57 protein-coding genes (1 of these 57 running past the window's edge) are annotated in these 55013 nt (G+C 74.5%); 34 read left to right on the top strand and 23 right to left on the bottom strand.

Going from position 1 to position 55013, the window contains the following annotated elements:
• Nucleotides 1–437: the start of an MFS transporter gene (locus ACH443_RS08450; protein WP_429762905.1), read on the bottom strand. 1054 nt of this gene lie to the left of the window's left edge; the window shows 437 of its 1491 coding nt (coding positions 1–437); its start codon is at nt 435–437; its stop codon lies beyond the left edge, outside the window.
• 85 nt (nt 438–522) lie between these two features.
• Between ACH443_RS08450 and ACH443_RS08445 the strand changes: the two genes are divergently transcribed.
• The 4 genes from ACH443_RS08445 to glmS all read left to right on the top strand — a co-directional run bounded on the left by ACH443_RS08445 (nt 523) and on the right by glmS (nt 3633).
• On the top strand, nt 523–999 hold the full coding sequence (locus ACH443_RS08445; RefSeq protein WP_430555557.1) for a MarR family winged helix-turn-helix transcriptional regulator: 477 nt from the start codon (nt 523–525) through the stop codon (nt 997–999).
• 171 nt (nt 1000–1170) lie between these two features.
• On the top strand, nt 1171–1416 hold the full coding sequence (locus ACH443_RS08440) for a DUF2180 family protein (protein WP_429762907.1): 246 nt from the start codon (nt 1171–1173) through the stop codon (nt 1414–1416).
• A gap of 89 nt (nt 1417–1505) precedes the next feature.
• Nucleotides 1506–1766 carry a hypothetical protein gene (locus tag ACH443_RS08435; protein WP_429762908.1) on the top strand — a complete coding sequence of 87 codons (261 nt, stop codon included), beginning with the start codon at nt 1506–1508 and terminating at the stop codon, nt 1764–1766.
• A gap of 28 nt (nt 1767–1794) precedes the next feature.
• Nucleotides 1795–3633: a glutamine--fructose-6-phosphate transaminase (isomerizing) gene (glmS, locus tag ACH443_RS08430; protein ID WP_429762909.1), complete on the top strand. Its 1839-nt coding sequence runs from the start codon at nt 1795–1797 to the stop codon at nt 3631–3633.
• A gap of 39 nt (nt 3634–3672) precedes the next feature.
• Here glmS and ACH443_RS08425 read toward each other — a convergent pair whose 3' ends face one another.
• From ACH443_RS08425 to ACH443_RS08410, 4 genes are all read right to left on the bottom strand, one after another.
• The gene (locus ACH443_RS08425) at nt 3673–4089 is read right to left on the bottom strand and encodes a VOC family protein (protein WP_429762910.1); all 417 of its coding nucleotides are present in this window, start codon (nt 4087–4089) and stop codon (nt 3673–3675) included.
• Between the two features lie 155 nt (nt 4090–4244).
• Nucleotides 4245–4829, bottom strand: coding sequence for a hypothetical protein (locus tag ACH443_RS08420; RefSeq protein WP_430590035.1), 585 nt, complete (start codon nt 4827–4829; stop codon nt 4245–4247).
• Between the two features lie 124 nt (nt 4830–4953).
• The gene (locus ACH443_RS08415) at nt 4954–5727 is read right to left on the bottom strand and encodes an alpha/beta fold hydrolase (RefSeq protein ID WP_430590034.1); all 774 of its coding nucleotides are present in this window, start codon (nt 5725–5727) and stop codon (nt 4954–4956) included.
• Between the two features lie 2 nt (nt 5728–5729).
• Nucleotides 5730–6977 (bottom strand): MFS transporter, encoded by a 1248-nt coding sequence (locus tag ACH443_RS08410; RefSeq protein WP_430590033.1) that lies wholly within the window; start codon nt 6975–6977, stop codon nt 5730–5732.
• Between the two features lie 96 nt (nt 6978–7073).
• On the opposite strand from ACH443_RS08410, the gene ACH443_RS08405 reads away from it, so the two are divergent.
• Nucleotides 7074–7949: a LysR substrate-binding domain-containing protein gene (locus ACH443_RS08405; protein WP_430555553.1), complete on the top strand. Its 876-nt coding sequence runs from the start codon at nt 7074–7076 to the stop codon at nt 7947–7949.
• Between the two features lie 86 nt (nt 7950–8035).
• Nucleotides 8036–9298 (top strand): MFS transporter, encoded by a 1263-nt coding sequence (locus ACH443_RS08400; RefSeq protein ID WP_429762915.1) that lies wholly within the window; start codon nt 8036–8038, stop codon nt 9296–9298.
• On the opposite strand, the gene ACH443_RS08395 is transcribed toward ACH443_RS08400, so the two are convergent.
• Nucleotides 9267–9647, bottom strand: a complete 381-nt coding sequence (locus tag ACH443_RS08395) for an ArsR/SmtB family transcription factor (protein WP_430590032.1) — start codon at nt 9645–9647, stop codon at nt 9267–9269. The two genes, ACH443_RS08400 and ACH443_RS08395, sit on opposite strands and share 32 nt — an antisense overlap.
• 85 nt (nt 9648–9732) lie before the next feature.
• On the opposite strand from ACH443_RS08395, the gene ACH443_RS08390 reads away from it, so the two are divergent.
• Nucleotides 9733–11151 carry an FAD-dependent oxidoreductase gene (locus ACH443_RS08390; protein WP_430590031.1) on the top strand — a complete coding sequence of 473 codons (1419 nt, stop codon included), beginning with the start codon at nt 9733–9735 and terminating at the stop codon, nt 11149–11151.
• Between the two features lie 99 nt (nt 11152–11250).
• On the opposite strand, the gene ACH443_RS08385 is transcribed toward ACH443_RS08390, so the two are convergent.
• From ACH443_RS08385 to ACH443_RS08365, 5 genes are all read right to left on the bottom strand, one after another.
• Nucleotides 11251–11685 carry an arsenate reductase ArsC gene (locus ACH443_RS08385; RefSeq protein WP_429762918.1) on the bottom strand — a complete coding sequence of 145 codons (435 nt, stop codon included), beginning with the start codon at nt 11683–11685 and terminating at the stop codon, nt 11251–11253.
• A 52-nt stretch (nt 11686–11737) separates the two neighbouring features.
• Nucleotides 11738–12583, bottom strand: a complete 846-nt coding sequence (locus tag ACH443_RS08380) for a hypothetical protein (RefSeq protein ID WP_430590030.1) — start codon at nt 12581–12583, stop codon at nt 11738–11740.
• Nucleotides 12584–12602: 19 nt separating this feature from the next.
• Nucleotides 12603–13109, bottom strand: a complete 507-nt coding sequence (locus tag ACH443_RS08375; RefSeq protein WP_430590029.1) for a nucleoside deaminase — start codon at nt 13107–13109, stop codon at nt 12603–12605.
• Between the two features lie 56 nt (nt 13110–13165).
• A complete protein-coding gene (nhaA, locus tag ACH443_RS08370) occupies nt 13166–14989 on the bottom strand; it encodes a Na+/H+ antiporter NhaA (RefSeq protein WP_429762921.1) in 1824 nt (607 codons plus the stop codon).
• A 107-nt stretch (nt 14990–15096) separates the two neighbouring features.
• A complete protein-coding gene (locus tag ACH443_RS08365) occupies nt 15097–16248 on the bottom strand; it encodes a CobW family GTP-binding protein (RefSeq protein ID WP_430590028.1) in 1152 nt (383 codons plus the stop codon).
• Between the two features lie 100 nt (nt 16249–16348).
• On the opposite strand from ACH443_RS08365, the gene rpmB reads away from it, so the two are divergent.
• The 11 genes from rpmB (at nt 16349) to ACH443_RS08310 (ending at nt 23468) form a co-directional block, all read left to right on the top strand.
• The gene (gene rpmB, locus ACH443_RS08360; RefSeq protein WP_429730821.1) at nt 16349–16585 is read left to right on the top strand and encodes a 50S ribosomal protein L28; all 237 of its coding nucleotides are present in this window, start codon (nt 16349–16351) and stop codon (nt 16583–16585) included.
• Nucleotides 16585–16752 (top strand): 50S ribosomal protein L33, encoded by a 168-nt coding sequence (gene rpmG, locus ACH443_RS08355; protein ID WP_079573907.1) that lies wholly within the window; start codon nt 16585–16587, stop codon nt 16750–16752. The genes rpmB and rpmG overlap by 1 nt, the downstream gene beginning before the upstream one ends.
• Nucleotides 16752–17057 carry a 30S ribosomal protein S14 gene (gene rpsN, locus ACH443_RS08350; RefSeq protein WP_430590027.1) on the top strand — a complete coding sequence of 102 codons (306 nt, stop codon included), beginning with the start codon at nt 16752–16754 and terminating at the stop codon, nt 17055–17057. Before rpmG ends, rpsN begins: the two co-directional genes overlap by 1 nt.
• 14 nt (nt 17058–17071) lie before the next feature.
• Nucleotides 17072–17350, top strand: coding sequence for a type B 50S ribosomal protein L31 (locus tag ACH443_RS08345; RefSeq protein WP_430590026.1), 279 nt, complete (start codon nt 17072–17074; stop codon nt 17348–17350).
• Nucleotides 17347–17469, top strand: coding sequence for a type B 50S ribosomal protein L36 (ykgO, locus tag ACH443_RS08340; RefSeq protein WP_079573901.1), 123 nt, complete (start codon nt 17347–17349; stop codon nt 17467–17469). The genes ACH443_RS08345 and ykgO overlap by 4 nt, the downstream gene beginning before the upstream one ends.
• Nucleotides 17470–17510: 41 nt before the next feature.
• Nucleotides 17511–17678, top strand: a complete 168-nt coding sequence (gene rpmF, locus ACH443_RS08335; RefSeq protein ID WP_430590025.1) for a 50S ribosomal protein L32 — start codon at nt 17511–17513, stop codon at nt 17676–17678.
• 129 nt (nt 17679–17807) lie between these two features.
• Nucleotides 17808–19127 carry a glycoside hydrolase family 125 protein gene (locus ACH443_RS08330; RefSeq protein ID WP_430590024.1) on the top strand — a complete coding sequence of 440 codons (1320 nt, stop codon included), beginning with the start codon at nt 17808–17810 and terminating at the stop codon, nt 19125–19127.
• A 160-nt stretch (nt 19128–19287) separates the two neighbouring features.
• Nucleotides 19288–20115 (top strand): carbohydrate ABC transporter permease, encoded by an 828-nt coding sequence (locus ACH443_RS08325; RefSeq protein WP_429762927.1) that lies wholly within the window; start codon nt 19288–19290, stop codon nt 20113–20115.
• Nucleotides 20112–21071, top strand: a complete 960-nt coding sequence (locus tag ACH443_RS08320) for a carbohydrate ABC transporter permease (protein WP_430590023.1) — start codon at nt 20112–20114, stop codon at nt 21069–21071. Before ACH443_RS08325 ends, ACH443_RS08320 begins: the two co-directional genes overlap by 4 nt.
• On the top strand, nt 21055–22320 hold the full coding sequence (locus tag ACH443_RS08315) for an ABC transporter substrate-binding protein (RefSeq protein ID WP_430590022.1): 1266 nt from the start codon (nt 21055–21057) through the stop codon (nt 22318–22320). The genes ACH443_RS08320 and ACH443_RS08315 overlap by 17 nt, the downstream gene beginning before the upstream one ends.
• Nucleotides 22317–23468, top strand: coding sequence for a glycoside hydrolase family 76 protein (locus tag ACH443_RS08310; RefSeq protein WP_430590021.1), 1152 nt, complete (start codon nt 22317–22319; stop codon nt 23466–23468). Before ACH443_RS08315 ends, ACH443_RS08310 begins: the two co-directional genes overlap by 4 nt.
• Nucleotides 23469–23500: 32 nt before the next feature.
• Here the strand turns inward: ACH443_RS08310 and ACH443_RS08305 are convergent, their stop codons facing one another.
• Nucleotides 23501–24610 (bottom strand): GntR family transcriptional regulator, encoded by a 1110-nt coding sequence (locus tag ACH443_RS08305; protein ID WP_430590020.1) that lies wholly within the window; start codon nt 24608–24610, stop codon nt 23501–23503.
• A 133-nt stretch (nt 24611–24743) separates the two neighbouring features.
• Between ACH443_RS08305 and ACH443_RS08300 the strand changes: the two genes are divergently transcribed.
• Genes ACH443_RS08300 through ACH443_RS08290 form a run of 3 tightly spaced genes read left to right on the top strand, consistent with a single transcriptional unit; the run spans nt 24744 to nt 29021 of the window.
• On the top strand, nt 24744–27377 hold the full coding sequence (locus tag ACH443_RS08300) for a family 78 glycoside hydrolase catalytic domain (protein ID WP_430590019.1): 2634 nt from the start codon (nt 24744–24746) through the stop codon (nt 27375–27377).
• Nucleotides 27378–27411: 34 nt separating this feature from the next.
• Complete coding sequence (locus ACH443_RS08295; protein WP_430544727.1) at nt 27412–27723, top strand: DUF1330 domain-containing protein; 312 nt, start codon at nt 27412–27414, stop codon at nt 27721–27723.
• The gene (locus tag ACH443_RS08290; RefSeq protein ID WP_430555540.1) at nt 27720–29021 is read left to right on the top strand and encodes an alpha-hydroxy-acid oxidizing protein; all 1302 of its coding nucleotides are present in this window, start codon (nt 27720–27722) and stop codon (nt 29019–29021) included. Before ACH443_RS08295 ends, ACH443_RS08290 begins: the two co-directional genes overlap by 4 nt.
• 27 nt (nt 29022–29048) lie before the next feature.
• Here ACH443_RS08290 and ACH443_RS08285 read toward each other — a convergent pair whose 3' ends face one another.
• A complete protein-coding gene (locus ACH443_RS08285; RefSeq protein ID WP_430555539.1) occupies nt 29049–30221 on the bottom strand; it encodes a serine hydrolase domain-containing protein in 1173 nt (390 codons plus the stop codon).
• Between the two features lie 34 nt (nt 30222–30255).
• Nucleotides 30256–31728: a serine hydrolase domain-containing protein gene (locus ACH443_RS08280; RefSeq protein WP_430555538.1), complete on the bottom strand. Its 1473-nt coding sequence runs from the start codon at nt 31726–31728 to the stop codon at nt 30256–30258.
• A 126-nt stretch (nt 31729–31854) separates the two neighbouring features.
• Between ACH443_RS08280 and ACH443_RS08275 the strand changes: the two genes are divergently transcribed.
• On the top strand, nt 31855–32463 hold the full coding sequence (locus ACH443_RS08275) for a TetR/AcrR family transcriptional regulator (protein ID WP_429762937.1): 609 nt from the start codon (nt 31855–31857) through the stop codon (nt 32461–32463).
• A 133-nt stretch (nt 32464–32596) separates the two neighbouring features.
• On the opposite strand, the gene ACH443_RS08270 is transcribed toward ACH443_RS08275, so the two are convergent.
• Nucleotides 32597–32884: a UBP-type zinc finger domain-containing protein gene (locus ACH443_RS08270; RefSeq protein ID WP_429762938.1), complete on the bottom strand. Its 288-nt coding sequence runs from the start codon at nt 32882–32884 to the stop codon at nt 32597–32599.
• A gap of 99 nt (nt 32885–32983) precedes the next feature.
• Between ACH443_RS08270 and ACH443_RS08265 the strand changes: the two genes are divergently transcribed.
• Entirely contained in the window at nt 32984–33757 is a 774-nt protein-coding gene (locus tag ACH443_RS08265; RefSeq protein ID WP_429762940.1) for a response regulator transcription factor, read from the top strand.
• Here ACH443_RS08265 and ACH443_RS08260 read toward each other — a convergent pair.
• The gene (locus tag ACH443_RS08260; protein ID WP_430590018.1) at nt 33733–34110 is read right to left on the bottom strand and encodes a hypothetical protein; all 378 of its coding nucleotides are present in this window, start codon (nt 34108–34110) and stop codon (nt 33733–33735) included. The genes ACH443_RS08265 and ACH443_RS08260 overlap by 25 nt on opposite strands.
• A 251-nt stretch (nt 34111–34361) precedes the next feature.
• Here ACH443_RS08260 and ACH443_RS08255 point away from each other — a divergent pair, with 251 nt between their 5' ends.
• Genes ACH443_RS08255 through ACH443_RS08245 form a run of 3 tightly spaced genes read left to right on the top strand, consistent with a single transcriptional unit; the run spans nt 34362 to nt 39316 of the window.
• A complete protein-coding gene (locus ACH443_RS08255; RefSeq protein WP_430555536.1) occupies nt 34362–36074 on the top strand; it encodes an FAD-dependent oxidoreductase in 1713 nt (570 codons plus the stop codon).
• Nucleotides 36071–36532, top strand: a complete 462-nt coding sequence (locus ACH443_RS08250; protein WP_430590017.1) for a nitroreductase family deazaflavin-dependent oxidoreductase — start codon at nt 36071–36073, stop codon at nt 36530–36532. The genes ACH443_RS08255 and ACH443_RS08250 overlap by 4 nt, the downstream gene beginning before the upstream one ends.
• Before the next feature lie 42 nt (nt 36533–36574).
• Nucleotides 36575–39316, top strand: coding sequence for a cation-translocating P-type ATPase (locus ACH443_RS08245; RefSeq protein ID WP_430590016.1), 2742 nt, complete (start codon nt 36575–36577; stop codon nt 39314–39316).
• Here ACH443_RS08245 and ACH443_RS08240 read toward each other — a convergent pair whose 3' ends face one another.
• Nucleotides 39317–41953, bottom strand: a complete 2637-nt coding sequence (locus ACH443_RS08240) for a glycoside hydrolase family 78 protein (protein WP_430590015.1) — start codon at nt 41951–41953, stop codon at nt 39317–39319.
• Nucleotides 41950–43251, bottom strand: a complete 1302-nt coding sequence (locus tag ACH443_RS08235; protein WP_430590014.1) for an MFS transporter — start codon at nt 43249–43251, stop codon at nt 41950–41952. Before ACH443_RS08235 ends, ACH443_RS08240 begins: the two co-directional genes overlap by 4 nt.
• Nucleotides 43252–43356: 105 nt before the next feature.
• Here ACH443_RS08235 and ACH443_RS08230 point away from each other — a divergent pair, with 105 nt between their 5' ends.
• The 4 genes from ACH443_RS08230 to ACH443_RS08215 all read left to right on the top strand — a co-directional run bounded on the left by ACH443_RS08230 (nt 43357) and on the right by ACH443_RS08215 (nt 47285).
• Nucleotides 43357–43896 carry a hypothetical protein gene (locus ACH443_RS08230; protein ID WP_430590013.1) on the top strand — a complete coding sequence of 180 codons (540 nt, stop codon included), beginning with the start codon at nt 43357–43359 and terminating at the stop codon, nt 43894–43896.
• A gap of 103 nt (nt 43897–43999) precedes the next feature.
• Nucleotides 44000–45451 carry a basic amino acid/polyamine antiporter gene (locus ACH443_RS08225; RefSeq protein ID WP_430590012.1) on the top strand — a complete coding sequence of 484 codons (1452 nt, stop codon included), beginning with the start codon at nt 44000–44002 and terminating at the stop codon, nt 45449–45451.
• Nucleotides 45452–45494: 43 nt separating this feature from the next.
• Nucleotides 45495–46763, top strand: a complete 1269-nt coding sequence (locus ACH443_RS08220) for an arginine deiminase (RefSeq protein ID WP_430590011.1) — start codon at nt 45495–45497, stop codon at nt 46761–46763.
• Nucleotides 46764–46820: 57 nt separating this feature from the next.
• The gene (locus ACH443_RS08215) at nt 46821–47285 is read left to right on the top strand and encodes a DUF2255 family protein (protein WP_430555529.1); all 465 of its coding nucleotides are present in this window, start codon (nt 46821–46823) and stop codon (nt 47283–47285) included.
• On the opposite strand, the gene ACH443_RS08210 is transcribed toward ACH443_RS08215, so the two are convergent.
• Nucleotides 47282–47971: an ABC transporter ATP-binding protein gene (locus tag ACH443_RS08210; protein ID WP_430590010.1), complete on the bottom strand. Its 690-nt coding sequence runs from the start codon at nt 47969–47971 to the stop codon at nt 47282–47284. The genes ACH443_RS08215 and ACH443_RS08210 overlap by 4 nt on opposite strands.
• Before the next feature lie 35 nt (nt 47972–48006).
• Nucleotides 48007–49104: an ABC transporter permease gene (locus ACH443_RS08205; protein WP_430590009.1), complete on the bottom strand. Its 1098-nt coding sequence runs from the start codon at nt 49102–49104 to the stop codon at nt 48007–48009.
• A 162-nt stretch (nt 49105–49266) separates the two neighbouring features.
• Between ACH443_RS08205 and ACH443_RS08200 the strand changes: the two genes are divergently transcribed.
• From ACH443_RS08200 to ACH443_RS08185, 4 genes are all read left to right on the top strand, one after another.
• On the top strand, nt 49267–50469 hold the full coding sequence (locus ACH443_RS08200; RefSeq protein ID WP_430590008.1) for a sensor histidine kinase: 1203 nt from the start codon (nt 49267–49269) through the stop codon (nt 50467–50469).
• Nucleotides 50466–51101: a LuxR C-terminal-related transcriptional regulator gene (locus tag ACH443_RS08195; protein ID WP_429762955.1), complete on the top strand. Its 636-nt coding sequence runs from the start codon at nt 50466–50468 to the stop codon at nt 51099–51101. The genes ACH443_RS08200 and ACH443_RS08195 overlap by 4 nt, the downstream gene beginning before the upstream one ends.
• Nucleotides 51102–51176: 75 nt before the next feature.
• A complete protein-coding gene (locus ACH443_RS08190) occupies nt 51177–52217 on the top strand; it encodes a S66 peptidase family protein (RefSeq protein ID WP_430590007.1) in 1041 nt (346 codons plus the stop codon).
• Between the two features lie 415 nt (nt 52218–52632).
• The gene (locus ACH443_RS08185) at nt 52633–52830 is read left to right on the top strand and encodes a hypothetical protein (protein ID WP_430590006.1); all 198 of its coding nucleotides are present in this window, start codon (nt 52633–52635) and stop codon (nt 52828–52830) included.
• 21 nt (nt 52831–52851) lie between these two features.
• Here ACH443_RS08185 and ACH443_RS08180 read toward each other — a convergent pair whose 3' ends face one another.
• The 3 genes from ACH443_RS08180 to ACH443_RS08170 all read right to left on the bottom strand — a co-directional run bounded on the left by ACH443_RS08180 (nt 52852) and on the right by ACH443_RS08170 (nt 54807).
• Complete coding sequence (locus ACH443_RS08180) at nt 52852–53583, bottom strand: anti-sigma factor domain-containing protein (protein WP_430590005.1); 732 nt, start codon at nt 53581–53583, stop codon at nt 52852–52854.
• Complete coding sequence (locus ACH443_RS08175; RefSeq protein WP_430590004.1) at nt 53567–54223, bottom strand: RNA polymerase sigma factor; 657 nt, start codon at nt 54221–54223, stop codon at nt 53567–53569. The genes ACH443_RS08180 and ACH443_RS08175 overlap by 17 nt, the downstream gene beginning before the upstream one ends.
• Nucleotides 54224–54285: 62 nt before the next feature.
• Nucleotides 54286–54807 (bottom strand): class F sortase, encoded by a 522-nt coding sequence (locus ACH443_RS08170; RefSeq protein ID WP_430555523.1) that lies wholly within the window; start codon nt 54805–54807, stop codon nt 54286–54288.
• Nucleotides 54808–55013 lie beyond the last annotated feature (206 nt).

Raw genomic sequence — 55013 nt, 5'->3', positions numbered from 1 at the left:
ACGGCGGTGTTGCGCAGGTGCGGCGGCGCGATCTCGCGGACCATGCTGATCGCGACGGGGATGTACCCCATCGCGACGCCCTGCAGCACCCGGCCGACCAGCACGGGGCCCACGGAGTCGGAGACGGCGCAGACCAGCGAGCCGACCACCAGCACGGCGGCCGAGACGACGAGCACCGGCTTCTTGCCGTAGAGGTCGGCGAGCCGGCCGGTCACCGGCATCGCGACGCCGCCGCCGAGGAGCGTGGCCGTGACCACCCACGACGCCGTGCTGGCCGACGTCGACAGCAGCTCGGGCAGCTCGCTCTGGATCGGGATGACGAGCGACTGCATGAGCGCGGCGCAGAGGCTGCTGAAGCAGACGACCACGACGACGGCGACGGCCCGCCGATCGGTGCGCGGCGGCGCGTCGGGGGCGGGGGACGGGGAAGAGCTCACGGCACACCTCAAATGTGTAACTTACATAAGACTGTGTGTATGCTACCTGCATATCGACCAGCGTCAACCCTCCGAAGGGATCCCGATGCCGACCGTGACACCGTCGTCCGCGCCGTCGCCCTCGTCGTCCGACCCTGCCGGGCTGACCGACGACCGCCGGGTCGCGGGCCTGCTCTTCCGGCTCGACCTCCACCGCCGCCTCGCGGAGCACCGCAGCCCGCTCGGCACCGCCGACGGTCGCCTCCTGTGGCTGCTCTCCGACGGCCGGCCCCGCACGCTGCGGGAGATCGCCGAGGCGCTGCGGCTCGAGCAGTCCACGGTCAACCGTCAGGTCAACGGGGCGCTCGCGGCCGGGCTGCTGCGGCGGTTCACCGCGCCCGGCCGGTCGGCCCGCCTCCTCGAGCCGACCGAGGAGGGTCTCGCCCGGTTCGAGGAGGCGACCGGCCGGGCGCTCGGCGCGTACGCCGACGGGCTCGCCGTGCTCGGCGCCGACGTGGGCGCCTTCCTCGACCAGCTGGAGCGGTTCGCGGACGCTTACGGGGACGCCGTCCGGGAGGCGTGACGCGCGACCCGGGTGTGACCCAGGTCACCGCGAGCGGGCGGGCGCCGTCCTACCGTGGAGGCATCGATTGGATCACCGCGGGGCCGCCGACGGCCCGGCGCTGACGCCCGCCGACCCTCCTCGACCGGCGCCCGCAGGGCAGGCCGTGACCCGTGGGGAAGGAGGAGTGCGATGAACTGCTACGAGTGCGCCATGCGCGACCGTCGGGAGACGGTGGCGGTGGCGAGCTGCTCCACGTGCGGTGCCGCGGCCTGCGTGGAGCACGTCCGGGTCGGGGCCGCCGTCGTGCACGAGCACTCGCCCGGCAACCCGGCCGACTATCGGCTGCCGGGGCGGAGGCTGTACGACGTGACCTGCGCGCCGCCGGGGTCGGTCACGCCGCAGGAGGCCATGGAGGGCACGGTGCCGGCGAGTTGACGCTGTGACGCCCGTGGCCCTCGGATCAGATCCTGCCCGATTTCGGGCAGGATCTGGCATGTCGGGGCGGCGGGGCGCATGATGTCCCGGTGACCGACGTCGATCTCGTCGCCCGCATCGCGACCTCCACGGGGCTCTCCCCGGCCGAGGCGGAACGCGTCGTCGAGGACGTCCTCGCCTGGTACCGCGAACCGGTGGAGGAGTACGTCCGGCGTCGGCACGCGTCGCTGCGCACCTATGGGCGCCGCAACGAGGAGATCTACGCGCAGATCGCCGCCGAGCTCCGCGACCGCCTGGTCGCGGCGCCGGAGCTCAGCGAGCGCCAGGTCCGTCGCACCATCTACGGCTGAACACCTACGGCTAGGAGCACCCAGACCCATGTGTGGAATCGTCGGCTACGTCGGCCCCCAGCAGGCAGCACCCGTCCTCGTCGAGGGCCTCACGCGGCTGGAGTACCGCGGCTACGACTCGGCCGGCATCGCCGTGCTCAACCCGCGCTCCAGCGCGCACCCGTCGCGCGTCGTGCGCGCCAAGGGTCGCGTGCGCGACCTCGAGGCCGCCCTGCCCGCGCGCCTCGCCGGCACCGTCGGCATCGGCCACACCCGCTGGGCGACGCACGGCGAGCCGAGCGAGCGCAACGCCCACCCGCACACCTCGTTCGACGGCCGCGTGCACGTGGTGCACAACGGCATCATCGACAACTTCCACGCGCTGCGCTCGCGCCTCACCGCCGACGGCGTCGAGCTCACCTCCGACACGGACACCGAGGTCATCGCGCACCTCGTGGCGCGCGAGCTCGCGGCCGGGCTGGGCTTCGAGGACGCCGTGCGCGCCGCCGTCGCGCAGATCGACGGCACCTACGCCCTCGCGGTGGCCGACGTGCAGAACCCGGACCGCGTCGTCGTCGCGCGCAACGGCTCGCCGCTGCTGCTCGGCGTCGGCGACGGCGAGATGTTCGTGGCCTCGGACGCCGCGGCGATCGTGCGCCACACCAGCCAGGTCGTGCTGCTCGACGACGGCGACTTCGCCTCCGTGACGGCCGACGGGTTCCGCACCTTCACCAACGACGAGGAGCACACGGCGCGCGACGCCGTCACGATCGACCTCACCGTCGAGGAGCTGGAGCTGGGCGGCCACGCCCACTTCATGCACAAGGAGATCCACGAGCAGCCTGAGACGGTGGAGCGGATGCTGTCCGGCCGCCTCGACGACCGGTTCGGCACCGCCAAGCTCGACGGCCTCAACCTGGACCCGCGCGAGATGCGCCGGTTCGCCCGCGTGAAGATCCTCGGCTGCGGCTCCGCGTACTACGTGGGCCAGCTCGGGGCGTCCATGATCGAGGACCTGGCGCGCATCCCGGCCGACGCCGAGCCCGCGAGCGAGTTCCGCTACCGCAACCCGATCATCGAGCCCAGCACCCTGTACGTCGTGGTCAGCCAGTCCGGCGAGACCGCCGACACCCTCTTCGCCGTCCGCGAGGTGCAGCGCAAGGGCGGCACCGTCGTCGGGCTCGTCAACGCCGTCGGGTCCTCCATCGCCCGCGAGGTGGACGGCGGCATCTACCTGCACGCCGGGCCCGAGGTGGCGGTCGCGTCGACCAAGGCGCTCACGCACATGGGCGTCGGGTTCGCGCTGCTCGCGCTGGCGCTGGGCCGCGTGCGCGACCTGTCGTTCGCGGACGGCAAGCGCATCATCGCCGGCCTGCGGGCGATCCCCGGGCAGATCGCGCAGATCCTGGGCGACGAGGAGGACCTGTCCGCCGCGGCGAAGGAGCTCTCCGAGGCGCCGAGCCTGTTCTTCATCGGCCGCGTGCGGGGCTACCCGGTGGCGCGCGAGGGCGCGCAGAAGTTCAAGGAGATCACCTACCGGCACGCCGAGGCGTACCCGACGAGCGAGCTCAAGCACGGGCCGCTCGCGCTCATCAGCCCGGAGCTGCCGACGGTCGCGATCATGCCCGCCGACGACCTGCTGGAGCGCAACATCACCGCCGCGCAGGAGATCCGCGCCCGCGGCGGCGCCGTCGTCGCGATCACGCACCCGGGCGTCGAGCTCGGCGACGCCGCGACGGCGCGCATCGAGGTGCCGCGCAACGAGGTGGAGCTCGACCCGATCCTGCTGACGATCCCCACCCAGCTGCTCGGCTACCACGCGGCCGTCGCCCTCGGCGAGGACGTGGACCGGCCGCGCAACCTCGCGAAGTCCGTCACCGTCGAGTGACGACGACGGCGGGGGTGGTGCGGTGGCTCGCCGTGGAGGTCAGCCGCCGACCTCGTCGAGGAGCTGCCGCACCCCCTCGCCGTCCATCAGACCGATGACGTTGCCCGCCGGGTCGGTGAACCAGGCGCCGTCGCCGCCCTCCATGAAGCCTCGGGCGACGCCCTTCTCGTCCTGGTCGAAGCCCTCGTAGCGCTCCAGGCTCACGCCCTTCGCGACGAGGTCGTCCACCACCGGGTCGACGTCGTCCACGGCCAGGTGGAAGACGGTGAACGCCGCCGGGGTGTGGTCCTCCTTGGGGTACACGAACACCGGGGAGCTCGTGTCGAGGTGGAGCACCAGGCCCATGCCTTCGTCCAGGGTCGTGACGCGGAGCCCGAGGGTGTCCGCGTAGAAGCTGCGTGCCGCGTCGAGGTCGTCCACCGAGAAGCTGGAGAACCCGCGTCGAGTCGTGACCATCGCCGTTCCACTCCCTTGTGACCGCCGGTCCCCGGGCGTGGGGAGCCGCCACGAGGGTGCCGGACCTCTCCAGGATCCGTCCGTCGTCCCGTCCACGCCGCTGCCCGGACGACCGGGGGCGGGTGAAGTTCGGCCGGCCCGTGGCGTCGTCCCGGTCACGCCGGGTCGGGCTGGTCCTCGATCTGCACGGCCTTGAGCTCCGGGGTGAACGCGAACAGGGCCCCGTCCTTCGCGCCCACCCACCAGCGGCCGCACTGGAGCGAGGCGTCCTGCTCCTGGCCGGCGGTCCACCAGCCCGCCTCGAGCGTCGAGCCGGTCCGGTAGTCGTCGGCGGTGAGGGTGCCGCGCGCGGGCTTCGCGACGAGCGGGTGGTCGGCGTCGACGGACGTGCAGTCGGTCGGCAGGGCCGTCACCTCGGCGTCCATCGTGAGGATCATCTCGTCGCCGGTGGTGCGGAAGGCGCCGCGGACGTCGGAGGCGTCGTCGGGCACCCAGGAGGGCAGCCCCTCGTCGGCCTTGCCGTCCGCGCCGCTGTCGTACGTGAACGCCTTGGTGTGGCCGGAGCTCCGGTCCTGCAGCGCCTCCGAGATGGCGCCGCACGCCGTCGTCGTGACGGCGACGACGGAGGCGAGCGCCAGCACGCCGACGCCGCGGTAGCGGCGCACGGGCGACGTGGTGACGGTCGAGACGTCGGCGCGGTGGGTGCTGCGCTGGTCGTGGTGGTTCTCGTGCTGCGTCATGCCCTCGACGCTACGAACGCGCAGGCGGCGGCGTCGTCGGCCTCGGAGCGGAACCTCACGGTCGGCGCGTACGACCCGGGGAGGACGCCAGGCTCAGGGCCGGCTCAGGGGTTCGCCGGAGGGATCACCCGAGGAACTCGCGCACCAGCGGCGTCGCGACGGCCTCCCCCTCGTGGAAGTACGCGTGCCGCAGGCCGGGCAGCACCTCGACGTGCGCGCCGGGGATCCGCCGCCGGAGCAGGTCAGCGTTCACCGCGGGGGCGAGCACGTCGTCCGCCCCGTGCAGCACGAGGGTGGGCGCCAGCACCCGCGGCAGGGCGTCCCACGCGTCGTGGCCGTCGCTGGCGCGCAGGTGGTCGCGCCGCGCCGGCGGCGTCATCGACGGGTCGCCCTCGACCGTCGTCGGGCCGGGGTGCGCGGCCAGCCACGCCGGCGTGTACATGAGGTCAAGCAGGGCGCGCCGGGCGGCGCGGCGGTCGGGCTGCACCATGGCGCGGCGCACCTCGAGCGAGCGCTCGACGGCGTGCGCGCCGCCCGGCGTCGTGCAGCCCAGCACGAGCCGCCCGAGCCGGTGCGGATGGTCGACGGCGAACCACTGGGCGACGCGGCCGCCCATCGACGTGCCGTAGACGTCGGCGCGCTCGACGCGCAGGTCGTCGAGGACGGCGGCGACGTCGCCCGCGAGTCGACGCGTGGTGAGCTCGCGGTCCGTGGGGCCGGACGCTCCGGTGCCGCGCCAGTCCAGGGTGATCGTGCGGCGCCCGGCGCCGAGCCCGGCGCGCACCGGGTCCCACCAGCGGTGGGAGTTCGCCTGCCCGGCCAGCAGCACGAGCGGCGGCCCGTCGCCCCGCACCTGGTAGGCGATCTCGGCGGAGTCGTCGGCGATCGCGTGCGGCACGGTCACAGCGTAGGGCGGCGGTCGAGGCGCGCGGCGACCGCGGCGGCGGTGACGGCGACGGCGGTGGTGGTGGTCGCCGTCACGACCACGCCCGCCCAGCCGGCGTCCTCCCAGACGTGCGTCGCGACCGCGCCCATCACGGCGCTGCCCACGTAGTACGCGAAGAGGTAGGCGCTCGACGCCTGCGCGGTGCCGCGCCCCTGCCGGTGCGCGCGGTCCACGGCCCAGCCGCTGACCAGGGAGTGGGCGCAGAAGAAGCCGACGGTGAGGAGGCCGAGCCCGGCGACGACGGCCACGACGGAGGGCGGCACGGTCACCGCGACCCCGGCGGCGAGCAGCACCAGGCCCGCGACGACGGCCGGGCCGCGCCCGCGCCGTCGGGCCAGGAGCTGCGCGACGGACGGCGTGACGATGCCGACCGGGTACGCCAGGTACACGAGCGTCACCGCGTGCCCGAGGGAGAACGGTGGCGCCTCGAGCCGGAACGCGACCGCGTTGTACACGCCGACGAACGTGCCCATGCTCGCGAAGCCGACGGCGCACAGCAGCGCCACGACCGGGTCGCGGAAGGCCGACGCCGTCCCGGTCAGCACGCTGCCGAGCCGCAGCGGCCGCGGCGTGAACCGTGCCGAGCGGGGTACCAGCGCCCACAGGGCGACGGCGGCGAGGAGCGTCGTGACGCTCAGCACCTCGGTGGCCAGCGGCCACCCGCCGAGGGCGGCGAGCGGGCCGGGCACGAGCCGCCCGACCGCGCCGCCCACCGCGGTGCCCGCGATGTAGGCCGCATTGGCGCGGGCGTGCGCGCCCGGGTGCATCTCCTCGCGCAGGTACGCGAGCGCGACGGCGGGCAGGCCGGCCAGCGCCACCCCGGCCAGCCCGCGCAGCACCAGCAGGCTGCCCCACGTGGGGGCGAAGGCGCTCGCGAGCCCCAGCACGCCCGAGGCGAGCAGCGACCAGCGCATCACCTCGACCCGCCCGAACCGGTCGGCGACCGGGCCGACGGCCAGCAGCGCGACCGCCATCGCCGCCGTCGTCACCGACAGCACCTGCGCGGACGCGCCCGCCGAGACGTCGTAGTGCGCCGCGACCTGGGGCAGCAGCGGCTGCACGTAGTAGAGCAGCGAGAAGTTCGCGAGCCCGCCCGCGGCGAGCCCCAGCAGCGTGCGGCGGTACGCCCGCGACCCGGGGCGGTGGCCCGCGGGCGCGGTGGTGTCGCGCGTCGAGGCGGGCGCGGGCGGAGCGGTGGTCACCGGACCACGATGCGCCCGGCGCTTCGATGCGCCAAATGATCCGGACGCCGGTCGTGATGCCAGAATTGCATCTGTCGGGCCGGAGGAAGGGGCGAGATGGACGAGCAGACCCTGCGGGTGTTCCTGTCGCTGTGCGAGACGGAGAGCACCCGCGACACGGCGGCGCTGCTGCGCGTGGACCAGTCGACGGTCTCCCGCACGCTCGCCCGCCTCGAGGCGGGGCTCGGCGTCGAGCTGTTCCGCCGGCACGGTCGCCGCATCGCGCTCAACCGTGCCGGCGTGAGCTTTCGCGGCGACGCCGCCCGTGTGCTCGACGAGATCGAGGTGGCGCGCCGGCACGTGCGCCAGGAGGTGCTCGGCGCGCGTACCGTGCGGCTCGGCTTCCTGCAGTCCGTGGCGCGGTGGCTGGTGCCGCGCGTCGTGACCGAGCTGCGTCGTGACGACCCGGACCGTCGCTTCGAGCTGCGCCAGGGCTTCGCGCAGGACCTGTTCGGCTGGCTCGACGACGACGTGCTCGACCTCGCGCTCGTCACGCCCCCGCCGCCCACCCGCACCACGGGCTGGCGGCTGCTGCACGAGCAGGTGCTGTGCGTCGCCGTCCCGCCGGGGCACCGGCTGGCCGGGCGCACGGGCGTGGGCGTGGACGACCTGGCGGGGGAGCGGTTCGTCGCCTTCTCGCGCACCACCGAGCTGCGCGGCGTCGTCGAGGGCATGCTCGGTACGGCCGGCGTCGAGGTGGAGGTCGCGTTCGAGTCCAGCGAGGTCGACACCATCCGCGGCCTCGTCGCCGCGGGGATGGGCGTGGCCGTGCTGCCCCGGCCCGAGCGGCCCGACGCCGCCGATCCCGTCTACGTGCCGCTGGAGCCGCGCACCACCCGGCGGCTCGGCATCGCGTGGGCCGACGTCGCGCGCCCACCGGACGCCGTCACCGTCGTCCGACCGTCGCCGACCGTGGAGCCGCGTCCGTCCTGAGCCCCCAGAAGGTGCGCCACCGCATGGTCGGCGTGGGTGGGCGGCTACCCTGCCGATGGCCCGTCCGCCGACCCTGGAGGTACCCGGTGCTGCCCTCGCCCGACGACTTGCGCACGCTGCAGCGCCGCACGCTGACCGTCGTCGTCGCGAGCCAGGTGCTCGGCGGCGCGGGGCTGGCCGCGGGCGTCACGGTCGGGGCGCTCCTCGCGCAGGAGATGCTCGGCACGGACCGCCTCGCCGGCGTGCCGACCATGCTGTTCACGCTGGGCTCGGCGCTCGCGGCGTTCCTCGTCGGGCGGGTCACGCAGCGGGCGGGCCGCCGGGTGGGCCTGGGGCTGGGCTTCGCCGCCGGCGGCCTGGGCGCGATCGGTGTGGTGGTGGCCGCGGCCCTCGGCGTCGTCCCGCTGCTGCTCGTGTCGCTGTTCGTCTACGGCGCGGGCACGTCCACGAACCTGCAGGCCCGGTACGCGGGTACCGACCTCGCCGCCCCGGACCGCCGCGCGACGGCGGCCAGCGTCGCGATGGTGTCCACCACGCTCGGGGCCGTGGCGGGGCCGAACCTCGTGGAGCCGCTCGGCGTCCTCGCGACGTCGTTCGGGCTGCCCGCGCTCGCGGGCCCGTTCCTGCTCGCGGCCGTCGCCTTCCTCGCCGCCGGCGGCACGCTGTTCGCCTTCCTGCGGCCCGACCCCTTCCTCGTCGCGAAGGAGCTGGCCGGCGCCGCGGACGGCGCGGACGACGGCGCGCCGGCGGGGACGGGCGGCGCTCCGGACGGCGCACGGCGCACCGTGCCTGCGGGCGTCGTCGTCGGCGCGACGGTGATGGTGCTGACGCAGATCGCGATGGTCGCGATCATGACGATGACGCCCGTGCACATGCGCGGCCACGGCCACGACCTGGGCGACGTCGGCCTCGTCATCGGCATCCACGTGGCGGCGATGTTCCTGCCGTCCCTGGTGACGGGCGTCCTGGTCGACAAGGTCGGACGGGTGCCGATGGCGGTCGCGTCGGGGGTGACGCTGCTGCTCGCGGGGATCACCGGCGCCGTCGCGCCGGGCGACTCGATGGTCCTGCTCGTGCTGTCGCTCGCGCTGCTCGGGCTCGGGTGGAACTTCGGCCTCATCGCGGGCACGGCGCTCATCGTCGACGCGACGACGCCCGCCACCCGCGCACGCACCCAGGGCACGGTCGACGTGCTCATCGCGCTCGCCGGCGCAGGCGGGGGCGCGATGTCCGGCGTCGTGATGGCCGGGTCGGGCTACGCCACCCTGGCCCTCGGCGGCGGGGTCCTGTCGCTGCTGTTGATCCCGGTGCTGTTCCTCACGCGGAGGCCGTCGCGGGCGACGGCGTGAGCGAGGAGAGGGAGCCGGCGAGGTCGGCGACGGCGCCCGGCACGGCGCGGTAGTACGCCCAGCGCCCGCGCTGCTCGCGCTCGAGCAGACCCGCCTCGACGAGGATCTTGAGGTGGTGGCTGACGGTCGGCTGCGCCAGGCCGACCGGCTCGGTGAGGTCGCAGACGCACGCCTCGTGGCCCTCGTGCGCGGTGACGATCGACAGGAGCTGCACGCGCGTCGGGTCGGCGAGCGCCTTGAACGTGCGGGCGAGGGCGCGCGCCTCGGTGACGTCCACCGGGGGAGCGGCCGTGCCGCAGCAGCCGCCGTCGGTGGCCACGGGCGTGAGCGGCAGGTCGATCGTCGTCATGCGTCCATCTTGCCACGCATCGAAGAATGTGGATACGTTGTTCCCCGTTCAGTCATCGAAGTTCATCGATACGAGGGAGTGCGAGATGGTCGAGACGGTGCGGGCCGAGCTGCCGGTGGTCGTGATCGGCGCGGGCCCGGTGGGCCTGGCGGCCGCGGCGCACCTGCTGGAGCGCGGCCTGGAGCCCCTGGTGCTGGAGGCCGGCGAGAGCGTCGGCGCGGCCGTCGCGTCGTGGGGGCACGTGCGACTCTTCTCGCCATGGCGGTACGACGTCGACGCCGCGGCCCGCCGCCTGCTCGAGCCGGCCGGGTGGACGTCGCCCGACGGCGACGCCCTGCCGACCGGCGGCGAGCTCGTCGAGGGCTACCTGGCGCCGCTCGCCGCGACGCCCGAGATCGCGTCCCGGCTGCGCACCGGCACCCGCGTGCTCGCGGTCGCCCGGGACGGGGCGGACAAGACGCGCTCGCTCGGTCGTGAGCGCGCCGGCTACCGGGTGCGGACCGTGGACGCCACGGGCCGCGTCGCCGACGTCCTCGCACGCGCCGTCGTCGACGCCTCCGGCACGTTCTCGACGTCGAACCCGCTCGGCGTCAGCGGCCTGCCCGCGGCCGGAGAGGTCGAGGCCGCGTCGTTCGTCACCGGGCCGCTGCCCGACGTCCTCGGAGCGGACCGGGGCCGGTTCGCCGGCCGGCACACCCTGGTGGTCGGCATGGGCCACTCCGCCGCGAACACCCTGCTGAGCCTGGTGGAGCTGTCGGAGTCGACACCGGGTACCACGGTCACGTGGGCGATCCGCGGCGGCTCCGCGCGCCGCCTGTTCGGCGGCGGCACCGACGACGAGCTCCCCGCGCGGGGGCTGCTCGGCACCCGGCTGCGCGAGGCCGTCGACGCCGGCCGCCTGCGCCTGCTGACCCGCGTCTCGATCGAGCAGCTCGTCCCGCGCGCCGGGTCGGTGCGGGTGCTCGGCACCGCCGAGCACGAGCCGCTGACCCTGGACGTGCAGGCGATCGTCAACGCGACCGGGTTCCGCCCCGACCTCGACATGCTGCGCGAGGTGCGCCTCGACCTCGACCCCGTCGTCGAGGCGCCGAGCGCGCTCGCGCCGCTCATCGACCCGAACCAGCACTCCTGCGGCACGGTGCCGCCGCACGGCGAGCAGGTGCTGCGCCACCCGGACGACGGCTTCTACCTCGTCGGCATGAAGTCGTACGGCCGAGCGCCGACGTTCCTGCTGGCCACCGGGTACGAGCAGGTGCGCTCGGTCGCCGCCGCGCTGGCGGGGGACCGTGCGGCCGCCGATGCCGTCGAGCTGGACCTGCCCGCCACCGGCGTGTGCTCCAGCGACCTGGCCCTGGCCGCCGACGGCGAGTCGTCGGCCGGGTCCTGCTGCGGAACCGCGCCGGCCGAGCCGCAGCTCGTCACGCTCGGCGTCGGCGCGCCGGACGGGGTCGGCTTCGCCACCGGCGTCGCCCACGGCCGCTCCGGCGACGACGACCACGCCTGACCGGACACCTGTCGCCACCGCCCCCTTCGAGCAAGGGATCCGTATCGCCAAACGTGCTCTTGGCGGTACGGATCCCTTGCTCGAAGGGGGCGTCGGGGGTCAGTGCGCGACGGGGTCGACGCCGAGGGACGCGAGCAGCGCGAGCACCCGGCGCCGGATCTCGTCGCGGATGGGGCGGACGGCGTCGATGCCCTGGCCGGCGGGGTCGTCGAGCTGCCAGTCCTCGTAGCGCTTGCCGGGGAAGATCGGGCAGGCGTCGCCGCAGCCCATCGTGATCACGACGTCCGACGCCTGCACGGCCTCGGTCGTGAGCACCTTGGGCTGCTCGGCGGTGATGTCGATGCCGGCCTCGGCCATGGCCTCGACGGCGACGGGGTTGATGCGGTCGGCGGGCATCGACCCCGCGGAGCGGACCTCGACCGCGCCGCCGGACAGCGCGCGCAGGAAGCCGGCGGCCATCTGGGAGCGGCCGGCGTTGTGCACGCAGACGAACAGGGCGGACGGCCGGGCGCCGTCGTCGGGGAGGGCGGACATGCCCTCATATTGATCGACGTCGATGCGCGATGCAAGACTCTGGCGCTGGTCCTCAGGACTCCGGCTCCACCGGCCCGTCCTCGCCCACGACCGCCTCGCCGCAGCTGGTCTCCTGCGCGGTGACCACCACGGGGTCGTCGGGGCCGGCGTCGTCCGCGACGGTCGCCTCGTCGCCGTTCGACGCGTTCAGCGCCGCGTCGTCCAGGTCCACGAACGTGCGCGTGACCGTGAAGGAGCTGCCGTCGGGCGACGTCGCGTCCAGGCCCGCGAGGCGCAGGGCGCCGCCGACCTCGGTGCACCCGACGCCCGTGCCCTGGCCGGTGAAGCCCTTGTCGAACGTGTAGGGCGCGCCGGCGAGGTTCTGCGTCGCGGCGAGATCGCAGTCGGCGGCGGAGAAGAGCAGCACCTCGCGGCCCGTGTCGACGAGGGCGATCGGGGCAGTGCTGTCCCCGGCCGCCACGACGTTCACGACGGCGGACGCGCGCTGCGGGCTCGCCGAGTCGATCGCGGTCGAGAACGTGGCGCCCGACGCCGTCGTGATCCCGAACCGGCGCTCGGCGCCGCCGGTGAGCCACGCGGTGTCGGCCTCGCCGTCGCCGTCCACGTCGGCGACCTCGTGCGTGTCCGCGCCCTCCGGGGTGCCGTCGTCGGTGGCCGCGCAGCCGGCGCCGCCCGTCGTCGTGGGCGAGGCGGACGGGTCGGGGGACGCGGAGGGGGCCTCCGTCGCGGTCGCTGTCGCGGTGGGCGACGGCGACGCGGCGGTCGCGCCGTCGCCGCCGTCGTCCCGCACGACCAGCCACACGACGGCGGCGGCCACCAGGACGACGGCGAGCACGATCGCGCGCCAGGTCCACGGGCTGCGGGCGGAGGTCGGACCGGGGGTGGGGGAGTCGCTCATGTTCCCCAGGCAAACACCGTCAGGCGGGGTCGCGCACGCCGTGCAGGCGGGCGTGCAGGCCGCGCACCTCGTCGGCGAGCTCCGGGGCCGGCCCGCGGGTGGGGATGCCGGGCGCGACGTCGCCCACGGGCAGCGGGGTCACCGGCCCGGGCGCCACGCCCCATTCCTGCAGCCACGCGGTGAGCTGGGCGGTGCTCGAGGCGTAGACGATCGGGCCGAGCCCCACCCAGGCGTGCGCCGCGCTGCACATCGCGCAGTGCTCGCCCGACGTGTACGCGGTGGCGCGCGCCCGCTCCTCGGGCGTGAGGTGCGCGGCCGCCCAGCGGGCGATCTCCAGCTCGGGGTGGCGGGTCTGGTCGCCGTCCTGCACGCGGTTGCGGTCCTCGAACACGACGGCGCCGGTCGCGTCGACGAGCAGCGAGCCGAAGGGCTCGTCGCCGTCGTCCAGCGCCTCGCGCGCAAGGTCCACGCACCGGCGCAGGTACGGCAGGTCGGCGTCCGTCACGGGCTCCAGTTGGTATCCCATATCCCCATCCTCTCGCACCCGACGACCGGGCGCGGCGGGCCCCGTCGGCCTCGATCTCAGGAACGGCGGCGCAGCGCCGGGTCGTCCTCGTTCGCCTCGAGCGCCGCGATGAGCGTGCGCGCGTCGTGGGGGCCGCGGTGCCGGACGCCGTCGAGGAAGAACGTCGGCGTGCCGCGGGCGCCGGACGCCGCGGCGCTCGCCTCGTCCGCGCGGACCCGGGCGTGCAGGGCCTCGTCCGCCAGGTCGGCGTCGAACCGCTCGAGGTCCAGGCCGAGCGTGGCGGCGTACCCGCGCAGGTCGTCCGGCTCCAGCCGGGACTGGTGGGCGAACAGCTCGTCGTGCATCTCCCAGAACCGGCCCTGCCGGTGCGCGGCCTCGGCGGCGACGGCCGCGAGGTAGGCGTGCGGGTGCACGTCCCGCAGCGGGAGGTGCCGCACGACGTACCGCACGCGGTCGCCGAAGTGCTCGCGCAGCTCGGCTCCCATCCCGGTCGCGCGGGCGCAGAACGGGCACTCGAAGTCGAGGTACTCGACGACGGTGTGCGCGGCGTCGACGTCGCCCTTCGCGTGGTCGCGGTCGGGGTCGACGGCGGGGGACAGCGTGACCGGCAGGTCCGCGCTCGCCTCGCCGTACCGCACGCGGGCGACGGTGAAGATCGTCCACCCCAGCAGGGTGGACAGCACCATCGCGATGAGGATGCCGACCGTCGCGGCCTGCCCCGCGGGCGTGCCGTCGAACGCAAGGTCCACCACCAGCAGCGACACGGTGAAGCCGATGCCGGACAGGGCCGCGCCGCCGAGCACGCTGCCCGGGCCCACGCCGTCGGGCAGCCGCCCGAGCCCGGCGCGGACCGCGCCCCACGTGCCGAGGCCGATGCCCACGAGCTTGCCCACGACCAGGCCCGCCACGACCCCCCACGTGATCACCGACCCGAGCGCCGCGCCCAGCGCGCCGCCGCGGAGGTCGATCCCCGCGTTGGCCAGCGCGAACAGCGGCACGACGACGAGCGAGACGGGCCCGCGGAGGACGTCGTGGAGACGGTGGTTGACCGAGATGGACCGGGCCAGCCCGACGCGGGCGTTGCGCGCCACGCTGGCGCTGGGCGACTGCCAGTAGTCGCGGAACAGGCTCTTGGCCTGCAGCACGTCGTCGCGCCGGGTGGCGACGGCGGGCACGAGCAGCCCGGCGAGCATGCCCGCGATCGAGGGGTGGACGCCCGCCTGCACGGTCGCGCCCCAGAGCACCACGACGACGAGCACGTACGGCGAGCTGCGCCACTCGCGCATCCGGCCCAGCAGCCACAGCACGGCGAGCGCGGCGACGGCGACGAGGAGCGGCGCGAGGCGGACCTCCTCGGAGTAGACGACGCCGATGATCCCGACGGCGAGGAAGTCGTCCACCACGGACAGCGTGAGCAGGAAGACGCGCAGCTGGCTCGACATCGCCGGCCCGACCAGCGCGAGCACGCCCAGCAGGAACGCCGTGTCCGTGCCGACGACGACGCCCCAGCCGTGCGGGTCGGCGTGGCCGGCGACGGCGAGGAAGACGAGCGCGGGCACGATCACCCCGAGCGTGCCCGCCACGAGCGGCACGAGGCGCGAGCTGCGCTGCCGCAGCGACCCGATCGCCAGCTCCTGGCGCACCTCGAGGCCGACGACGAAGAAGAACAGCACCATGAGCCCGTCGTTGACCCAGTGGTGCAGGTCCATGTCGAAGCGCAGGTCGCCGACGTCGACGTGGATCGGCAGCTCCCACAGGTGCTCGTACCAGCCGGACAGCGGCGAGTTCGCCCACACGAGCGCCAGCAGCGTCACGCCCACGAGCAGCAGCGCGGCCCCGGACTCGGTGCGCAGCCGTTCGGCGAGCGCGCGTGCGGCCATGCGGGTGCCTCCCGTCCGTCGTGGGTGCGGGTCCGCGAGGAGCCTATGACGACCCCGCGCTCCGGTCGCGGGGACCGGCACGTGGCCCGCGCGGGGAGGAACAGCGCTCAGGCGGTCCGTGTTCCCAGCCAGGGCGCCAGGACGTCCTCGCGACCGAGCCAGCACAGGCCGCCGTCCGCCACCTCGGCGCCGGTGGCCAGGGCCTCGCCGAAGGCGTCGAGGATGCGGTCGTGCACCTCTCTGGCGTCGCGCGGCTCGCCCGCCCCCACCACGAGGATGCGCGTGACGGGCGGGTGCCCGGCCGCGACCTCGTCCCAGGTGCCGAGGTCCGCGACGCACAGGGCGCCGCCCGCGCCGTCCCACAGGCACGCGGAGTCCGGCCGGTTCGGCACGTGGAAGACGCCGCGGCTGCGCACCGGCCCGGTGCCGAGGTCCTCGACGTGCGCCAGCAGCCGCTCCGGGTGGAAGGGGCGGTCGCTGCGCAGCAGCAGGCTCCAGCTCCGGTCGCGCGGGTCCTTGGCGCGCCGGCGGGCGCCGCGCGCGCCGAGCGGGTGGGCGCGGCGCTCGGCCGCGGCGGGGGCGTGCGAACGGGCGGAGAGCGCGACGGGGTCGAGGTCGTGCAGACCCTCGACGCGGTGGCTGTCGACGGCGCGCAGCCGGTCGACGAGGCCGCCGCCCGTGGCCGAGGCGCCGGTCGTGACTACCACGTCCACCTGCTCGAGCTGCGCGGCCAGCGCCTCACCGACGGGCCGCTGGTCGTCGTCGGTGAGCGCGAGCCCGCGCTCGTCGACCAGGTCGTCGCCGAGGAGGTCGGACTCCAGGGCGTCGAGGTCGACGACGCCGACCGTCGCGGCGAGCCGGAGGGTCTCGAGCACCCCGCCCGGCTCGGCCTGCGCCGCCAGGGAGCGCGCCACGGGCAGCGGCTCGGCGGTGACCGGCAGGGCGAGCACGAGGTGGGCCCAGCGACCGTCGTCGGCGAGGCGGGCGAGGGCAGGCACGGCGTCCTCGCGCACGCTGCACGACACGCACGCGTGCTCGAGCGCCACCGTCTCGTCCTCCAGGACGCCGGTCGCGTCGACGACGACGCGGCGCAGCGCGCCGTCGTCCGGGAGCAGGTCGTGGCGCACCACGACGACGTCGGGAGCGCCCAGGGTCAGGCTCGCCGCGGCGGCGTCGCGCAGCACGGGGTCGACGGCGACGAGCACGCTCAGCGCCGGTGCGGCGGGCGTGGCAGGCGCGTGCGGGCGGTCGGGAATCACGAGCACCTCCGGTGGGTTGGGGATGACGGTACTTGAGAACAGTTCTCAAGTCTGTCACTGTAGCGCCCTGATGAGAACCGTTCTCATAATGGAGGTATCGATGTCCGCCCGCTGCCAGGTGCTCGGCACGGTCCCGGGGTTCGGCCACGCGATCTCGCACTCGCACGTGCGGACGAAGCGCCGCTGGGACCCGAACGTCCAGAAGAAGCGCTACTGGGTGCCCTCGCTCGGCCGCACCGTCACGCTGCGGGTGAGCGCCCGGGGCATCAAGACCATCGACCGTGACGGCATCGACGTCGTGGTCGCCAGGATCCAGGCACGAGGAGAGAAGGTCTGATGGCCACCCGCACCGACCTGCGCCCGATCGTCAAGCTCCGCTCGACGGCGGGCACGGGCTTCACGTACGTCACCCGCAAGAACCGCCGCAACGACCCCGACCGCGTCGTGCTGCGCAAGTACGACCCCGTCGTGCGCCGGCACGTCGACTTCCGCGAGGAGCGCTGATGGCCAAGACGTCCAAGATCGCCGCCGACGCGCGCCGCCGCGACGTCGTCGAGCGGTACGCCGCCCGGCGGGCCGAGCTCAAGCGCGTCGTCGCGTCGCCGTCGTCCACGGCGGAGGAGCGGGCCACGGCCGTCATGGAGCTGCAGCGCCAGCCCCGCGACGCGAGCCGCACCCGCCTGCGCCACCGCGACGTCGTCGACGGCCGCGCCCGCGGCTACCTGCGCCGCTTCGGTCTGTCCCGCATCCGTCTGCGCCAGCTGGCGCTGCGGGGCGAGCTGCCCGGCGTCACCAAGTCCAGCTGGTGAGAGGAGACACCACCATGAAGCAGAGCATCCACCCCACCTACGGCCCCGTCGTCTTCCGCGACACCAGCGCCGGCACCGCGTTCCTCACGCGCTCCACGCTGGCGGGGGACGCCGCCTCCGGGCCCGGCCGTCCCGCGCGCACGATCGAGTGGGAGGACGGGAACACCTACCCCGTGGTCGACGTCGAGATCTCGAGCGCCAGCCACCCGTTCTGGACCGGGGCCGCGCGCGTCGTCGACACCGCGGGCCGCGTCGAGAAGTTCCGTCGGCGCTACGGGCAGGGCGCCCGATGAAGGTCCGGGCCTCGCTGCGGTCGCTGAAGCGCCTGCCGGGCGCCAAGGTCGTCCGCCGCCGCGGCCGGACGTTCGTGATCAACAAGCAGAACCCCCGGTTCAAGGCCCGCCAGGGCTGAGCCGGGAATTCCCCCAGACCGACCCGACGAGAGGAGCGGCCGTGGCCGTCCCCAAGCGCAAGACCTCCCGCTCGCGCACCCGCAGCCGGCGCGCGCGCTGGAAGGCCGACCCGCCGGCGCTCGTCCCCGTGGTCGTGGCCGGCCGCACGGTGCAGGTCCCGCCCCGGCTGCTGCGGGCGGTGCGGCGAGGAGACGTGGACCCGGGCTGACGGGGCCGGGACGCGAGGGCGAGCCCGCGGCGCGACGCGCCGCGGGCTTCGTCGTGCCCGCTCTGGTCACCCGCCGTCGACGCTGGTATGTTCCCGCCTATTCGATATATCCAAACGATGGAGTGCGTGGTGACGGACCAGATGCTCGACGAGCGCGTGCTGCGCGAGGTGACCGACCGCGTCGCCGCGGCGTTCGACGCCCCGACGGCCGCCGTCTTCGCCGAGGCGATGCGGCGCACCCTGCGCGACGCCGTCGTGCTCGAGCCCGACGGCACCGCCTTCGTGCTCACCGGCGACATCCCGGCGATGTGGCTGCGCGACTGCGCGGCACAGATGCGCCCGTACCTCGCCCTGCTCGACCTCGACCCGGGGATCGGCGACGTCGTCGCGGCCCTGGTCCGGCGCCAGAGCACCCAGATCCTGCACGACCCGTACGCCAACGCCTTCAACCGGACGCCGGACGGCGCCGGGCACCAGGCCGACCGCACGGCGATGACGCCCGGCGTCTGGGAGCGCAAGTACGAGGTCGACTCGCTCGCGTTCCCCCTCCAGCTCGCGCACCAGCTGTGGCTCGCCACCGGGCGCACGGACCACCTCGACGACACGTTCCGCAAGGCCGCGGAACTGGTCGTCGCCACGGTCCGGACCGAGCAGGACCACGACGCGCGGTCCGACTACCGGTTCGAGCGCGACGGCTGCCCGCCGACCGACACGCTCGTCCGCGACGGCCAGGGGTCGCCCGTCGCCGTCACGGGCATGACCTGGAGCGCGTTCCGCCCCAGCGACGACGCGTGCGTCCACCACTACAACGTGCCCGGCAACCTGTTCGCCGCCGCGTCGCTGCGCGACCTCGCGGAGCTCGCCCTCGGCCCTCTCGCCGACCCGGGCCTGGCCGCGCGGGCCGAGGAGCTCGCCGCCGAGCTCGATGCCGCCACCCGCCGGCACGGCGTCGTGGACCACCCCGAGCACGGGCGGATCTTCGCCTACGAGGTGGACGGCCTCGGCCACCGGCTGCTCATGGACGACTCGAACATGCCGAGCCTGCTCTCCCTGCCGCTCACCGGCGGCGTGGCGCTCGACGACCCGCTCTACGTCGCGACGCGCCGCTTCGCCCTCAGCGACGACAACCCCACCTACGTGCGCGGCACGACCGGTGACGGTCTCGGCAGCCCGCACACGCCGCCGCGCTACGTCTGGCCCATCTCGGCCGCCGTCCGGGGCCTGACCTCGACGGACCCGGCGGAGAAGCGCGCTCTCGTCGCGTCGATGCTCGCGGCCAACGCGGCACGCGGGCGGATGTGCGAGTCGTACCACGTGGACCGCCCCGAGGAGTTCACGAGGGAGTGGTTCAGCTGGGCGGACTCGATGTTCTGCGAGCTCGTGCTCGACGTCGTCGGGTACCACGTCCCCGGGGCACCCGGGGCGGAAGTGTTCAGGCACGACGCATAGGCGGACGTGCGGATCGGCGAAGGAGGCGATCTGAACCATGACGGTGACGACGGCGGCGACGGCGCCGCCGGGCAGGGCTGCGGAGTCCGCACCCCCGGCCCAGGCACCACGCAGACCCTCACGGCAGTGGAGGATCCAGGAGAGGTGGGCGTGGCTCTTCGTGGCCCTCCCGATCGCCCTGTTCGCGATCTTCGTGGTCATCCCGGCGGGCATGGCGCTCGTCATGAGCTTCACGAGCTATTCGGTCATCGGCGACTCGGGCTGGGTAGGTCTCGACAACTACCGCCGGCTCTTCCTCGACCCGTACTTCTTCATCGCCCTGCGGAACACCGCGTACTACACGGTGCTGTTCGTGCCGCTCGGGATCGTGGTCGCGCTGGCGACGGCACTGCTGCTGCACCGCAACGTGCGGGTCTCGACGCTCTTCCGCACCTTCTTCTACGTTCCCGTGGTCTCGTCGACCGTGGCGACCGCGACGATCTGGCTGTGGCTGCTCAACCCTCAGTTCGGCATGGTCAACGTCGCGCTCGGCTGGTTCGGCATCGACGGCCCGGCCTGGCTGTACGACTCGAACTGGGCCATGCCGGCGATCGTCATCATGAGCGTCTGGGCCGGCTTCGGCACCAACATGATGATCTACCTCGGCGGCCTGCAGGGGATCCCGCCGCAGCTCTACGAGGCCGCCCGCATCGACGGGGCGGGCTGGTGGCAGCAGCTGCGCTACGTCGTCATGCCGAGCCTGTCGCGCACCACGTTCCTCGTCTCGACCCTCCTGGTGATCGGCGCGTTCCAGGTGTTCGACCAGGCCTACGTGCTCACCAAGGGTGGCCCGGGCAACTCGACGATCACGCTCGTCTACTACATCTACACGCAGGGCTTCGGGAACCTCGAGATGGGCTACGCGTCGGCGATCTCGTTCGTGCTCTTCGCGATCATCGCGATCTTCGCGGTCATCAACGCCCGCGTCACGGGGAGGGACAACACATGAGCGCGCAGACCGCACCCGGCCTGTCCGTCGCGGCCACCGCCACCCTTGCCGGCGGGGCCTCCCGGCCGGCCGTGCTGCACACCAAGCACCGGACCCCGGCGCAGCGCGTGGGCGCCGTCGCCTGGTGGATCGCCGTCGTCGCGGTGGCGGTCCTCACCGTCTTCCCCCTGTTCTGGACGCTGGTCACGTCGCTCAAGCCGGCCGGCGACATCCTGTCCGGTGCGCTGGACCTGATCCCGCGCACCGTCACGCTCGAGAACTACGACCGCGTGCTCACGGAGGTGCCGTTCGGCCGCTACTTCGCCAACTCCATGCTGCTCGCCGTCGCCGGCGTCGTGCTGAACCTGTTCTTCGGCTCCCTCGCCGGGTACGCGTTCGCCAAGCTGAAGTTCCGCGGCAAGCGGGCGCTCTTCGTCACCCTGCTGGGGTCGCTCATGGTGCCCGGCATCGTGACGATGGTGCCCTCGTTCCTCGTGCTGCGCGCCATCCCGTTCGCCGGCGGCAACAACGTCGTCGGGCAGGGCGGCGTCGGCCTGCTCAACACCTGGTGGGCGATCATCCTGCCCGGGGCCGCCGGGGCGTTCGCCGTGTTCTTCATGCGGCAGTTCTTCTCCTCCGTCCCGGACGAGCTGGGCGAGGCCGCGCGGATCGACGGCGCGTCCGAGTTCCGGATCTTCGCGCAGGTATACCTGCCGCTCGCGAAGGCGGGCGCGGCCGTGCTCGCGATCCTCACGTTCCAGGCGGGCTGGAACTCCTTCATGTGGCCGCTGATCGTCCTCAACGTCCAGGAGATGTGGACGGTGCAGGTGGGGCTGGCGTCGTTCGTCACCGACTACGCCACCGACTACGGCCCGCTCATGGCCGGGACCGTGATCACCAGCCTGCCGGTGCTGCTGCTGTTCGTCTTCGCCCAGCGCTACATCATCGAGGGGGTCTCCCATGTCAACGCCCGTTAGCCGCCGCGCGATCCTGCGGGCGCTCGGCCTGGGCGCCGGCGCCGCCGTCCTGTCCTCCTGCGCCGCGCCGAACCAGCCCCGCTACACGGACGCGGGCGCCCGTCGCCTGACCATGTGGGGCAGCTGGGCGGGCGACCAGGCCGCGCAGATCACGACGCAGCTCGACGCGTTCAACGCGGCGCAGTCCGAGTACGAGTTCCGATACGTGCCGCAGGGCGTGCTCGAGGAGAAGATGCTCACCGGCATCGCGTCGGGCAACGTGCCCGACCTGGTGCTGTGGGACCGGTGGCAGACGGCCAAGTACGGCCGCCGCGGTGCGCTGCAGGCGATCGACTCCTGGGCGGCGCGCGACGGCGTGGACCTGGGGTCCTTCTACGCGGAGTCGGTGCGGGAGATGAGCGTCGGCGACGAGACCTTCGGCCTGCCGCTCATCGTCGACACGCGGGCGCTCTTCTACAACAAGGCGCACCTCGACGAGGCCGGCATCCGCCCGCCGACGACGTGGGCGGAGCTGGCCGACGCCGCCGAGGCGCTGACGGTCCGCGAGGGCGGGCGGCTCACGCGGGCGGGCTTCGAGATCCAGGACGTCGGGCTGTTCAGCATGTGGCTCAAGCAGGCGGGCGGCGAGCTCCTCGACCCGACGGAGCGCTACACGGCCTTCGACTCCCCGCAGGGCCTCGAGGTCCTCGACTTCTGGGACGAGCTGCTGCACGAGCGGCGGGTGTACGAGCTGGGCTTCTCCGACGGCATCGACGCCTTCGCCCAGGGTGCGGTGTCGATCAAGTACGACGGGCCCTGGAACCTCCCCACCTGGGACGCCGTCGACGGCCTCGAGTACGGCGTCGTCCCGGCCGTCGTGGGGCCGCGGGGCGACTCCGGCGCCTCCATGGGCGGCTTCGGCCTCGTCGTCCCCGCCGACGCCCCCTGCCCCGAGGGTGCGTGGGAGCTCATGAAGTGGTGGGCGGCGGACCAGGAGAACAGCCTCGCGTTCGCCGAGATCAGCAAGAACATCCCGGCGAACGTCGAGGCGTCGCGACGCGCGGTGGGCACGGTCGACGACCGCTTCGCCCCGATGGTCGAGACCATCGAGGTCGCCTCCGTCCGCCCGCCCGTCCCCGGGTACTCGGACGTCGAGACCCTCGCCCTCATCCCCGCCCTGCAGGAGGTGATGTCGGGATCCCTGGACGGCCCCGCCGCCCTCGCCGACGCCGCCGCGCAGGGCGACCGCATCCTGGAGGCCAACCGATGACGACCACGACCGACGACGCCGCGCGCGCGCTGACCTGGACGGGGCGCGCCGACGTCGCGCAGCACAGCATCGACCTGCTCTACGGGGCCGCCACGCCGCAGCTGCTGCACAACGGGCACCCCGAGCCCGCCGACGCCACGTTCAACTACTGGTGGCTGGCGCACGTCGTCGACTGCCGGCTCGACGCCTTCGCCCGGACCGGCGACGGCACGTGCCTCGACGCGGCGCGGGCGACCGCGGCGAACATCCGCGAGCGCAACGGCGGCAGCCTGTTCAACGACTACTTCGACGACATGCTCTGGTACGCCCTCGCCCTGCTGCGGCTGGCCGAGGCGACGCCGGACGACGGCGAGCGCGCGGCCCTCGAGGCGGACGTCGTCGCGCTGTGGGAGCACGTGGTGTCGCTCGGGTGGAACGACGTCCACGGGCCGTCGTTGTCGTGGCGCAAGCAGCAGCCCGACTACAAGAACACCCCGGCCAACGGCCCCCTGGCGATCCTCGGCGCGCGGCTGGCGCGGCGCACCGGCGACGGCGCCTACCTCGACCGTGCGCTGCGCACGGTGGCATGGCTCGAGGAGCACCTGGTCGGGCCGGACGGGTTCGTCGAGGACGGGCTCGGCCGCGAGGGCGGCACGGACGTCGACACGCACTGGCGCTTCACCTACAACCAGGGCTTGTACATCGGGGCCTGCGTCGAGCTGTACAGGTGCACGGGGGACCCCGGCTGGCTGGACGCCGCCGAGCGGACGGCCCTCACGTCGGTGCGCGAGCTCGCCACGGGCGGCGTCTTCCGGCGCGAGGGAGACCTGGTCGACGACGACGTGCCCGACACGGCGGGCGGCGACGTCGGCCTGTTCAAGGGCGTCTGGTACCGGTACGCGGCGCTGCTGCTCGAGGAGCGGTCCGTCCCCGCGGTCGAGGACCTGGTGCGCACCAGCACCGACGCCCTGTGGGAGCACGGCCTGGTGCCGTACGGCGGCGCGCGCCCGGCGGACGGTGCGCCGATGGCCGCGGTCGAGAGCCTGCGGCACGCGGGCGTGGTGCTGCGGCCGGGGGACGACTGGACCCGGCCGGCACCGACGCAGGTGGGGTACTCGACCCTGCTGAGCGCCGTGATGGCGCTCGAGGTCCGGGCGGCGCGGGGATGACGGGCAGCGCGCGGCCCGGGCCGGGCCGCGCGCTACCGGGCCGGGGCCGGTCCCGTCGACCCGCCCGCGAGGATCCGTACGGGCACGGTGTCCTGCGAGACGTCGCCCCGCTCGGCGAGCTGCCGCTCGAGCAGCTCGAAGGCGCGCGCCCCGAGCGCGTGCTGGTCCTGCTCCACGTGGGTGAGGGGGACCGCGGCGTCCACGTACTCCGGCGGGGCGTCGAAGCAGATCACGGAGAGGTCGCCCGGCACGGCACGGCGCAGCCGCTGCGCGGCCTGCAGCACGAGGCGCGCGGAGTGGTACTCCGTGACCACGCACGCGGTGAGGTCGGGGTGGGCCTCGAGGAACCCGACCAGGCCGTCGACGTCGTCCTCGGGCGTGACGTCCGAGCCCGGCACCACGGACCGGACGCCGGAGTACACCTGGGACTCCTCGAGGCGTACCTGGTGCGCGGCGTGCGCGGCCACCACCCCGCGCCGCCGCTCGTCGAGGGTCGACACGGCGTTGGGGGACTGGACCAGCGCGATCCGGGTGTGCCCGAGCTCGAAGAGGTACTCCGCCGCCAGCCGTCCGCCGGTGACGTTGTCGGACGTCACGGTGCTGACGGGCACGCCCGTCAGGGTGCGGTCGACGATGACGAGGGGGAAGCCGCGGCCGACGAGCGCCGCGACGCTCTGCGGGATGGCCTGCGACGACGTGGGCAGCAGCACCAGCCCGTCGAGGCCGCGGTCGAGCTGCTCCTCGATGAGGCGCTCCTCCAGCTCGGAGTCGCCGCGCGACATCCCCACCACGACGTGCGCCCGCTCGCTGGACGCGTCGAGGAGCCCTCCGAGCAGGTGCGACCCGAAGGCGTCGTCGAACCCCGGCACGACGTAGCCGACCAGCGGCAGGCGGCTCCCCCCGTCCGGGCGCGCGCCGCCGGCGGGCGTCGTGGAGACGACGATCGTGCCGATGCGCGGACGCCGGGTCACGAAGCCCTCGTCCCGCAGCATGTCCAGCGCGCGCTTGATCGTGATCGCGCTGACCGAGAACTCCTCGACCAGCTCCGCCTGCGCCGGCAGCCGATCCCCGACGGCGAGGTCGCCGCCGACGATGCGTGCCCGCAGCGCCTCGTGCACCTGGGCGTACAGCGCCTCGGTCAAGCTCGCTCCCGTCCTCGGACCGTATGAACAGTCGAATGAATACGATCTCCGCTCCTGGTCCATTGTGGGGCACCCCGCGTCCAGGACGCTCGAAGATCCCGACGGCGGGTCCGTCCCGCGAGGAGGCGCGACGATGCGCATCGAACGGCTCGTGGCCGAGTACGGCGCCCCGGAGGTGGGGATCGGCTCCGCCGCCCCCCGGCTGTCCTGGACGCGGACCGGGGGCGGGGTGCAGCGCGCGTACGAGGTGCGGCTGCGCACCGCCGACGGCGCCGCGGCGGAGCGGCGGGAGACGGGGCCCGAGCAGGTGCTCGTGCCCTGGCCGTTCCGCGACCTGCGCTCGCGCGAGCGGGTCGAGGTCCAGGTGCGGATCGAGTCCGACGACGGGTGGTCGCCCTGGAGCGAGCGCCTCGCGATCGAGGCCGGGCTGCTGAGGCCGGAGGACGTCGAGGCGCGGTTCGTCAGCCCCCGGCACGTCGGAGGGCTGGACGGCAGCGCCGTGGTGCTCGCCCGCGACCTGGATCTCGGCGGCCCGGTGGCGTCCGCCCGCCTGTACGTCACCGCGCACGGGGTCTACGACGCGTGGATCGGCGGCCGCCGCGTGGGCGACCACCTCCTCGACCCGGGGTGGACGGCGTACGACGCGCGCCTGCGCTACCGGACCTTCGACGTCACCGAGCACCTGCGCGCGCCCGGGGCGGACCGCCTCGTGGTGGGCCTCGGCAACGGCTGGTACCGGGGGCAGCTCACGTGGACCCACCAGCGCGACTCCTACGGCGACCGGCTGGCGCTGCTCGCCCAGCTGGAGATCACGCTCGAGGACGGTCGCCGTCAGACGGTGGTCACCGACGAGGCCTGGCGTGCCGGGACGACGGGGGTCCTCGCCGACGACCTGTACGACGGCCAGACGACCGACCTGCGGCTGCCGCTCGCCCCGGACGCCGTCGCGGACGGCCCCGTCGACGTGCTCGACGCCGACACCGCGACCGACATCGCGCGGCTGGTCGCGCCGACGGGACCGCCGGTGCGCGAGGTCGCGACCGTCCCCGCACGGGAGGTCCGCACGTCGCCGACCGGCAGGCAGATCGTCGACTTCGGCCAGAACGTCGTCGGATGGGTGCGCCTGCGCGTGGCGGGGGAGCGCGGGGACACCGTCACGGTGCGGCACGCGGAGGTGCTCGAGGACGGCGAGCTGGGCGTGCGGCCGCTGCGCGCGGCGAAGGCGACGGACACCTATGTCCTCGCCGGCGGCACCCAGGTGCTGGAGCCCGCGTACACGTTCCACGGGTTCCGCTACGCGGAGGTGACGGGGGCCGAGGTCCGTGCCGGCGACGCCCAGGCCGTGGTGGTGAGCTCCGACCTGCGCCGCACGGGGTGGTTCGAGTGCTCGGAGCCGGACGTGAACCGGCTGCACGAGAACGTCGTGTGGGGCATGCGCGGCAACTTCCTCGACGTACCCACAGACTGTCCGCAGCGGGACGAGCGGCTCGGGTGGACGGGCGACATCCAGGTGTTCGCCCCGACGGCGAGCTTCCTGTTCGACGTGGGCGGGTTCCTCGGCTCGTGGCTGCAGGACCTCGCGGCGGAGCAGCGTCCCGACGGGGGCGTCCCGTACGTGGTGCCCGACGTCGTGCGCGAGCTGCGCGGACCCGGGCCGGACGGCGGGGAGCACACGCCGGCCGCCGGCTGGGCGGACGCGGCGGTGCACGTGCCGTGGACCCTGTACGAGCGCTACGGCGACGTCGGCGTCCTGGAGCGTCAGTACGACTCGATGCGGGCCTGGGTGGACCGGGCCCGCGCCCTGGCGGGCGACACCCTGCTGTGGGACACCGGCTTCCAGTTCGGCGACTGGCTGGACCCGGACGCGCCGCCGGACGACTCGGCGGCGGTGAAGGCCGACCCCGCGGTCGTCGCGACGGCCTACCTGGCGCGCAGCGCCCACCTGCTGGCCCGCGCGGCCGAGGTGCTCGGGCACGAGGCGGACGCCCGGCGGTACGCACGGCTCTCGGCCGACGTCGCGGCCGCGTTCCGCGGCGCGTACGTCGCGGCCGACAGGACGGTGCGCAGCGACTGCCAGACCGTCTACGCGCTGGCGATCGTCTGGGGCCTGCTCGACACCGACGCTCAGCGCCGCCGCGCGGAGGACCGGCTGGTGGCGCTGGTGCGCGAGGCGGACTTCCACGTGAGCACGGGGTTCCTCGGCACCCCGCTGATCCTGGACGCCCTGTGCGACGCCGGCCACCCCGAGCTGGCGCACGCGATGCTGCTGACCCGCACCCGTCCGTCCTGGCTCTACCCGGTGGGCATGGGCGCCACGACGGTCTGGGAGCGATGGGACTCGCTGCTGCCCGACGGCTCGATCCACCCCAGCGAGATGACGTCGTTCAACCACTACGCGTACGGGGCGGTCGCCGACTGGCTGCACCGCTCGGTCGCCGGTCTGGCGCCGGCGGCACCCGGCTACCGCGAGGTGCTGGTGCGCCCGCTGGTGACCGGCCAGCTCGACCGGGCGTCCGCCCGGCTGGACAGCCCGTACGGGCCGGTCGAGGTCTCGTGGCGGCTGGCGGCCGGGCGGTTCGAGCTCGACCTCGAGGTGCCGCCGGGGGTCACCGCCCACCTGGACCTCCCGCTCGACGAGCCGGGGCGCACGGTCGGCCCGGGCGTGCACCACGTGGCCGGCGGGTGGGCGCCCGTGGGGCACCCGCTCCGCGGCGGGACGACCGGCGCGACGACCGGCGGGTCGCCCGCGCGGACCGCCCGGGACTGACAGGATCGGCGGACGACGAGAGAGAAGGTGGACGATGGCGATCACCCTGTGCGTGCTGCTGTGGGCGGCCGACGGCGAGGCCCCGGCGCTGGCGGACTACGAGACCGAGGTGCTGGCGCTGGTGCCACGGCACGGCGGACGGGTGCTGCACCGCGTGACGAACGTGGCGCACACCGACGACGCGGCGCACGGCGCCGTCCAGCCCACCGAGGTGCAGCTCATCGAGATGCCCGACGAGGAGGCGCTCGCGGCGTTCATGGCCGACCCCGACCGTGAGGCGCGGCTCGACGTGCGCGACCGCGCGATCGCGCGCACCGAGATCCTGCGCGTGCGCCCCGTGGGATGAGCGCGCCCGGGGCGGGGCTGGCCCGGCAGTCTGCGATCTACCGCGCGGGCGTGCTGGGCCGGCGCCCCCGGGTCCCGACCAGCGCCGCGGGCCTCGAGCGGGCCGCCCGCCGCGCCAGCAGCGCGCGGGCCTGGGCGTACGTCGCCGGCGGCGCGGGCGAGGGACGCACGATGCGGCGCAACCGGGAGGCGTTCGACCGGTGGGCGGTCGTGCCGCGCATGGCGGCCGGCGCCGTCGAGCGCGACCCGTCGGTCGAGCTGTTCGGCACCCGGCACGCGAGCCCGCTGCTCCTCGCGCCCGTGGGCGCGGCGGCCCTCCTGGGCGCCGACGCCGACCTCGCCGTCGCGCGCGCGGCCGCCGCGACCGGCGTCCCGTTCGTGCTGTCCAACCAGGCGTGCCATCCCATGGAGGCCTGCGCGGCCGAGATGGGCGCCGCGGCCCGCTGGTTCCAGCTCTACTGGAGCACCGACGAGGACCTCGTCGACTCGCTGATCGCCCGGGCCGAGGCCGCGGGCGCGGGGGCGCTCGTCGTCACGCTCGACACGACGGTGCTGGGCTGGCGCCCGCAAGATCTCGACCTCGGCTCGCTGCCGTTCGCCCGCGGCCTCGGGATCGCGCAGTACACGAGCGACCCGCGCTTCGGCGAGCTGGTCCGCGAGCGGGTCGCGCGGGCCGCGGCGTCCGGGGCGCGCGACGCCGTGCAGGTCACCGCCGGCGCGGTGCGCTCGCTCCTCGCGATGACGCGCGCCTACCCCGGGCGGTTCCGCGACAACCTGCGCTCGCCCGAGCCGCGCGCGGCCGTCGAGACGTTCCTCGACGTGTACTCCAACCCGGGCCTGTCGTGGGAGCACCTGGCCACCCTGCGCGACCGCACCCGGCTGCCGGTCGTGCTCAAGGGGATCCTGCACCCCGACGACGCGCGCCGGGCCCTCGACCTCGGCGTCGACGGGATCGTGGTCTCCAACCACGGGGGGCGGCAGGTGGACAACGCCGTCGCGTCGCTCGACGCCCTCGTCGCCGTGCGCGACGCCGTCGGGCCCGGCCCCACGGTGCTGCTCGACAGCGGGGTGCGGACCGGGGCCGACGTGCTGGTCGCCCTCGCCCTGGGGGCCGACGCCGTCCTGCTCGGGCGGCCGTACCTCTACGGGTACGCCGTGGCCGGGCAGGACGGCGTCGAGGAGGTGATCCGCAACGTGCTCGCGGAGCTGGACCTCACCATGGCGCTCGTCGGCGCGCGCGACGTCGCGGCGATCACGCGCGACCTGGTGAGCCCCGCCCCGGCGCCGCGAGGGGCGTGAGGCGCCGGGCGGTCCGCCCGGCCGGGGTCACCTCGGGGCCGTCGGTCCCGGTGCCGTCTCCCGGCCGCCGAAGACGACGTCGACGAGTCGCTGCAGCGCGCTCTGGAAAGCAGCGCCGAGGGACTGGTCGGCGTCGTCCACGTAGTTGATCCCCGCGGTGAGGGTGGTGCTGCCGTCGGGGGTGGAGTACATGAGCGCGCCGTGGCCGCCCATGCCTCCGTTGTGCGTGATGAGGGTGCCGTGAGCGGTGTCCTGGACGAAGACCCCGAGCCCGTACCCGGCGGGTGGGTGCGGCGCGAGCATCTCGGCGAGCAGAGGAGCGGGCAGGAGGCGGCCGCCCGTCAGACCGGAGACGAACAGGTGGAGGTCGCGGGTGGTGGAGACCATGTCGCCGCCGCTCGAGATCCAGGACGGGTCCTGGGCCGTGACGTCGACCGTCGTCTCCTGGCCGTCCTCCTCGTACCGGTAGTACGCGTGGGCGTGGGGTGCGGGCAACGTCGACGTGTCGGGCACCGAGGTCTGCGTGAGCCCCAGGGGGGACAGCACCAGGCGGTCCATCTCGTCGGCGAGCGAGCGTCCGGTCACCCCCTCGACGATCAGCCGGGCCAGCGCGTAGTTGGAGTTGGAGTAGCTCCAGTCGGTGCCCGGCTCGAACCGGGCCGGGCGGGAGAGCGCCAGGCGGGCGAGCTCCTCGGTCGGGTAGTGCCGGAACCGCGCGTCGACCCACTCCTTGCCCTGCCAGGGGATGCCGCGCACCATCGTCAGCCCGTTCCAGGGCACCCCGCCTTCGACGGCGGCGTCGGGACCGTAGATCTCGCCGGTGAAGTTGAAGATCCCGCTGGTGTGCTGCAGCAGCATCCGCACGGTGATCCGGGGATCGACGGGCAGGGATGGCAGGTAGTCGGCTGCCGCGCGGTCGAGATCGACCGCACCCTCGGCGACGAGCTGCAGGACCGTGGCCGCGACGAAGGTCTTGGTGTTGGAGCCGATGCGGATGTGTCCGTCGGTCGACGGCGCGCCGGGCTCGCCGAGCACGCTCGAGCCCGCGGCACCGTTCCAGGTGCCGCGGGAGTCGTCGACGCGGAGCTGGATACCGGTGAAGCCGGAGTCGACGACGTCCTGGAGCGCTCGGCGCAGTTCGGGGCGGTCGTGCGCGGTGTCGTCCTGAGGTCCGCGCCGGGCAAGGTCCTGGTGGGTCATGAGGGAGCTCCTTACGGTGGTGGTGAAGGGGTCGCTAGGCCACGTCGGGCCGGGTCATCAGCGGGGACTGGAGATGGCGGAGGAGGTCGGGGCCCGTCAGCGGCACGACGTTCCACGTCACGGACGCGGCGCCGGTGCGGGTGTCGACCACCGTCCGCAGGCGGTGCGGAGTGGTGATGACGTACAGGTCGGCGACGAAGACGTCCCCCTGCCACGCGCCGGCCGCCACCACGGGGCGGCCGAGCGGCTCGCTCTCCCGCCAGTCGTCGTGGCCGACCTCGATATCGACCTGGACGCCGGGGGAGGCTGTGAACCGCACGAGCCACCCGCGCTCGGCGGGGTCGACGGTCACCGGGGTCCCCTCGGGCAGGGCCGGGTCGGCGGCGGACGCCACGACCCGCGCGCCGGTCGGGTGCCGGGGTCCGAGCGTGCCGCTCGGGCGGGCGAGCGCCAGGCCTCGCAGGCGGTCGGCGAGCTGCGCGTCGTCCGCGGCGTCGTCGGGGCGGTCCAGCCCGGGCAGCAGGCACTCCCAGATCGGCTCCAGGAGCGTCTCGCCGCCTCCGCTGAGCGCGCTCGTCGCGACGACGACGAGATCGTGCGAGGGAACGACCGCGCACAGCTGGCCGAACGAGCCCTCGCCGCGATAGCCGTGGCGTGACATCCAGAACTGGTACCCGTACCCGCACCGCGTGTCGGGGTTGTCCGACCAGCCGTCGACCTGGTGCGTCGCGACGCGGCGCCCCGTCGCGACCTCGACCCACGAGGGCGGGACGAGCCGGCGGTCGCCCCAGCGGCCGCGGCGGAGCAGCAGCTCGCCGAAGGCGGCCACGGCCTCGGTCGTCAGGTGCAGGCCGTGGAACCCGAACGCGGCACCGTCGCCGACGCGGTCCCACTCGGCGTCGGTGATGCCCATGGGCGTGAAGAGGCGCTCGGCGAGCAGCTCGGGCAGGCCGCTCCCGGTCGCGCGCTCGACCATGCGAGCGAGCACGTAGGTCGTGGCGTTGTCGTAGGCGTGCCGGGTGCCCTCGCGGTGGGGGAAGGGCACGCGCAGGAAGCCCCGGGTCAGGTCGCGGGGCTCCAGCTCCCACGCTTCGGCGAGGCTGTCCGTGTCGTGACCGGTCGTCATGGACAGAAGGTGGTGCACCGTGAGGCGACGTCCCTGGTCGGAGACGTCGTCCGGGACGTGGTCGGGCAGGACGTCCACGATCCGGTCGTCGAGCGAGAGCAGCCCGTCCTCGATGGCGAGCCCGACCGCGATGGCCGTGAACGACTTGGTGAGCGAGTACAGCAGGTGCGGTCGCTCCGCCGTGAAGGGCGCCCACCACCCCTCGGCCACCACGTGGCCGCGCCGCACGATCATGAGCGAGTGGCACTCGACCGAGTCGCCGGCGAGCCGGTCGAGCAGGGCGAGCACGGCCCGCGACGACACCCCGACGGCGGCCGGCGCCGATCGCGGGAGCGTTTCTGGCCGGAGCGGCACGGCGGGCCGTGGGCGCTGACTCGTCACGATGAGCTCCTGAAGGTCGAAAGGCGTCGAGGAAGAAACGACACGATGCGTTTCGTCTTGAGAAGTGTGCTCGGACGCGTGGGGGGTGTCAATACGCTCCGTACCGTTTCCTTTAAGATCGGTGTCATGCCCGATCCGAGCGCCTCACCTGCCGCCCCCCACCGGCCTCGGAGCGAGGCGAGCCGACGCGCCATCCTGGACGCGAGCCTGGACCTGTGCGGGGAGCACGGGTACGGCGCGGTGACGGTCGAGGCGATCGCCGCGCGCGCGGGCGTCAGCAAGAAGACCATCTACCGCTGGTGGCCCTCCAAGGGCGCGGTCGTCCTCGAGGCGCTGGACGACGCGGCGAACCCGTCGGCCGACTTCCCGCACACCGACGACCTGCGGGCCGACCTCGTCGAGCAGATGGAGGGTCTGCTGCGCGGGCTGTTGGCCGACCGCCGGTTCGGCCGGGCACTGGTCGGCCTGATCGCCGACACGCAGCACGACCCGCAGCTCGCCCGGGGCCTCGTCGACGACCTGTACCGCCCGCGCGTCGAGGACGCCAGGCAGCGTCTGGCCGTGGCCCGTGACGCCGGCCAGCTTCGCGCCGACGCCGACCTCGACCTGGTGATCGAGCTGCTGTACGGGCCCGTGTACTACCGGCTGCTGCTCCACCAGGGCGAGCTGCAGACCACCGACGAGCTGCGGACGCTCGTCGACCACGTCCTCCGGTCCGCCGCGGCGGCTTCCTGACCGCGGACGCCCGCGTTCACGAGGGGTGTCTCGTCATGACCGCCACGGTAGAAGTGTGAGCGCGCTCCAAGGCAAGGCTGTGCGCCCGACGGCGGTCCGGGAACAGGCCAGCAGGTCGGACGCGGCACCCGGGTCAGGCGGTCGCGGGCATGTCTCGGCCCGAGATGAGGAGCTCCTCCGGGAAGCAGTAGCCCCAGTGCTCGCCGGGCTCGAGGGATCGCATCACCGGGTGGTCGGTGGCGTGGAAGTGCGCCGTCGCGTGCTTCGCCGGCGACGAGTCGCAGCACCCGACGTGGCCGCACTCCAGGCAGGCCCGCAGGTGCACCCAGGTGCCGCCGGCGGCCACGCACTCGGGGCACGTGCCGAGCGCCTCGGGCGCGACGGGGACGATCCGGTCCAGGTGCGTGCACGTGCTCGTCATGATCACTCCCTCGCCGGCGGCTCCGGACGCCGCCCTCGGCGAGTCTAGGGACGTGTCACGTGCGCTGCGTCCTGGACGACGTCCCGCTAGCGTGTCGTCATGCTGGCCGGACCCCGCCCCTCGAGCGGCGACGCCCCCTCGAGCGGCGACGCCTACGAGCGCACCGCCGTCGTCGTGGAGGACGACCCTGACGTCCGCGACCTGCTCCACGCGGTGCTGACGCAGGCGGGTTTCGTCACGCGCACCGCGGCGTCGGGCCGCGAGGGCGTGGAGCTGGTGCGCAGCTTCGACCCGCTCGTCACGACCCTCGACGTGGGGCTCCCCGACATCGACGGCTTCGAGGTGTGCCGCCGGATCCGCGCGGTGTCCGACACGTACGTCGTGATGCTGACGGCCCGCACGGACGAGATCGACGCGCTCATGGGGCTGGACGCCGGCGCCGACGACTACCAGACCAAACCGTTCCGCCCCCGGGAGCTGCGGGCCAGGATCGAGGCGATGCTCCGCCGTCCTCGCCGGGAAGCGCCGCCGGCGGCCCCGGCGACCGCCGTCCCGTCCTTCGACGGGCTCGTCGTGAACGTGGCGGCGCGCACCGTCGACGTCGACGGCGCGGAGGTGCACCTCACGCGCAGCGAGTTCGACCTCCTCGCCGCGCTCGCGGGCGCCCCGGGGCGCGCGATCCCCAAGGACGACCTGGTCCGGGTGCTGTGGGCCGGCGAGTACGACACCGGCACCCTGGTCACGGACCAGGACCGGCGCAGCGTGGAGGTGCACGTGACCAACCTGCGCCGCAAGCTCCGCGACGACGCGGCGTCGCCCCGCTGGATCCGCACGGTGCGCGGTGTGGGCTACAGGTTCGACCACCCCTCCTGAGCGAGGGCGCTCGCGACGACGACCGCGGCGGTCCGGGCCTCGTCGGTGATCCGGTCGGTGTGCCGCTGTGCGCCGGCCACCCCGTCCTCCTCGAGGGCGTCGAGCCCCTGCGACGCGGCGTCCGCGAGCCGGTCCATCCCGAGCATGTCCGCCGTGCAGGCGAGCGTCAGGAGCACGTCGCGGGCGCCGTCGGCGTCGGTCCGCGCGAGGGCTCCCAGGAGCGCGCCGGTGCGGTGCGGCAGGAGGCCGGCCCAGGAGCCCGCAAAGCCGGCGACCGCGGCCCGGTCGCCGTCGAGGTCGTCGACGAGAGACTGCCACGCGGCCGCCGTGCCCGGGGGCAGGGCGGGCGTCATCGGGGCTCGCCGGGGTGTTCCTCCCGGAGCACCACGCGTCTCGCCGGCCGCGGGACCCGCCCGCGCGCCCAGGGGGAGGTGCGCGCGGCGGCCCCGAGGGGACCGGTCGACGAGACGGACATGGTGCTCCGGGAGGTGATCAGGGGCTGAACGGACTCGATCCTGCGCTGCGGACCTCGGGGCGACCTCCGCGGCAGGACAAGATCGCCTCAAGATCTGCTCAGGGTTGCGGTGCCGCCTACCCTGACCGCATGCCCGAGCGTCCGGAAGCGCGTCCCGTGATCCTGCTCGTCGCCGACGCGCACGCGTCCGAGGTGGAGCAGGAGTTCCGCGCCCGGTACGACCGGGACTACCGGGTCGAGCTCGTCGGGACCGCCGACGCGGCGCTGGAGCGGCTGCGCGACCTGGTGGCCGCGCGGGAGCCGGTCGCGATGATCGCGGCGGAGCGGCGGCTGCCGGACGCCGCAGGGGTCGAGCTACTGCACCAGGTGCCGGCGGTCGTCTCGACGGCGCGACGGGTGGCGCTGATCTCCGGCGACGAGTACGCCGACGCCCTGGACGAGATGCGGGCCGCGCTGCTGCGCCGCGACATGGACACGTTCGTCGGCATCCCGCGCGGCGCCCGCGACGAGGAGTTCCACACCGCCCTGGTCGAGCTGCTGTCGGAGTGGGGCTGGTCGGTGGCCCGCCCCACCGTGACGTCCACGGAGATCGTCGCGCCCCCCGGCGACCGCGACGCGGCCGCCGTCCGCGACCTGCTCGAACGGCTCGGCGTCCCGAACCGCGTGCTCGCACCCGACGCCGCAGACGCCCGCGACATCCTCCTGGCGGCGGGCCCGGGCGCCGTCCTGCCCGTGGTGCGCACGTTCGCCGGGCGGGTGCTGTCGGGCGCGACGGCGTCGGCCGTGGCGGAGGCTATGTACGGCGGCTACGACTCCATCCCGCCGGGCGAGATCGCCGACGTCGCCGTGGTCGGGGCGGGGCCGGCCGGGCTGGCGGCCGCCGTGTACGCGGCGTCCGAGGGGCTGTCGACGGTGGTGCTGGAGCGCGACGCGATCGGCGGCCAGGCCGGGTCGAGCTCGATGATCCGCAACTACCTCGGGTTCCCGCGCGGCATCTCGGGGATGCGGCTGGCGCTGCGCTCACGCATCCAGGCGGGGCGGTTCGGCGCCCGCTTCTACACCGGGCGCCCGGTGGCGCGCATCGAGCCCGGCCCGGCGGACGAGCCGGAGCACCACCACGTGCACGTCGAGGGCGCACAGCTGTGCGCGCGCACCGTCGTGCTCGCGACCGGCGTCTCCTACCGCCGGCTCGGCGTGCCGGGCGTCGACGAGCACGTCGGCACCGGCGTCCACTACGGCGCCGCGAGCTCGATGGCGCGCGAGATGACGGACCGCGACGTCGTCGTGGTGGGCGGCGGCAACTCCGCCGGCCAGGCCGCCGTGCACCTGGCGAAGTTCGCCGGCTCGGTGACGATCCTCGTGCGGCGGGGGAGCATCGCCGAGACGATGTCGGACTACCTGGTGCGCGAGATCGCGGCGACGCCCACCATCGCCGTCCGCCCGCGCACGGTGATCACGGACGGCGGCGGGGACGGGCGCCTGCAGTGGCTGATCACCGAGGACCTGGACACCGGCGAGCGGACGAAGACGCACGCCGACGGCCTGTTCTGCCTGCTCGGCGCGGAGCCGGACTGCGGCTGGCTGCCCGACGGCGTCGCGCGCGACGACCACGGCTTCGTCCTCACCGGCCGCGACGTGCCGCAGGAGCGCTGGGTGGACGGGCGTCCGCCCGCCAGCCTGGAGACGACGCTGCGCGGCGTGTTCGCCGTCGGCGACGTGCGGGCCGGCTCGATGAAGCGCGTCGCGTCGGCCAGCGGCGAGGGCGCGTCCGTGCTGCCGCTGGTGCACACCCACCTCGCCTGGCTGCGGGCGCAGGAGTTCGGGGGAGGGAGCCCGGCATGACCGACGGCCCGCACGAGCCGCGGACGTTCCGGCGCAGCCGGTCCCGCGACGTGGGCGACGCGGTGATCGGCGTGCTCGTCCGGCTCGGGCTCGTCCCGGACACCTTCCTGCTGACCACCCGGGGCCGGCGCTCCGGGCTGCCCCGCACGAACCCCGCGACCCTCGTCACCCTCGGCGGGCGCCGCTGGCTGGTGGCCCCCTACGGCGTCGTCTCCTGGGTGCACAACGTGCGCGCCGACCCGCGCGTGCTGCTGCGCCGGGGGTTCTCGCGGTACGTCTTCGTGGTACGGGCAGCGTCGGCCCAGGAGGCCGGGCCGGTGCTGCGGCAGTACGTGCGCCGGTCCCGGCCCTCCCGGCCGTACTTCGCGGCCACCGTCGACTCCCCGGTGGAGGCCTTCGTCGCCGAGGCGGACCGGCACCCGGTGTTCGAGCTGGTGCCGTACGACACAGGTCGCTGACCCGCCGCGCGGCATGGGACGAACCGCGGTCGAATGGGCGGCATGGGATCTGCGCAGGACGTCGCCACGGACGCGAGCCCCTGGTCACGACCGCCCGCCGAGGTGCTCGCGGCGCTCCGCACGGACGACGGCGGGCTGAGCGCCGCCGACGCGACGGCGCGGCTCGCGGAGGTCGGTCCCAACCGGCTGCCGCCGCCGGAGAAGGACCCGCTGTGGAAGCGGGTCCTCGTGCACTTCGACGACGTGCTCATCTACATCCTGCTGGTCTCCGCGGTGCTCAAGGCGATCCTCGGCGACTGGGTCGACTTCACCGTGATCCTGCTGGTCGCGGTGGTGAACGCGGCGATCGGCTTCATCCAGGAGGGGCGCGCCGAGAGCGCGCTGAACGGCATCCGGCAGATGCTGTCCGTGCACGCCGAGGCCCGCCGCGACGGCGCGTGGGCCAAGATCGACGCCGACGACGTCGTGCCGGGAGACGTGGTGCGCGTGCGCTCCGGCGACCGGGTGCCCGCCGACGTGCGCCTGCTGCAGGCCACCAACCTGCGCGTCGAGGAGTCGGCGCTCACGGGGGAGTCGGTCGCGGCGAGCAAGCGGGTCGACCCCGTGGACCCCGACGCCGGGGTGGGCGACCGCACCAGCATGCTGTTCTCCGGCACGCTCGTGGCCGCGGGCCAGGGCGTCGGGGTGGTCACCGCCACCGGCGAGCGCACCGAGATCGGCCGCATCCAGACGATGATCTCCGAGGTCACGAGCCTGGAGACGCCGCTGACCAAGCAGCTCGACCGGTTCGGCAAGCTGCTCGCGGTGCTCATCCTCGGCATGGCCGTGGTGATGGTCGTCGTCGGGCGCGTGGTGCACGACTTCTCCGTGCCGGAGCTGGTCTCGGCGTCCATCGGGTTCGCCGTCGCCGCCGTCCCCGAGGGGCTGCCCGCCCTGGTGACGATCACCCTGGCGCTCGGCGTGCAGCAGATGGCGCGCCGCCGCGCCATCACGCGCAAGCTGCCCGCCGTCGAGACGCTCGGCTCCGTCACGACGATCTGCTCGGACAAGACGGGCACGCTGACCAAGAACGAGATGACGGCGCGGACGGTGCGCACCGCCGGCCGGTCGTTCGACGTCGCGGGCGCGGGCTACGCACCCGTCGGCGAGCTCACGCTCGCGGGCGAGGGGTCGCGGCACGCCGACCTCGTCGACGACCGGGACCTCACCGCCGTCGTCGCCGCGATGATGCTGTGCAACGACGCGCGCGTGGTGCCGGGGGAGCCCGGCGGGCAGGGCGAGGACTGGCGGCTGGTCGGCGAGCCGACGGAGGGCGCGCTGCGCAGCCTCGGCATGAAGGCCGGCTTCGAGACGACGGGCTGGTCGCGGCGGGACCTGGTGCCGTTCGAGTCCGAGAACAAGTACATGGCGACCCTCGACCGGGCGCCCGACGGCGCGGAGGTCGTGCACCTCAAGGGCGCGCCCGACCGGGTGCTCGACCGGTGCACCACGCAGACCGCGCCGGACGGCACGGCGCAGCCGATCGACCGCGCGTTCTGGGAGGCGCAGATCGACGAGATCGGCGGCCGGGGGCTGCGGGTGCTCGCGGCGGCCCGTCGCGGAGCGCCGGCCGGGGAGCTCGCCGACTCGCTCACCGGCCTCGAGCTGTGCGGCCTGGTCGGCATCGTCGACCCGCCGCGACCCGAGGCGATCGACGCCATCGCCCAGTGCCGCGACGCCGGCATCGCCGTCACGATGATCACCGGCGACCACGCCGGCACCGCCGTGGCGATCGGCCGCGAGATGGGCATCGTCCACGACGAGGTCGGCCCGGACGGCACGGGCCCCGCCGTCCTCACCGGCGCGGAGCTGGAGGCGATGAGCACCGAGCAGCTGCGCGGCGTCGTCCAGGACGTGCACGTGTACGCCCGCACGAGCCCGGAGCACAAGATCCGCATCGTGTCGGCGCTGCAGGCGCACGGCGAGGTGGTCGCGATGACGGGCGACGGCGTCAACGACGCCCCCGCGCTCACGCAGGCCGACGTCGGCGTCGCGATGGGCATCAAGGGCACGGAGGCCACGAAGGACGCGGCCGAGGTGGTGCTCGCCGACGACAACTTCGCCACCATCGAGCGGGCCGTGGAGGAGGGGCGGCGGATCTACGACAACATCCGCAAGTCCGTGCTCTTCCTGCTGCCCACCAACGGCGCGCAGTCGCTGGTCATCCTCGTGGCCGTGCTGTTCGGCCTGGTGCTGCCGCTCGCGCCCGTGCAGGTGCTGTGGATCAACATGATCACGGCCGTCACGCTGTCCCTCGGGCTCGCGTACGAGAAGGCCGAGCCGGACGTGATGTCCCGGCCGCCCCGCGACCCGAAGGCCTCGATCCTCGACGCCGCGTTCGTGCGGCGCATCCTCATCGTGTCCCTGCTCATCGGCGGCGCCACGCTGCTCGTCTTCTACGCCGAGCGGGCGCAGGGCGCGCCGCTCGCCGAGGCGCAGACCACGGCCGTGACGATGCTGGCGCTCGGCCAGCTCGCGTACCTGTTCAACTGCCGGTTCCTGGACCGGTCGAGCCTCACCCTCGACGTCCTGCGCGGCAACCGCGTCATCTGGATCTCGGCCGTCGCGCTCCTCGCCCTGCAGTGCGTGTTCGTCTACACGCCGTTCATGCACGACTGGTTCGACGCCGCCCCCATCGGCCTCGAGGAGTGGGGCAAGACGCTCGGCCTGGCCGTCGTCGTCTTCCTGCTCGTCGAGGTGGTCAAGGCGGTGGGCCGGGCGCGGCAGCGCCGCGCCCGGGCCTGATCAGCCGCGCCGCACGCGCACCTCGTGCTCCCCGTGTCCGACGACGGCGGGCGCGGCGCCCGGCACGTCCAGCTCGGCGGTGGTGCCGACCGGCACCACGCACCGCACCACCAGCTCCGTTCCGTCCGCACGGTCCTCGATGCGCCACGCGACCTCGGCGGTGCCGTACGGCGTGACGTGCCGGGCCGAGGCGTGGGTCAGCCCGCCGCCGGGGCGCGGGGCGACGCGGAAGGTGCGGTACCCCGGGTCGAGCGGCGCGAGGCCGGCGACCACCCGGTGCAGCCAGTCGGCCACCGAGCCCAGCGCGTAGTGGTTGAACGACGTCATCTCGCCGGGGTTCACCGTGCCGTCCGTGAGCATGCTGTCCCAGCGCTCCCAGATGGTCGTGGCGCCCAGGTCCACCATCGCCAGCCACGACGGCGACGCGTGGCTGAGCAGCAGCGCGTACGCGGCGTCGAGCTGCCCGGTGCTGCTCAGGGCGTCGGCGACCAGCGGCGTGCCGGCGAACCCGGTGCCCACGGTGTTCCCGCCGTCGCGCACCAGCGCCGCGAGCCGCTCGCCCGCGCGGCGGCGCGCGTCGTCGCCGTCGAGGAGGTCGAAGACGATCGACAGCGCGTGCGCGGTCTGGGTGTCGTGCATCGCGTCGCCGCTGTCGACGTAGCGCTTGCGGTACGCGGCGGCGACCTCGTCGGCGAGCTCCCCGTAGCGGGCGTCATCGTCGTCGCGGCCGAGCGTCCGGGCCATGTCCGCGACGGCCCGCGCCGAGCGGGCGAGGTAGGCCGTGGCCACGAGGTGCGGGTCGGTCTGCGCGCGCAGCGGGTCCTCGGGCGGGGCCGTCGGGTCGAGCCAGTCGCCGAGCTGCATCCCGGTGTCCCACAGCCGGTCGGGCCCGGCGAGGCCGGCCACCTTGTCGACCCAGGTGACGGCGCTCGCGTACTGCCGCTCGAGCAGGCCGACGTCGGCGGAGTCGCGGTGCAGCGCCTCGGGCACGAGGGTCGCGGCGTCGCCCCACCCGGCGATGTCCTGCGTCGGCTGCCAGTACGTGCCGCCGGGGATCCACGGCACGTACACGGGCACGGTGCCGTCGAACCGCCGCTGCTCCGCGGACAGCGACCGCAGCCAGTCGGCGAGCATCCCGTGCACGTCGTAGAGGAACGCGGCGGTGGGCCCGAACGCCTGGATGTCGCCGGTCCAGCCGAGGCGCTCGTCGCGCTGCGGGCAGTCGGTGGGGATGTCGACGAAGTTGGAGCGCAGGCTCCAGACGACGTTCTCGTGCAGCCGGTCGAGCGCCGGGTCGCTGCTGGCGAACCAGCCCGTGCGGGCCATGTCGCTGTGCAGCACGCGGGAGACGATCGCCGGGGCGTCCGCGCCGGGCCAGCCGGTGACGTGCGCGTACCGGTACCCGTGCACGGTGAACCGCGGCTCCCAGGTGATCCTCGTGCCGTCCGTCACGACCTCGTCGGTGGCGGCCGCCTCGCGCAGGGTGCGCGTATAGAGCGTGCCGTCCTGGAGCACCTCGGCGTGCCGCACGCGCACCACGGTCCCGGCGGGGGCCGCGGGCACGACGAGGCGCGGGCGGCCGGAGTGGTTCTGCCCGAAGTCGACCAGCCAGCCGTCCTCGCCGTCCGGGCCCGGCGCGCGCGTCACGCTCACGGGCGCGAGCTCGCCCGTGCAGCGCACCGGCGGGCCGTCGGGGGCCGCGAGCACGGACCGGTCCAGGGGGTGCACGACGACGGGCGACCAGGCGGCGTCGTCGAAGCCGGGCTCCGACCAGCCCGCGGGGAGCAGGCGCGCGTCGAACGTCTCGCCGTCGTACAGCGAGGCGCGGGTGAGCGGGCCGGGGGCACTGCGCCACGCGGCGTCGCCGCCCACCACCACGGTCCCGGCGTCGGTGACCACCTCGAGCTGGGCGAGCACGCCCACGTGGTCGCCGTACAGGTTGCGGTGACCGCCCTCGAAGCCGTACCGGCCGCGGAACCAGCCGTCGGCGAGCCAGGTGCCGAGCGCGTTCGCGCCCGGGCGCACCAGGTCGGTGACGTCGTAGGCGTAGACGCGCAGGCGGTCGTCGTAGGGGGTCCAGCCGGGCACGAGCACGTCGGCGCCGACGCGCCGCCCGTTGAGCTCCGCCTCGACCAGGCCGTGCGCGGTGAGGTGCAGGCGCGCGGACCGCACCGCGTTCCCGGGGACGTCGAACCCGCGGCGCAGCAGCGGGGCGCGGCGCGTCTCGACCGGTCCCTCGTCGTACCCGGGGCCGACCAGGTCGGCCGTCCAGTCGGCCGCGGTCAGCCCGCGCTCGACGACGGCGGGCTCGCTCCACGGGCCCCAGCCGCCGTCGTCCGCGGTCCCGTCCGCGCCGCCGTCCCGGGTGCGCACGCGCACCTCGGCGCGCGCACGCGGGGCGAGGGGCGCGCCCGGCCAGGGCACGAGGACCTGCGCGTCGCCGTCGACGACGGCGGCCGCGTCCTCGAGGACGGTGCCGTCGGGCGCCGTCGTGCGCCAGGCGACCTCGTACGCCCCCTGCCGGTAGGCCGGGTGCGCGGCGTCGAGGTGCCAGGACAGCCGCGGCCGGTCCTCGCCGGCGCCGAGGGCGGGCTGTGCGTGGTGCTCGACGCGCAGTGCGGGGGCGGGGACGGTCATCGGGCTCCTTCGTCGGTGCGGACGGCGGTGGTGGACGGCGCCGGCGCGGCGGGCTCGTCCTCCGCGACGCGCGGGTACCGGGTGATCCAGAAGCACCCGATCACGCCACCCACGGCGATGCACGCCGCCACGAACACGAACAGCACGTTCGGGCTGGCCGCGAGCAGGGTGGGCGTCCACAGGGCGACGACGGCGGCGACCACGCGGGTAAACGCGATCATCACGCCCTGCGCGGTGCTGCGGTAGGTGGTGGGGATGAGCTCCTGCGCCCACACCTTGAACATCGGCTCGCCCGCGACGGCCCCCGCGATGGAGCCGACGACGCCCATGGTCACCAGCGTCCAGACCTCGACGCCGAAGACCACCGGGACCAGGTAGCCCAGCGTGTAGAAGACCGCCATGACGGCGAACCAGCGCATGCGGTGCGCGCCGTCCACGATCCGCATCAGGCCGTAGGTCGCCGCGAACGCGATGGCGAAGGTGACGAACCCGACCGTGGAGGCGAACCGCACGGTGGAGCCCGCCATCTCCGTGTACATGAGCGTGGAGAACTGGCCGCCGGTGTTCGCGCCCACGTTGACCAGGGCGTAGAAGAGCGCGACGGCGACCATCGGCATGAGGTACGGGCCGCGCAGCAGCCGCTTGAGGGTGCCGAGGTCGACGGCCTCGGCACCGGCGCCCGCGGTGCCCGCGTGCGCCGCCTGCCAGCGCGACGACTCCGGCATCCCGGCCCGCAGCACCAGCACGACGAGGGCGAGCACCAGCAGCTGCCCGTACATGATCCGACCGCCGGTCATGCCCATGCCGCCGACGACGATGCCGAACAGCTGCGCGGCGATGATGCCGACGAGCCACAGGATGTGGGAGAACGAGATGAGCTTGCCGCGGTGCTCGGGCGGCGCCTCCTCGGCGATCATCGCGAGCGACGCGGGAAGGTCCGCGCCGACGGCGAGGCCGAGCAGCACGACGCCGGCGTAGAGCGCCCCGGTGCCGGGCGCGGCCACGAGGACCGCGGCGCCCGCGACGTACACCGCCATCGTGGTGAGGAAGACCCGTTTGCGGCCGAACAGGTCGGCCAGCCGGCCGCCCACGAGCGCGCCCGCCGCGATCATGAACGTCAGCAGGGCCGAGTACTGGCCGAACTGCGCGTCGCTGATGCCCAGGGGCTCCTTGTACAGCACCAGCGCCGTGCCCGTCGTGATGATCGCGCCGGCGTCGAGGTACGACGCCATGCCTGCCACCGTGGTGCGGTACCAGGTCCTGCCCGGGATCTTTCCCGGTGCCGTCGAGGTCGTCATCGTTCTCCCACTTCCACTTTGAAGCGCTTCAAATTGAGTCGTTTCACGAGGATGCCCGGACCTCGCCCGCATGTCAACAGCCGACCACGTGCCTACGGTGCACGCATGAGCCGAAGGTCCGACAGCCGCGAGCGCCGCCGGCGTCGTCGCGACCAGCTCACGCCGGACCAGCGCGCCGACCGGCTCAAGGAGCGCGTGTACGTCACGTTCGCGGCGCTGGCCGTGGTGCTGGCGCTCCGGGGCCACGTCGAGGGCCTCGTGCCCGGTCGGGCCGCGACCACGCTGGTCATCACCGTCGGCGGCACGCTCCTCGCCGTCTTCCTCGCCGACCTCGTGTCGCACGTCGTCGTGCACAACCACCTCCCGACGCGCGCCGAGAGCCGCCACATGGTGGGCGTGGTCTCGAGTGCCGGCGGCGTCGTCGTGCTGCCCCTCGTGTTCCTGGGGGCGGCCGCGAGCGGGGCGTGGACGACGGCGGGCGCGCTCACCGCCTCGACCTACGCGCTCGTCGCGAGCCTCGGCCTCGTCGGGTACGTGGCCGTGCGGCGCGCGGCGATCCCCACGTGGCAGAAGTGGCTCCTCCTGCTCGCCGAGGTGGTGCTCGGGGTCGTGGTCGTGGGCCTCGAGGTGCTCGCGCACGGCTGAGCGAGCCGTGGCGCCGCGCGCCCGGCCGACGCGCGGACCAGGCGCGACGGTGGAACGATCGGCCGCAGCACCCGGTGGGCCCGACCTCAGGAGGACACGAGTCATGGCGCCTCAGGACACCGCGACGTCGACGGGCAGTGCGACCACGAAGGTGTCGCTCCTGACCCTCACCGCGATGGTCGTCGGGTCGATGGTGGGGGCCGGGGTGTTCTCGCTGCCGCGCCGGTTCGCGCAGGAGACGGGCGTCATGGGCGCCCTCATCGCGTGGGTCGTCGCGGGCGCGGGCATGCTGATGCTCGCGTTCGTGTTCCAGCGGCTCGCGATGCGCAAGCCCGACCTCGACGCCGGCGTCTACGCGTACGCGAAGGCGGGCTTCGGCGAGTACACGGGCTTCTTCGCGGCCGCCGGCTACTGGGCCAGCGCGTGCGTCGGGAACGTCACCTACTGGGTGCTCATCATGTCGACGCTGGGCCAGTGGATCCCCGCCCTCGGCGCCGGGGACACGGTGCTCGCGCTCGCGCTGTCCACCGTCGGCCTGTGGCTGTTCTTCCTGCTGGTGCGGCGCGGCATCAAGGAGGCGACGGCGATCAACCGGATCGTCACCGTCGCCAAGGTCATCCCCATCATCGTCTTCGTCCTGCTGGCGCTGTTCGTCTTCGACCCCAGCGCGTTCGCGGAGAACTGGGGCGGCGCCGACTACGCGGGCTCCCTGTTCGACCAGGTGCGCGGCACCATGCTGGTGACGGTCTTCGTGTTCCTCGGCGTCGAGGGGGCGAGCGTCTACTCCCGGCACGCACGCCGGCGCGAGGACGTCGGCCGGGCCACGATCCTCGGCTTCGTGAGCGTGTTCGCCATCTTCGCGTCGGTGACGATCGTGTCGTACGGCATCATGCCGATGGCCGAGATCGCGGAGCTGCGGCAGCCGTCGATGGCGGGGGTGCTCGAGGCGGCGGTCGGCGAGTGGGGCAGCGTCTTCGTCGGCGTCGGCCTCATCATCTCCGTGCTCGGGGCGTACCTGGCGTGGACGCTCATGGCGGCGGAGGTGCTGTTCGTCGCCGCCAAGGACCGCGACATGCCGCGCTTCCTCACCCGGTCGACCGACCGCGACGTGCCCGTCAACGCGCTGCTGCTGAGCACGTCGCTGTCGCAGGTCGTGCTGATCCTCACGTACTTCTCCGAGGACGCGTTCGACTTCGCGCTCGACATGACCGCGGTCATGACGCTCATCCCGTTCCTGCTCGCCGCGCTCTACGCGGTGAAGCTGCGCGCCACGCGCGAGACCTACGACGGCGCGCCGCCGTCGACCCTGCGCGGGGACCTGGTGGTCACGGTCCTGGCGACGGTCTACACGGCCTTCCTCGTCTTCGCCGCGGGCCTGAGCCTCGTGCTGGTCTCGTTCCTCTTCTACGCGCCCGCGACGATCCTGTTCGTCATGACGCGGCGCGAGCAGGGGCGCAAGGTGTTCGCCCCCGCCGAGCTGGTGCTGTTCGTCGTCGTGGTCGCGATCGCCGTCCTCGCGGTGATCGGCCTCGCCGCCGGCTGGATCTCGATCTGACCGTCCCCGACCTCACCGTCCGTCCGACCGAAAGGTTCTCCCCATGACCACCGCACCGTCCGCGCAGCCCGCCGCCCCGGCCCACGGCGTCCACTCGGAGGTCGGCCGGCTGCGCAAGGTGCTGGTCTGCTCGCCCGGGCTCGCCCACGAGCGGCTCACCCCCACGAACTCCGACGACCTGCTGTTCGACGACGTCATGTGGGTGGAGTCCGCGCAGCGTGACCACCTGGACTTCGTCAACAAGCTCACCAACCGGGGCGTCGAGGTGGTCGAGCTGCACGACCTGCTGGCGCAGACGATGGCGATCCCCCAGGCGCGGTCCTGGCTGCTGGACCGCAAGGTGGTGCCGAACCAGGTGGGCCTGGGGCTCGTCGAGGGCACCCGGGCGTACCTGGACTCGCTGACCGACCGCGAGCTGTCGCGGTTCCTCGTCGGCGGGCTGTCGACCCACGACCTGCCCGAGGACTTCCGCAGCGACTACGTGAACCTGGCCCGCGAGTCGACCGGCACCCCCGAGTACCTGCTGCCGCCGCTGCCCAACACCCTGTACACGCGCGACACGACCTGCTGGATCTACGGCGGCCTCACGCTCAACCCGCTGTACTGGCCGGCGCGCAAGGACGAGACGCTGCTGATGAAGGCGATCTACTCCTTCCACCCGGACTACGTCGGCTCGCGGGTGTGGTGGGGCGACCCGGAGCAGGAGTGGGCGCAGGCCACGATCGAGGGCGGCGACGTCATGCCCGTCGGCAACGGCACGGTGCTCGTGGGCATGAGCGAGCGGACGTCGCGGCAGGGCATCACCCAGTTCGCCAAGGCGCTGTTCGAGGGCGGCGACGTCGAGCAGGTCGTCGTCGCGGGGATGCCGCGGCTGCGCGCGGCGATGCACCTGGACACCGTGTTCACGTTCGCCGACCGCGACCTCGTCACCGTCCACCCGACGATCGTCGACGGCATCCACGCCTTCACGCTCCGGCCGTCGGACGCGGAACCCGGCGTGGAGGTCACCGACGAGGGCGACACCCCGTTCGTCGACGTCGTCGCCCGGTCGCTCGGGCTGCCGAAGCTGCGCGTCGTGGAGACGGCGGGCGACGTGTACGCCTCCGAGCGCCAGCAGTGGGACTCCGGGAACAACGCCGTCGCCCTCGAGCCCGGCGTCGTCTTCACCTACGACCGCAACACCCTGACCAACGCGGCGCTGCGCCGTGCGGGCGTCGAGGTGATCACCATCGTCGGGGCCGAGCTGGGCCGTGGGCGCGGCGGCGGGCACTGCATGACCTGCCCGATCTCGCGGGACCCGATCGATTGGTGACCGACTGACCTGCGCGCGGGCGGAATACGCGTGGCCCAGGTCACTGTTCGACCCGTCGTGACCCTCCTGACGCGCGCCGCCGCCTTCCTCCACGAGCTCGACGTCCTCGAGGCCCTGGAGGCCGCGACCGCCGTGCAGGTGGTCCTCGCGCGCGAACCCGGCCGGCCGTGGCGCGGCTGGGTGGTGCAGCTGGGTCACGACCTGTACGTGCGTGCCGCGCCGGGCGCTGCCCTGGGCACCGCCGGTCGTGCTCACCTCCAGGTCGACGGCACCCGGCAGCCCGTGGTGCTCGCCGAGGTGGCCCCGGAGCTGCACGGGTTGCTCGACGACGCCTACCTGGCGAAGTACGGCCGGTGCGCGCCGGAGAAGGTCGGCGCGGTCACGTCCGACGTCGCCGCCGCCAGCACGTTCCGCGTCCGGCTCCGGCGCGCGACCTGGGGCGAGCGGATCGCCCAGGCCGTCGACGCCGGACGCCTCGCCCGGCGCGCGCGGCGTGCGCCGGAGCCCTGCCCGAGCTGCTAGGCGGGCTCGGCGACGCGTTCGAGGCGGGCGTCGAGCATCCGGACCGTGGTGTCGACGGTGGCGAGGGTCGACGCGTCGTGCGACACCAGCAGCGTCGCCGCACCGGTCTCACGGGCGAGGCCGGTGATGAGCTCCACCACCCGGGTGCCGCGCTCGTGGTCGAGCGCTGACGTCGGCTCGTCGACCAGCAGCACCTCGGGTCGGCCGACGAGGGCGCGCGCGATCGCGACGCGCTGCCGCTGACCGCCGGACAGCTGAGCGGGCCGCTTGCCCGCGTGGTCGGCCACGCCGACGGCGTCGAGCAGCTCCAGGGCCCGCGCCCGCACGCTCGACGGGCGGCGGCCCCGCAGGTGCGCGAGCAGCTCCAGTTGCTCCAGCGCGGTGAGCGAGCCCAGCAGCTGCGGCGACTGGAACACCATGCCGATGCGGTCCAGGCGCGCCCGGGTCGCGTCGGCGACGCTCGTGGTGGGCGTGAAGACGACGTCGTCGCCGATGCGGACCGCGCCGCGGGTGGGGTTCGTCAGCCCGGCGGCCACGGCCAGCAGGCTGGACTTGCCCGCCCCGGACGGGCCGAGCAGGGCTGTCGTCGTGCCGGCCGGGACGGCGAGGTCGACGTCGTCCACGGCGGTGAGCGTGCCGTCGCCGTCGGGGTAGACGAGGGTGATGCGGTCGAGGTGCAGGTCCATCGGGATCCTCCTGTGTGCCGTCTGTGCGAGCGATGTCAGCGCGCCGCGAGCGCGGCGTGCGGGTCGATGCGGGTGATGCGGGCGATCGAGACGGCGGCGCCCGCCAGGCCGAGCAGCACCAGGGCGGCGGCCGGCACCAGCGTCGTCGCGGCCGTCACGACCACCGGGACGACGTCCGGCAGCAGCGACGCCCCCGCGACCGTGAGGCCGGTGCCCACCGCCACGCCGCCGACCAGCAGCACCGCCGCCTGCCCGAGCGCGTCGCGCAGCAGGTAGCGTGTCGAGGCCCCGAGCGCCTTGAGCACCGCGACGTCGCCCGAGCGGCCGATCGTCCAGACGGTGAAGAACGCGCCCACCACCAGCGCGGAGATGACCAGCAGGAAAGCCTGCATCGTCGAGAGCGACGTGTTCTCGCCGGCGAACGACGCCACCGCCGAGCGTGCGTCCGACGTCGTGACCGTCGTCGTGCCGAGCGTGGCGTCCGCGCCGGCCAGGTCGGCGTCGGCGACTCCGTCGTCGGCCGTGGTGAGTGCGACGACGGTCGCGACGTCGTCGTCGCCGGTCGCGCCGCGCGCGCCGACCGCCTGCCAGTCGTCGAGCGTGGTCCACACGACCGGCGTGTGCGAGAACGACTCGTCGGCGTCGACCGTCGCGGCGACCGTGAGCTCGGCGCCGCCGAGCGTGACCGTGTCGCCGGTGCTCGCGCCGAGCGCGTCCGCCGCTCCGGGCGTGAGCACCACCGTGCCGGGGTCGACGTCGACCCCGCCCGGTACGAGGCCCGAGCCGTCCGTCACGCCCAGCGCGGTGACGGACGCCGTCGTGCTGTCCGAGCCGGCGCGCGTCGTCGCGAGGCCCAGCGGCTCGGCCGACTCCACGCCGGGCACGTCGGCCCAGCCCTCCCACTGGTCGCTCGTCACGCGGGACGCCGTGAACTCGGGGGAGTCGCCGGCGGTGGGCATCGAGAACGCGAGGTGGTCGGCGGGCAGGTCGGTGACCGCCGACGTCGACTCGCGGGCCAGGCCCGCCGTCAGGGACGCGAGGAACGTGACCAGGAGGGTGATCAGCACGATCACCACGGACATGAGGACGAAGCGGCCACGAGCGTGGCGCAGGTCGCGCAGGGCGACGAACACGGGAGGACCTCCGAGGTCGAGGGGACGGGGTTGACTCCAGCCTCTGTGGCACGCCGCCCGCGATCATCGGGACCCGGGGTGATCCTGCGGCGTCGAAGGGTGGCCCCCGCGCTCCACCTTTCGGACGATGCGCCGGCGCGCCGCGCGGCTACCGTGGATCGGGTGATCCACCGCCCCCAGCCGTCGGCGACGCGCGCCCTGATCCTGGGGCTCGACGTCCTGCTCGCGGCGCTCGCCGTGGTCGCCGTCGTGCAGGCCCCGCCCGGGCGGACGTGGCCGTCCGTCGTCGTGGCCGCGGTGCTCGTCGCCGTGTACGTCACCGGACGCCGGGCGGTGCGGGTGCACGACCGGGCCGTCGACACCCCGCGCGGCGCCTGGTGGCCGGACTCCGCGTGGATCGCCGCCCTCGTGGTCCCGTGGGTGGTGCTGCTGTGGCTCTCGCCCGCCGCCCTCTGGTTCGCCTTCCCGCTGATGATCCTGCAGATGCACGTGCTCGGGCCGCACCGCGGCGTCCTCGCCGTGGGTGTCACGACGGCGCTCGCCGTCGCCGAGGGCCTCCTGGTGCAGGCCGACGCCGACGACCCGTGGACCGGGTTCGTGCTCGGCCCCGTGCTGGGTGCCGCCGTGGCGGTGGGCGTCGTGCTGGGCATCGAGGCGTTCGTGCGCGAGTCGCAGACGCGGCAGCGGACCGTGGACGAGCTGACCCAGGTGCGCCAGCACCTCGCCCAGGCCGAGCGGGAGCGGGCCGTCACCGAGGAGCGGGCCCGCCTGGCGCGCGACATCCACGACACCCTCGCCCAGTCGCTGTCCGCGATCGAGCTGCTCCTGCGGGCCGCAGACGACGCCGTCGGCACCGACGACGCGAGGGCCCGAGACCTCGTCGGCCAGGCCCGCGGCGCCGTCCGCGACAGCCTCGCCGAGGCGCGCCGCGTCGTGCAGGACCTCACGCCGCCCGACCTCGACCGCACCACCCTCGTCGCCGCGCTGCGTCGTGTGGCCGCGCGGCAGCCGCTGGACGTGTCCGTGCGCACCGCCGGCGACGTCCGGCCCCTGCCCGTGCCCGTCGAGACGGCGCTGCTGCGCGTCGCCCAGTCCGCGCTCGCCAACGTGGCGCAGCACTCGGGTGCAGGTCGTGCCCGGCTCACGCTCACCTACGAGCGGGACACCGTCACCCTCGACGTCGTGGACGACGGTCGCGGCTTCGACCCGGAGGCCGTCGCGCGTGCCGCGGGGGCCACCGGGCGCGGCTTCGGGCTGCCGTCCGTCCGGTCGCGGGCGCAGGAGCTGGGTGGCACCGTCGCGCTCGAGACGTCGCCGGGCGCGGGCACCGCCCTGGCGGTCACGCTGCCGGTGGAGGTGCCATGATCGACGTCGTGCTCGCGGACGACCACCCCGTGGTGCGCGCCGGGCTGCGGGCCGTGGTGGACGGGCAGCCGGACATGCGCGTCGTGCACGAGACCGGCACCGCCGAGGACCTCCTCGCCTGGCTCGACGACGGCGGGCGGGCCGACGTCGTCCTGCTCGACCTGCGGTTCGGCGACGCCGGCCCGGGCGGGACCCGGCTCGGCGGCGCCGAGGCGACCGGCACCGTGGTGCACCGGCACGCGACGCCGGTGCTCGTCGTCACCACCTACGGCACGGACGCCGACATCCTCGCCGCCGTGGAGGCGGGGGCCACCGGCTACCTGCTCAAGGACGCGCCCACGGAGGAGCTGGCCCGCGCCATCCGCTCCGCCGCGGCGGGCGAGGTCACCCTCGGGGCCGACGTGCAGCGACGGCTCCTCGGCCGCATGCGGTCGCCGGGCGAGGCGCTCAGTGCCCGCGAGCTCGAGGTGCTGCGCCTCGTCACGGCCGGCCGCTCCAACGACGCCATCGCGCGCGAGCTCTTCGTCTCCGTCGCGACCGTGAAGTCCCACCTGGCGCACATCAACACCAAGCTGGGCACCCAGTCGCGCACCGAGGCCGCCGCCGTCGCCCGCGAGCGCGGGATGCTCTAGCGGCGCGTGCCGCGAGCGACTGCCAACAGCGGAATCCCGTTGCCCGGCGTCACCCGGCTCGGGCAGAGTCCGGCCATGACGATCCGCTACCCGCGCCCCCTCCGTCCCGGCGACACGATCGGCGTCACCGCGCCGTCGGCCGGCGTCGTCCCCGCCCTCCAGGAGCGGCTGCTGCACGCCGCCGACGTCGTGCGCGCGAAGGGCTACGACGTGCGCCTCGGCGAGACGCCCACGGGCGAGGGGATCGTCAGCGCGCCGGCGGAGGTGCGCGCGGCCGAGGTCACCGCGATGCTCACGGACCCGGCGGTGCGCGCCGTCGTGCCGCCGTGGGGCGGGGAGCTGGCGACGGACCTGCTGGGACGCCTCGACTGGGACGCCCTCGGCGCGGACCCGACGTGGCTGGTCGGGTTCTCGGACGTCTCGACCCTCATGCTGCCGCTGACGCTGCGCACCGGCGTCGCGACGCTGCACGGTCAGAACCTCATGGACACCCCCTACGACGTGCCGGAGGGCATCGTCGGCTGGTGGGACGTCGCCGCGTCGGCGCAGGACGGCGGGGCGCTGGCGCAGCGCTCGCCGCGCCGGTTCCGCTCGTCGGGCTGGGACGACTACGAGAACGAGCCGGAGGTGTCGACGTGGACGCTCGACGCCGCCGGCTCCTGGCTGCGGCTCGACGGCGAGGACCCGGGCGCGCCGGTCGACGTCCAGGGGCGGCTGATCGGCGGCTGCCTGGAGACCGTCTCGCTGCTCGCGGGCACGCCGTACGGCGACGTGGCCCGGTTCGCGGCGGAGCACGCGCCGGAGGGCCTGGTCGTGTACCTGGACATCCTCGAGTGGGAGGCGCTCGAGGTCGGCCGGGCCCTGTGGGCGATGCGGCACGCGGGCTGGTTCGACGCGGCGCGCGCGGTGCTGGTGAGCCGCACGCACGCGCCGGACTCGGACGGCTTCACCCAGCGCGACGCCGTCCGGGACGCGCTGGGCGACCTGGGGATCCCGCTGCTCGCGGACGTCGAGTGCGGGCACGTGCCGCCGTACCTCGCCCTGGTGAACGGTGCGCTCGCGCGCGTGCAGCACGGGCCCGAGGAGTCGGTGATCACCCAGCGGCTCGTGCCATGACCCTCACGCTGCTCGGCGACCACCGCGACCACCCCAGCCACCGGGAGCTCGACGCCCTCGTGCCGCGCCTCGCGGACGAGCTCGGCATCGAGGCCGAGCGGGTGCCCACCGACGCGCCGTTCGACGTGCGCGCCTACGACGGGATCTGGCTCGTCCCCGGCCCGCTCGTGAGCCCGTCGCCCCGGGGAGACGATCGGATCGACGGTGCGACGGGGGAGGGCAGGATGGGCGGCGATGACGAGCCCGGCGCGTCGGCGGCGTTCGCGGCGCTGCTGCGCGACTGGGATGCCGCGATCGTGGCCAACGGCGCGCCGGCGATCGACCGGTTCCTCGACCCGGGCTGGACCCTCGTCGGGACGGACGGCGCGGTGCAGGACCGTGCCGGCTTCCTCGGCCTCGTGGCATCGGGGAGCTGGTGCACACCCGGATGTCGGCGGAGCTGGTGTCGGTGCGCGTGCACGACGGCGTCGCGGTCACGCTGGCCCGCGGTGTCTCCGCAGGCGCGTGGCGCGGGGCGCCGTTCCGGGACGAGGAGTGGTCGGTGGACACGTTCGTGCGGCAGGGCTCCGGGTGGCGCTGCGTCCATACCGTCGTGGTGCCGGCGTCTCGGTAGGGGCCGGGGGCGCCGTCAGGTTCAGGTCGCGAGCGAGCCGCGGACCACCGAGTCGCTGGAGTGCGCGGGGTCGCCGTCGAGGGGCTCCTCCGAGACGTCCACCACGGAGTATGCGGCGAGGTCGAGCCCCTCCGGGACGTCGAACCGTCCTTCGCCGCTCTCGAGCACACCGAGGCTCACCAGACCGCTGACGTCGGGCGTGAGCAGCCACACCTCCCGGTACGTCCCCTCGGGCGCGGGGGCGTCGACCGAGACGACGATCTCGCGGCGCCCGTCCGCCGTGGTGCGCAGCACCGCCTCGCCCGAGGACCCCGCCCAGTCGGGCAGCGGGTCGAGCGTCGCGCTGGCGACCGTCGTCTCCGCCGGCTCGAGGGTGCGCCGTTCCCACAGGACGCCGCCGACGAGCCCGAGGACCAGGGCCGTGCACGCCGCGACGAGAGCGGGCACCCAGGAGCGTCGCGCCCGCCGGGTCGCGAGCTGGTCGGTCACCGGGGCGGGGGCCTGGTCCGGGGGCTGGCTCGCGGGCACGTCCCCGAGCCCCAGCTCCGCGTGGACGCGCGCCCAGACCTCCGGGCCCGGGGGGACCAGCTCGGGCGCGGTGCCCGGAGCGCGCATGCGGGCGGACACCCGCTCCAGGTCCCGCACCGTCGCGGCGCAGGCAGGGCAGCCGGCGAGGTGGTCGCGCTGCGCCGGGTCGAGCACGTCCTCGCCGAGCGCGCAGAGCGCGAGCGTCTCGTCATCGATGTGCGGCACCGTCCACCTCCAATCGGTCGCGCAGCCGGATCAGGCTTCGTCGGACGTGACTCTTGACGGTACCGAGCGGCAGGTCGAGCTCCTGGGCGATCTGGACGTGGGTCAGGCCCCGGAAGAACGCGAGGCGCAGGATGGTCCCGGCGGGGTCGCCGAGCATCCGGAGCTCGTCGTCGAGGACGATCCTGTCGGCCACCTCGTCGACCGGTGACTCGGCGGGCGGTCCGCCCGGCGCGGCCTGGCGGACGGCGTCCTGGGACCGCCGCGCCCGGGCACGGGCCTCGTGGGCGTCCGCGACGGCGTGCCGGGTGATCCCGACCAGCCACGCCGGGAGCCTGGACCGCTCGGGGTCGTAGCGGTGCCGTCCGCGCCACGCCGAGACGAAGACCTGCTGCGTGACGTCCTCCGCGTCGGCGCGCGAGCCCAGCGACCGGAGCGCGATCGTGTGCACCAGCGCCGACCACTGCCGGAAGGCCTCCGCGAGCGCGGCCTCGTCGCCGTCGGCGAACCGTCGCCCCAGGCGCTGCACGTCGAGACCCGCGTCGTCGAGACCCGCGTCGTCGAGCTCGGCGTCGTCGCGCTTCAGGGCGTGTCCTCGAAGTGGGTCAGCGGCCGCGGCAGACGGTCGACCGCGGTGGGGCACGGCCGATCGTACGGCCGCCGGGGTGGGCGGGCCACCGGGTCGGGGAGCGCTGCGAGGCGCCCTCATCCCCGGAGGACCGCGGTCACCACGACGTTCTCCGTGTACGACCGGGCGCGGGCGTCCCACGCGCCGCCGCACGTCACCAGGACGAGGCGGGGTGGACCCCCCCGGTCGAAGACGTCGTCCGGGACGAGCGTGGTCTTCGCCGTGGCCTCGGTCCGTTCCACTGTGTAGGTGTAGGTGCTGCCGTCCGCCGTGCGTACGCGGGCGGTGGCACCGGGTTCGGCGGCCGCGAGGCGGGCGAAGGGGCCCACCTTCTCGGCGTCGTCGACGTGCGCGGCGACGACCGTCGCGCCACCGTCGCTGGCGGGCGCCGCCCCGAACCGGTACCAGCCGGCGACGTCGGCGGAGCCCGGTAGGTCCATCCGGCCCCGGTCGTCCACGCCGACGGCGCGGACGCGGACGTCGATGCCCAGCGCGGGAACCTCGACACGGGTCGGCGCCGGCGGGGCCGGCGGGGGGACGTCGCGCGCCGGCCGGACGGGCGCGAGGGCGACGGCCGGGGTGGGCGGGGCCTCGGGCACCGCCGCCGTCGTGTCGGCCGCCTGCGGGGGTGCGTCCGGCGTTGCGGCCGGCCGGTACGCGCTGGGGCCCGGGGCACAGGCGGACAGGGCGAGCGCGAGCGCGACCGCCGTGGTGGGGGGGGGGGGGGGGGCCCCCCCCCCCCCCCCCCCCGCGCCGGGGGGGGGCCCCCCCCGGGGGGCGGAAAAAGGCGGGGGGGGGGAGAGGT

Source organism: Isoptericola sp. NPDC019571 (assembly GCF_044389385.1).
GTDB lineage: Bacteria > Actinomycetota > Actinomycetes > Actinomycetales > Cellulomonadaceae > Isoptericola > Isoptericola nanjingensis.
The sequence above is the reverse complement of the archived record's forward strand: the minus strand, read 5'-3'. Positions and strand labels throughout refer to the sequence as shown.

Bases quoted from the DNA above. Each gene is read 5' to 3' on its own strand.
- ACH443_RS08445 (WP_430555557.1), top strand. From the start codon at position 523: ATGCCGACCGTGACACCGTCGTCCGCGCCGTCGCCCTCGTCGTCCGAC.
- ACH443_RS08440 (WP_429762907.1), top strand. From the start codon at position 1,171: ATGAACTGCTACGAGTGCGCCATGCGCGACCGTCGGGAGACGGTGGCG.
- glmS (WP_429762909.1), top strand. From the start codon at position 1,795: ATGTGTGGAATCGTCGGCTACGTCGGCCCCCAGCAGGCAGCACCCGTC.
- ACH443_RS08425 (WP_429762910.1), bottom strand. From the start codon at position 4,089: ATGGTCACGACTCGACGCGGGTTCTCCAGCTTCTCGGTGGACGACCTC.
- ACH443_RS08420 (WP_430590035.1), bottom strand. From the start codon at position 4,829: ATGACGCAGCACGAGAACCACCACGACCAGCGCAGCACCCACCGCGCC.
- ACH443_RS08405 (WP_430555553.1), top strand. From the start codon at position 7,074: ATGGACGAGCAGACCCTGCGGGTGTTCCTGTCGCTGTGCGAGACGGAG.
- ACH443_RS08395 (WP_430590032.1), bottom strand. From the start codon at position 9,647: ATGACGACGATCGACCTGCCGCTCACGCCCGTGGCCACCGACGGCGGC.
- ACH443_RS08390 (WP_430590031.1), top strand. From the start codon at position 9,733: ATGGTCGAGACGGTGCGGGCCGAGCTGCCGGTGGTCGTGATCGGCGCG.
- ACH443_RS08385 (WP_429762918.1), bottom strand. From the start codon at position 11,685: ATGTCCGCCCTCCCCGACGACGGCGCCCGGCCGTCCGCCCTGTTCGTC.
- ACH443_RS08380 (WP_430590030.1), bottom strand. From the start codon at position 12,583: ATGAGCGACTCCCCCACCCCCGGTCCGACCTCCGCCCGCAGCCCGTGG.
- ACH443_RS08375 (WP_430590029.1), bottom strand. From the start codon at position 13,109: ATGGGATACCAACTGGAGCCCGTGACGGACGCCGACCTGCCGTACCTG.
- nhaA (WP_429762921.1), bottom strand. From the start codon at position 14,989: ATGGCCGCACGCGCGCTCGCCGAACGGCTGCGCACCGAGTCCGGGGCC.
- rpmB (WP_429730821.1), top strand. From the start codon at position 16,349: ATGTCCGCCCGCTGCCAGGTGCTCGGCACGGTCCCGGGGTTCGGCCAC.
- rpmG (WP_079573907.1), top strand. From the start codon at position 16,585: ATGGCCACCCGCACCGACCTGCGCCCGATCGTCAAGCTCCGCTCGACG.
- rpsN (WP_430590027.1), top strand. From the start codon at position 16,752: ATGGCCAAGACGTCCAAGATCGCCGCCGACGCGCGCCGCCGCGACGTC.
- ACH443_RS08345 (WP_430590026.1), top strand. From the start codon at position 17,072: ATGAAGCAGAGCATCCACCCCACCTACGGCCCCGTCGTCTTCCGCGAC.
- ykgO (WP_079573901.1), top strand. From the start codon at position 17,347: ATGAAGGTCCGGGCCTCGCTGCGGTCGCTGAAGCGCCTGCCGGGCGCC.
- ACH443_RS08320 (WP_430590023.1), top strand. From the start codon at position 20,112: ATGAGCGCGCAGACCGCACCCGGCCTGTCCGTCGCGGCCACCGCCACC.
- ACH443_RS08315 (WP_430590022.1), top strand. From the start codon at position 21,055: ATGTCAACGCCCGTTAGCCGCCGCGCGATCCTGCGGGCGCTCGGCCTG.
- ACH443_RS08310 (WP_430590021.1), top strand. From the start codon at position 22,317: ATGACGACCACGACCGACGACGCCGCGCGCGCGCTGACCTGGACGGGG.
- ACH443_RS08300 (WP_430590019.1), top strand. From the start codon at position 24,744: ATGCGCATCGAACGGCTCGTGGCCGAGTACGGCGCCCCGGAGGTGGGG.
- ACH443_RS08295 (WP_430544727.1), top strand. From the start codon at position 27,412: ATGGCGATCACCCTGTGCGTGCTGCTGTGGGCGGCCGACGGCGAGGCC.
- ACH443_RS08290 (WP_430555540.1), top strand. From the start codon at position 27,720: ATGAGCGCGCCCGGGGCGGGGCTGGCCCGGCAGTCTGCGATCTACCGC.
- ACH443_RS08285 (WP_430555539.1), bottom strand. From the start codon at position 30,221: ATGACCCACCAGGACCTTGCCCGGCGCGGACCTCAGGACGACACCGCG.
- ACH443_RS08275 (WP_429762937.1), top strand. From the start codon at position 31,855: ATGCCCGATCCGAGCGCCTCACCTGCCGCCCCCCACCGGCCTCGGAGC.
- ACH443_RS08270 (WP_429762938.1), bottom strand. From the start codon at position 32,884: ATGACGAGCACGTGCACGCACCTGGACCGGATCGTCCCCGTCGCGCCC.
- ACH443_RS08265 (WP_429762940.1), top strand. From the start codon at position 32,984: ATGCTGGCCGGACCCCGCCCCTCGAGCGGCGACGCCCCCTCGAGCGGC.
- ACH443_RS08260 (WP_430590018.1), bottom strand. From the start codon at position 34,110: ATGACGCCCGCCCTGCCCCCGGGCACGGCGGCCGCGTGGCAGTCTCTC.
- ACH443_RS08255 (WP_430555536.1), top strand. From the start codon at position 34,362: ATGCCCGAGCGTCCGGAAGCGCGTCCCGTGATCCTGCTCGTCGCCGAC.
- ACH443_RS08250 (WP_430590017.1), top strand. From the start codon at position 36,071: ATGACCGACGGCCCGCACGAGCCGCGGACGTTCCGGCGCAGCCGGTCC.
- ACH443_RS08245 (WP_430590016.1), top strand. From the start codon at position 36,575: ATGGGATCTGCGCAGGACGTCGCCACGGACGCGAGCCCCTGGTCACGA.
- ACH443_RS08240 (WP_430590015.1), bottom strand. From the start codon at position 41,953: ATGACCGTCCCCGCCCCCGCACTGCGCGTCGAGCACCACGCACAGCCC.
- ACH443_RS08235 (WP_430590014.1), bottom strand. From the start codon at position 43,251: ATGACGACCTCGACGGCACCGGGAAAGATCCCGGGCAGGACCTGGTAC.
- ACH443_RS08230 (WP_430590013.1), top strand. From the start codon at position 43,357: ATGAGCCGAAGGTCCGACAGCCGCGAGCGCCGCCGGCGTCGTCGCGAC.
- ACH443_RS08225 (WP_430590012.1), top strand. From the start codon at position 44,000: ATGGCGCCTCAGGACACCGCGACGTCGACGGGCAGTGCGACCACGAAG.
- ACH443_RS08220 (WP_430590011.1), top strand. From the start codon at position 45,495: ATGACCACCGCACCGTCCGCGCAGCCCGCCGCCCCGGCCCACGGCGTC.
- ACH443_RS08210 (WP_430590010.1), bottom strand. From the start codon at position 47,971: ATGGACCTGCACCTCGACCGCATCACCCTCGTCTACCCCGACGGCGAC.
- ACH443_RS08195 (WP_429762955.1), top strand. From the start codon at position 50,466: ATGATCGACGTCGTGCTCGCGGACGACCACCCCGTGGTGCGCGCCGGG.
- ACH443_RS08190 (WP_430590007.1), top strand. From the start codon at position 51,177: ATGACGATCCGCTACCCGCGCCCCCTCCGTCCCGGCGACACGATCGGC.